The following is a 57,671-nucleotide window of genomic DNA, read 5'->3' as shown; positions in this document are numbered from 1 at the left end:
CCGCTTTTCCGACTGGCACTGGTTCTGGTCTTTTTGCTCACCATTTTCTTTCACCTCAGCATTTTAATTAAGGTACTGGAGACGGCAAAAATGGACAGTCTGGCCCGATTGTTCGCGTTCGGGATGCCCCTGGGCGTAGCGACGCTTACGCTCGGAATTTTTCTGGGCTACTATGGCCCCGTTGGTGGTGCCGCCATGCAGCAGCTCAACTACGAACTGGTTACCCTGGCGCCACAAACCGTAGCAGGTTTTAATCCTGAAGCTCCCTTCGTCCTTGCTTTTGCCGGTATTATCCTACTGGTCTTCTCGGGTATCGGGTACTACGTGCAGCGGATTGCACGTTGAGTGCCTGCAGGTGGGCAAAGGCTTTTATGCCAGCGATGGGACTTGAATTTCAGGCTGGTATTAGCTCCTGTCCCCTTCTCCAATAATAATTAATCGTCCTTTAGATGAAACCGTTTTTCTTTGGCATTGTATTATGCCTTTCCATTGGCCAACTAGTGGCCCAAACTAACCCCATCAATATGGATTCTGTTTCTTACGCTCTGGGCGTAGTTCTTTCCCAAAATCTAAAATCTCAGGGCTTCGAAAAAGTTGACCCTGCTGCCTTATCCAAAGGCTTCGAAGAAGGCCTGGCCGGTACGGCCAGCATGGACCCCGCAGCCGCTAACGCTCAGATTCAGGCTTTCCTGAGATCAAAAGCTGAATTGGCGGGTGCTGAAGCCCGCAAGGAAGGCGAAGACTTCCTGGCCACCAACGCCAAGCGCGCTGAAGTGAAGGTTACCGACTCCGGCCTGCAGTACGAGGTACTGAAGGAAGGCGAAGGCGCCAGCCCAAGCGCTACCCAAACCGTTGAGGTTCACTACCACGGCACACTCATTGATGGCACCGTTTTCGATAGCTCCGTAGAGCGTGGTGAAACGATCGAGTTCCCCCTCAACCGGGTGATCCCAGGCTGGACGGAAGGCGTACAGCTTATGAAAGAAGGTGCAAAGTACCGCTTCTTCATCCCTTACAACCTCGCTTACGGCGAGCGTGGCTCTCAGCCAAAGATTCCGCCCTACGCAGCACTGATCTTTGACGTGGAGCTCTTCAAAGTGAAGTAATAGCCTCATCTGCAAACATAAACATGAGTCATCCCTAATTTTCGGATTAGATGACGGTGTTTCTGGCAAAAAATAGGATTTTTAGCGATCAGCGGACAGCATTCAGGCAAAACGGCTCTGAATGCTGTCCGCTGATCGCTTTTTTATACCGACCGAACCAGGTTCCATCCGAGAAAACACAGAAAAGGCTGCCCAAACTCCGGGATGAGCCATGTTTGATTTGCCCTCACCAGGGCAGGGATCGTTAAACACGAGCCACTGGCCCGTCAGCCACGACCTCCGTTTCCGGAGCATCCTTGAACAAGGCGGGCAGTTCATCGGTCAGGCCAGTAGCATAAGCAAAAGCTGCCAGCATCCCGATCGTAATGAGGGTGGTGAAAGCAAGCGCCTTGCGACGGCGGCGACGATCATTTTTTTCGGTACGGTAATTCATCTCTCGGTGTGGGTTGGTATTAAAAATCAAAGGTGATAACGAAACAACCCCTCAACATTGTGCATTAGTTGCCAAAGAAATCTTAAATCAACCTTACAAAAACGATAAAATGTCTGACCGCGAGGGAATCTATCAAGCCGTCATTAAAGAGACCAAAGCCGCCGGCGCTACCCTGGTCGCCGTTTCCAAACAGCGCTCTCAGGATCAAATCATGGAGCTATACAACTGGGGTCAGCGTGATTTCGGAGAAAACCGTGATGCAGAGTTGGTGGAGAAATATCACGCCCTGCCAAAAGATATTCGCTGGCATTTTATCGGCCATTTGCAACGTAATAAGGTGAAGAATATCGCTCCCTTCGTAACACTTATTCATGCCGTAGACAGTCTTCGGCTGCTGCGGGAGATTGACAAGCAGGCAAAAGCTTTTGACCGGACCATCCCTACCCTGCTTCAATTTCACATTGCCGAAGAAGAGAGTAAGTACGGACTGGACCTGCAAGGCGCCAAAGAACTCTTGCAAGCGGTCAAAAAAGAACCGCTTAGCCACGCCCGCATTGCGGGCGTGATGGGCATGGCCACTTACACAGACAACGATGAACAGATCGCCGGAGAGTTTGTATCCCTAAGCGATGCTTTTGGTTTACTTCAGCGGCAGGTCTTTTTTGATGACGAGCACTTCAAAGAAATCAGCATGGGAATGAGCGGAGATTATCCCATCGCGCTGGAACACGGGAGTACCCTGGTGCGGGTGGGGAGCTTGTTGTTTAATTAACTACAGGGCATCCACCAATTCGCCCGACAACTGAATCGAGGCTCCAGCCTCCTGCATATCACTAATGGCCCGATCCACATCACCCGGCTGGAGGTTAACTCCTCGGGTAGCATCCTTAATCAGTACGGTAGTAAAGCCTTCACTTAAAGCATCCAGTACGGTGAATTTTACGCAGAAGTCAGCCGCTACACCAAGCACGTGGACCTCGGTAATTCCCTTAGCTTTCAGCCACTCTGCCATCCCGGTACTTTTCCGGTGACCATTGTCGTAAAAACCGCTGTAGCTATCAATCTCGGGGTCCGTTCCCTTTTGGAAAACTTTGGTAATACGGTCGCTATCCAGTTCCGCCACAAACTCAGCCCCCCAGGTATTCTGTACACAATGAATGGGCCAGAGGACTTGCTGCAGACCATGTAGATCGATTACCTGGCCCGGCTTCCGCCAGGGGTGGTTAGCGGCAAAAGAACCATGGTTGCCCGGGTGCCAGTCCTGAGTAGCGACTACGGTTCGGTAGTGGGGCATTAGCGCATTCGCGATTGGAATAACAACATCTCCTTCGGCAACGGGGAGCATGCCCGCAGGCATGAAATCGACCTGAAGGTCTACAAGAATAAGGGCAACGTAAGCGGGATGCACGGCTACTTAGTTTGATTTAGAAGCGAAGATAGGGTTTTTCAGGTTGTAAGGTGCAGGTTGCAGGTTAACGGTTGCAAGGTACAAGGTGCAGGTTGCAGGGTTAGCCTCAATACCTCTTCTTGGATATTTTATTGTTAGTAATCTGCTTTTGTGCCTTGGATTTGAATCGGAGCACTCCGTCATCCCGAAGTTGCGCATGTTTGGTCTTTCTTCCCTGCACCCGCTTTCGCCAGCGCTTCCAGCTATTGAGTTTCAGCTCCCGTTTCATTAGCTTAATAACCTCTGCCTCGGGCAGCCCAAACTGGAATTCAATGGCGGAAAAAGGGGTTCGGTCCTCCCAGGCCATTTCAATAATACGATCGATGTCTTCCGGGGATAAATTGTCTTGCATAGCAGCGTAACGTAGAATCAGGTTACAAGTTGCAGGTTACAAGTTGCAAGTTGCGGGTTGCAGGTTGCGGGTTGGAAGGTTGCCCAGCCCTGGAACCTACAACTAAAAATACCGCCCAATCATTTCATGATCAACAATCGCCCGTTTCAGCTCCAGGAAATCTACTTCAGCTTGGTGGCGCCAGACGACTTCCCCACCGGGTGCCACCAGCAAAGTGTAAGGAATGGCGCCGTTCCAGTCCGGATCAATGGCTTCGATTAACTCATACACGTCTTCGCCGGAGAACTGATAGTTTTGAACGGGAGAATGCACCTTTTGCAAAAACTTCAGCGCTTTATCAGCCTGTGCTGGCTTGTCAGTCGTCAGGGAAATAAACTCAAAGTCCCGCCCTTCATACATTTGCTGAAGCACCATGAATTCGGGATATTCCTGCACGCAGGGCCCACACCAGGTGGCCCAAAGATTGATTAGGCGCAGCTTTTCTCCGGGGTTGGCCACCAGTTCTTTTACTCCCTGCACATCGATGGGACGGAGAGATACCGGGCGAGCGGCCCATTCCTGCGCTACCTGCTCTTTATACTCCGTCTTCCAGGCCCACTTTGTTGAACAGCCGAAAGTTTTGGTTTCCGGTTGCGCGACTTCACGACCGGCCAGCATATCATCCACTGCGGCACGCAGGTCTTCAGCGTTGGCCTGGCCCGGGCGCTCAATCTTGTCCATCCGGCCAACGTAGCGCAGTTTCCGGGCCTTGTCCAGCACAAAAGTATGGGGTGTGGCTACCGGCCCGTATTGCAGGGAAGCGGCATGGTCGTCTCCGTCGTAGAGATAATCGAAGTTGAATCCGGCATCCCGGTGGCGGATGATCATATCCGTGTAATCATCATTCAGGTCACTATAGCCGAGTTCATTATATAGTAGCCCCAGGGGGCTGTTCGGGGAGATAGCAACAACCCGCACACTTTTGCCCCTGTAATCCGAGGCAAAGTCCTTCAGACGTTGTTCGTAGGCCTGGGCCGTCGGGCAGTGATTTGCCGTAAAGACGAGCACAAGAATATCTTCCTGATAATCCGCCAGAGCGTGAAATTCACCGTCAGTTCCCATGAGTTTAAAGTCAGGGGCTTGTGCGCCAAGGGGCAGCGTCGGGACTTCCTGCTTAGGTATAGCCTGAGGGTTAGCTTTGAAATCGGATACCGCTTTAGTTTCTTCAGCAACGGCTTCTTCGGGCACCTTCGGCAAGCTCAGTGGCGCCGCGGTCGCGGGTGCAGGGTTTTGGTTGCAGGAAGCAAGGAGGGTGAATAACAGTAGTGGCAGTAAACGATGCATGAAAGCGTACAGATTGATTGCCCCTAAGATAAATTTTTCAACCGAAAGGCTTTTGCCATGACCTGAAAACGGATTGCCCCTTCTCTGTCAGGCTCATCACCCCCAAACCGCAAACACCAGATACACCCCAAAAAAAACGCCCCAGGTAGACTGGTAGAAGCGGGCAATTGACTGTTGATCATCCAGATCCAGTCGGGTTGTAAAGTAGCCGAAGAAAAGCAGCAACACTACCAGCCCTGCAGCTATCCATTGTTGTTCCACCCAAAAGGCGTAAATGGCTGCTGACAAGAGTGTCCCGCCAAGCAAGCCTGCGCCACGGGTGTAGACCCATTTACGGGTCCTTACCAGAGTCAGCGTTTGAATGCCATGCTCTTTGTCCCCTTCCGTATCGGGCAGGTCCTTGAACCAGGCGATGATGATGCCAAAAACAAAGATGACAAAAGTCAAAAGCCAGACCATCCCCGGCACCTGCGCTCCGGCGCCCAAAGCCGTCCTGAAGTGTAAATAAAGTAACAAATTGACGATCAGCCCCCGTACCACAATGATGCAAAAGGCTGCCCAGAAATGGTAGCGCTTCAGACGAATTGGCTCAGCACTGTAGATAGTGCCGAGGAAGAGGCTGGACAGCACCGTCAGGGGCAAATAAGGTGGATAAACCAGGCAACTTAGCACGGCCAATAAGCCACAGACGCCCACAATCCATTGGCCCGTCCGTGGGCTGTATGCCCCGCTTGCCAGCGGCAAATAAGGTTTATTGATCTTATCTATGTCTATGTCCGTCAGCTGATTAAGACCTGTGATATAAACATTCGCTGCAAGACAGGAAAACAAACTAAGGGCAAACATCATCCAATCATTCACCCCAACGTGTCTTGCCGCCATCAGATAGAGGGCCAGAAGCGACAGAGAGGTTCCGATAACGGTATGCGCCCGGGCAAAGCGAAGAAAGGTGATCATCGCATCGGTTTTGTAGCCCGCAGCACGCCGTAGCGAATAGCCCCCGTCCGGAAACCTTCCTTCATATATTTCATCGCCCAGGCACCTTTGATGGTGCTTTTGCCTGCTCTAATCAGACCAGGCCAATTGCGGGGATCAAGGCCGGAGCGAATGACCGCTCCCCAGAAGGGTTCAACAGCTTTAGACCAGTCCTCCGTCATCGTGTCTTTGAAGCCCACAACCCTGGCCGCCTCGGCCAGTACAGGAATACTCACCAAAGGCGGGAGGTGATAAAGATCACAGATGTTCTGCAGCACTCTTTGGTCTTCCCCGCTCAAAGCAGGTGGTTCTTCCCGATGGCACCAGGTAGCCATCAGTAGCTGGCCACCGGGGCGCAGCATTTTGAAAAAGAGTTTCATCAGCGCCTGCTTATCGGCCATATGCTCAGCGCTTTCCATTGACCAGATGATATCGAAGGGACCATCTTCATCAGGGTCCAGGCTGTAAACGTCCTGTGCGCGAATTTCCAGCCGGTCTCCTACCCCTGCCTCCAGGTTATAGCGTTGTCCGTTGGCGGCCTGCACCGGGCTTAACGTTACGCCCAATCCTTTAGCTTCGGGATACCGAAGGGCCAGATAACGGCTACTGCCACCTACCCCACAGCCGGAATCGAGGAATGATCTCACCTTTTCAGGCGCTTGCCCCCAGCTCAGCAGCTCTTCGATCATGTCTATTTGCGCCTGCTTGTGCTCAACTTCCAGCTGGCCGTCCGCACCGTAATAACCGTGGTGCATCTGTTCTCCCCAGGTATTCAGCCATAGCGGAGTGGAGGCATCGTAGAAATCCTTAATACGGGTGTTGAGGGTAGACATGATGGATGCAGGTTAAAAAAGCATGGTCGGCAAAGAAGTGATTAGTGGCAACTTATTACCACCTCCTGCGACTCAATCGGTTAACGATGAAAACTGCTGCTACCACGCCTACGGCGGCCAGAGCCACTTTCTGATGTTTGTTAAGTGGTTCAGGCTCAGCATCAATACCTCTCAGGGGGGCGGTTACGGAAGCGACCAATGCCATCGGAATGAAGATGAAACCGGCGGCAGATCCCGCCAGTACGCGTCCGGCTAACATCAGTCCACGCCCCAGGCTGACCCCTTCATCGCTTATGGCGACCAGGCTTTGCTCTTCGGCCACCGCTTCATAGTGGTTAGGGCTTTTGCCGGGTTTGGGCTTACGGCCAATGATGGCAATGCCGTAACGCTCGTTACGCTGCCAATGTGGGGCAACATAAGTGTAGTCAATACGGTCGAATCCTGCCGTCTCCATGTACCTGAAGTAATCTTCCTCCGGCGGAAAGAGCATCCAGGTGTTAGCCGCGAATTTGCTGATGGGATTGACCGGCTCCAACGGACCGATCATCAGGGCCCAGCCTCCAGGCCGAATCACCCGGTAGGCTTCGTTAAGACCGCGCTGTGGGTCAGGCCAGTATTCGATAGATCCCGCCGACACATAACGGTCAAAGCTGTCATCATCAAAGGGGAGATTCTCGGCATCACCCAACTGAAAGGTACAACCGGCCAGCTCCCGTTTTTCCCGGGCATGTGCCATCTGGTGCGGGCTCTGGTCAACGCAGGTAACATTATGAGAAGGCACGCGCCGGACAATCCCCTCGGTCGTAAAACCCGTTCCTGAGCCAACGTCAATTACGGTCAGCTCCTCGGCATCATCCCAGAAGCCAATATCCAGCGATTTCTCCCGCATACGCTCCGTCCAGAATAAAGGATTGACGAGCTTATCATAAAACATGGACAAGTAACGGTAAAACCAGTAGGCTTCCCGTTTATGTTGCATCAGGCGCATATTCAGCTACTATTTAGGAAGAGGCAAGGTAGGAACTGTTGCCAGGACTTTATGATCTTTAATTGGATTTATCGAAGGAAAGACCTGCAGGGCAATCGCAAACTCGGAAAAGAGCAAACGCTCGAAGGTCCTTCCAGGACGCTTCGAGGTTTGCCTGCCATTATCCATTGGACCCTGAAGCGTCCCGCAGTATTGCGGGACCTTCAAGCATCCAAGAGGGAGTTTGCGATTGCACTGGAAAGACCTGCCGTGCAAGCAGGCAAACCTGAAAGCGGGCACTATCTTTCCAGATAGCGCCCGCTTTCAATACCCGAAGGGGTCTTGGCTTACTCCGGAATCTTGGCGGGGTCCAGCAAATCGTAAAACTCATTCAGCTTTGGCAAGAGGATGATACGGGTGCGACGGTTTGTAGACCGGCCTTCGGCCGTATCGTTAGAAGCCAGTGCATTGTATTCTCCACGACCGGCGGCAACCAGACGGTTAGGATCAATACCGTAATCTCTCTGTAAGGCCTTCACAACAGAAGTGGAACGTAGTACGCTCAGGTCCCAGTTGTCTTTGATACAGTTGGTACTGATGCTTACATTATCCGTGTATCCTTCCACCATCAGCTCCAGGTTCGGGCGGCTCTTAGCGATAGCAGCAATTTTGGCTAACACTTCTCCGGCACGATCGGTGATCTCGTAGCTACCACTCTTGTAGAGCATTTTGTCGGAGAGATTGATGTAGACGACTGTCTTGTCAACCTTGATGTCCACGTCCTGATCATCGATGCCATCCCGCAGTACCTTTTTCAGGTTAACGGCCAGCGCAAGGTTAATGGAGTCTGCTTTTGACTTAGCATTCTGCAACAGGCGGATGTACTTGTCTTTACCTTCCAGCTGCTTGAGCGTGTTGCCAATGTTGGCGTTAGCTCCCTGGCTCAGAACGGTGAGGTCGCCCACCTGCTCGACGCTACGGTCGCGCTGTTGTTTAAGGTCTGTGATTTGCTCTTCGCGGATTTTAACCTGGGTCTCAGCGTTCTGCACCTGGCCCTGCAGCTGCGTTTCGCGGCGTTCACAGTCGGCAAGTCGCTCTGCGTAGCGGTTCAATTCCTGATCGCGCTTACTCAGGTCGTCACGAAGTTTAGCTTCACGGGTGTCGATACTGGCTTGCAGTTCATCATATTTTTTCTGGCTTACACATGAGGTAAGGCTGACCATAAGGGCCAGGCTGAGGATAAGCAGTTTTTGCATTACTAAAAGGATGATTGTTGGTTAATGAGTAACTCTCGTTTCGTAAGGTACGCTTACGCTCGGTAAAACGGAGGTCAAACGGGTATGTTCGATGGGATATTGTAGTTTTTTCCGGAGAAAACAGGCAATCGGGGCGAGCGGCCGTGGTCACTTCGCCTGCCGAATGTGCTGGTGCAAGGGAAATGCACAGGGCCAGGGCATTGGCAACAAATTAATCCTTCACCTTGATGGTTGACTGTCGCTGACGATTCACTTCCAGCCGGGTAACGTCAGGGCGGGAATAATGCCCCGAAGGATCAAAATTCTGTCGCTCGCGCAACACCTCCCTAGGGTCAAGTTCCGCAAAAAGCAAGGCCTCCTCCCCTACCACCGGTTCAACAATCCAGCTACCATCCGGAGCCGCTAAGCAGGAGCCGCCGTTGGCCGGCATGTCGGGCATACCTTTCAGGATCAGTTCCCGGTGTGGCAGGTAGTCCGGAACGTCTGCTTTGCGCATAAGACCGCTTACGGAGACGCAGTAACTGCGCCCTTCGCGCGCCAGAAAGCGCGTCAGCACTTCTGTGTTACGAGCGTTCCCGGGCCAGATGGCCACGTGCAGGGTTTCTCCCATGCCGTAGAGAGCTGCCCGGGGCAGCGGCATCCAGTTTTCCCAGCAGTTAAGTCCACCCAATTGAAAACCACCGATCGGGAAGACCCGCAGGCCGTGCCCGTCTCCCGGGCTCCAGACAAGTCGCTCCTCATAGGTGGGCTGTAGTTTTCGGTGGACATTTTTAATCTCGCCCGATTGATCGATATAAATCAAAGAGCAATAGACGGAGGTGCCGCTGCGATCCAGCGGCCGTTCTACCGTTCCTACCACAACCGCGATGCCCAACTCCCGGCAGCGGGAGCACAGAGGGTCCAGGTGTCCCTCTTCAAGGCATACCGCTTCCGTAGCGTAATGCGCGAACAGGTCTTTTTGTACCGGGTCATTGAAGCGGGCACCGCCCGTTCCGTCTGGCCAAAAGGGGTAGCCCGGCAGGATCGTCTCTCCGAATACCACCAGTCCGGCCCCTTCCATGGCTGCCCTTTCAACGTAATCAATGATTTTAGCCAGGGTCTTCGCCCGGTCTAACCAGATGGGCGCTATTTGGGCGATGGCAAGTTTTAGCATGTATGTATTCTCTTTTTAAGCCGCAGGCTTTCGGAGCAAAGCTCCTCAACCAAAAAGTTATTTCAAAACCCACTTCTCCACCCGCTTACCAATCAGGTCTACGAGGTAAATGTTGCCTTCTGCATCTCGCGTCAGGTCATGGTATTGGCAGGCAGCACGGTCTCCGTCATGGCTGTGCCCGATGAAGGCATCCGACGGAAGGCTGTCCGATAAACCCATCAAAAAAACATCTGACCCAAGAATGGTGGTGTCCTGCTTTTGAAAATCCGTGGCTAAAAGCTCCTCCTTTCTTTCATCAACGATGCAAGCGTATACTGCTCCTCCGGTCGGGATCGTATCCAAAAAGTTCCCCTGTGTATCAAAGGTTTGAATACGATGATTTTCCCGGTCAGTTACGTACAAAACACCCTCTTTACTGATGTCGATAGAGTGAGGGTTAACGAACTCTCCGGGCGCTTCTCCTTTTTTACCCCAATCCAGGAGAAAGTCTCCGTTGGCAGAAAACTTTACAATCCGGCGATTGCCGTAGCCATCGGTTACAAAGATGTCTCCCTCCGGAGAAACGGCTACATCAGTAGGTTGGTCAAAGTGAGTGTTGTCCAGCCCCGCTTCCCCGGCGGTGCCGAGGCTGAGCAAGAGCTGCCCTTCAGCGGAGTACTTAAACACCTGATGGCGCTTAATATCGGTCAGCCAGACGTTTCCCGCCCAGTCTACGTGCATGCCATGTGAATGAATGAACGAATCCTCTCCCCAGCTATTGATGATTTCTCCGGAATCCGGATCAATGAAAACAACAACCTCATCCGCGACGTGTGGATTGGGCGTTCCCTTTCCCCGGTGAAAGACCGCCACGCTGCCATCGGGCATTAGGCCTACACCAACGGGTTGCCCGATGGTGGCCGCCGTAGAGTCCGACGGCCAACTACTTGACAGAACGTATTCAGGCAGTGGCCCGGGGGCAGGCTCCCCTTGCTCTTGTACGGATTCGTTGCATCCTGCGGCCGCGCCCAAAATGGTCACCAGGAGAAGAAATATAAATGTTCTCATGCCGCAAAATAGGAATTACCTAACGACAATCACACTCCGGGCTACCCGGTCTCGTTCCGTGACCAATATCGAATACCATCCAGAGGCGAGTCCGGCGACATTAAGGCGAAGGGTCACCGTAGCCCCACCAACCCGAATGGCTGACTGCTGCCTCACCAGGCGCCCCATGGAATCAAACAGATCAATACGGCCACTCTCACTGAAGACGATCGCATTCGTCTCTAAAAGAGCTTCCTCAGCGGCCGGATTAGGCCTTACCGCCGTGATGGCAAAGTCTACCGCCTCCCCCAGATTACAGCTTTCGGCCAGCATCCGCTGAGCTTCTGCTACGTCAAGCGAACCGCCCGTCGCCGTACGAAAGGTCAGGGAAGTATTGGGAACGGTGCTGCTCAAAATAGCATCCCGAACCAATAGTGCCGCACTGGCGGGGTCATTTCTGGCCCGATCGAGTAAGGACGGACAGGGCGTACTGTACAGCAGCGCAATGGCGCCCGTCACGTAAGGAGCGGCGGCGCTCGTGCTACCGAAGGGGCCATACCGGCCTCTGGTCAGGGTAGAATAACTTTCTTCACCCGGCGCGCCCAAATCAATATTTTCCTTACCAAATCCGGAGGAACGATAAAGACGATCATCGGTACCCACATTAGCGACCCCGATCAGGAAATCCGTAGGGCAATCCGTGGGCATATCGCCGAACATATCCACGTCCCAGTTTTGGTTGGCCGTAGCCGCAGCCGTCAAAACGCCCGCTCGGCCCAGTTCTTCATACAGCCCACCCCAGACGGCGAAGTCCTCGCAGGTACCGCCTTCCACCCCGAAACTGGCGTTGGTAGCTACAATGAAAGCCCCCTCGCGGCCGTCGGTGGAGTTATAGAGTTGGCGTTGTGCCAGAATGTACCCGTAAGACTCCACAATGTTGGAAATCGTGCTGATGCTCAGGACCATCATTTTGATGTCCCAGTTCGTACCACTCACTCCCCGGTTGTTGTTTCCTTTGGCGCCCAGCAGACCGATCACCTGCGTGCCATGTGTGTTCAAAGGATAGACGTTACTGTCGTCAATCATATTCCAACCATGAATGTCGTCTACGTAACCATTTCCATCGTTGTCGCGAAAATCTCCCGGAATTTCTTCGGGGTTAACCCAAAGGTTTTCTTCCAGATCGGGGTGTTCCACATCGAAACCAGCGTCGAGGATGGCGACCACAATATCCGTCCCTTCGGAGGTTTTTCCGCCGGAGGTCAGGTCCCAGGCCCGGTCAAAACCCGCCCGGATCAGATTACCCTGCTCACTACCGTAAAAATCATCATTAGGGTCTGTACGAAAGTCAACCTTCCGGTCAATTTCCAGGGCGCGGACGCAGGTGCAAGGGGATAGTTCTTTGACGGCAAGGTGAAGGGCATCCTCGCTGGCAAAGTCAATTTGCTCGATGTGGAGGCTCGGAACCAGGAGCCGGCGGGATTCCTCCCCAACAACCTTCCGCTCCAAGTCTTTACCCTCCTCCCACTGAACGATGAGGGACTGGGCATTGAGACTGCTCAATGTTACCAAAAGGACTAGTAAGAAGTAAAATGCCTTCATGGGAGGCTAAGATACTACGGGTGGGGATTTTGCTTGGTCGGGCGGGTGACGGAAAGGAGGGAACAGCTTGCCCTACAGCATTGGTGGAGACGCTATGCGTCGATCGCGAACGGGGCCGCCGGCTCCCGGAGCGTGTATCTGCGGCAGTCATTTTCGCAGGAATTCGTTACACGGTCAAAGTCGCTTCGCTCCCTTGCCCGGCTCGACGCATAGTGTCTCCACCAAGGCCCCTACTCTACCCCTTCCCTCAATACCCGAATCCGATAGCTCACCGCTGCCATCCAGAAACCGAACAGCGTCCAGCCGATGATGATGGGATAGAAGACGGTGCGCATAGTATTATCCATGTCTTCGCCGCCGAAGGCGGGGTTGCCGGCCGCGCCCGGGTGCAGGGAGTTACCAGAAAGCCGGGGCAGGATATAAATCAGGGGAATAAGGCAGACGAAGGCGAAGATATTGTAGGCCGCGCCCAGGCGGGCGCGTTGCTCCGGGTCAGGGAAGCTGGCGCGCAGCACAAAGTAGCCAGCGTAGATGAGCAGGGCGATGAGGGTGGTAAACTGCTTGATGTCCCAACTCCAGTAACTCCCCCAGGTGTACTTGGCCCACATGGCTCCGGTAACGAGACCAAGGATGCCGTAGAGCATACCTACGCTGGTGAAGGCCACGGACCAGTAGTCGGCCTTATCGCGCAGGGAAACAACACCGGGCAGTTCGTCACTCGCTTTGCCCGAGCGGCGGAGGTATTTCACCGCGTAGACGCAGCCAGCGATGAAGACGAACATCATCGCAAACCAGAGGCTTACGTGGAAGTAGGTGTTGCGGATCGTCTCCGCCAGATGACCGCGGAAAGGGAAGGTCATGTGTGGCGTGGCGGAGAGCTGCCCTTTCTGGATGGCGGTAGCCCGCCAGGGAGCTTCGGCGAGTGCTTTACTGGCGGCAGGATTCTTTTGGCGGACACTGAAGCCGACGGGATCGACGAAAGCGCCGTCCGTTTCGTTATTTACGATGATGGAGAGCGTCTGCTTTTCGGCCTCCGGGTCTGGCAAAAAACCGGGCAGATCAAAAGTCAGGGAGGCACGGCGATCATCGATGACCTTCACCTCGCTGGCAGCGAGGCTGAGTCCCTCCCCTGCTCTCAGCCAGGCTTGCATAGCACCTGCGGCTGGCGCCGCCTTGTCTCCCAAAAAGTTGGTGTTATAACCCACGACTTCCACCGTTACCCGCTGGCCGAGTTCTCCCGTTCGGGGGCTGACCGAAATCAGGTTGGGCTTGAGCGGTACGAGCATACCGACCACAATCGCGTATACGACAAGGACAACGGAGAGTAGTTTCCACCAGGATTGACGCATGAATTTTTCCATACCACAAAGGTAAATCAGGGAGGATGACTTTACCGTCGTTTGCGGGTCAGGTTTGTACCGTCGGCATTAGTCAACGTAACCCATCGACTGAAGTCGACGGTACACATCCTCCAAAATATTCCGGTGGTTCGCCAGACGGGGAACCTTATGTTGCCCACCTTGTTTCCCCCTGCTCTTTAGCCAGTCGCGGAAAAAACCGGGCGGGGCAACCGTCAGTTCATGCCGGCTGATGGCAAAGTTGTTACTTCGTTTTGCGGCGTAGTTATAGTTGGCATCGATGAGTGCCTGGTCGAGCAGCTGGTTAAACTGCTCCAGGTCTGCGGGAGTTTGCTCAAACTCCACCACCCAGTGGTGGCGCCCGGGTTTATCCACCCCGATATAGACCGGGCCGATGGTAAAGTCCCGTACGCTCGCCCCGGTTGCCGCACAGGCTTCCATCAGCGCCCCTTCGGCTTCTGAACGCAGGAGATCCTCCCCGAAGGCATTAATGAACTCCTGTGTGCGCCCAAGGATTTTAATCCGGTAAGGGTTTGTCTCCGTAAATTCGATCAGGTCACCCATCGGGTAGCGATATAAACCGGCTACCGTAGTGATGATCATCACGTAAACTTCTCCCGTCCTGACCCCATCAATGGACACTGTATACCGGCTGCCCCGCTGGTAGTCTTCCCATTTTACGAATTCGTAGTAGACGCCTGCATTGAGCAGTAGCAGCATCGTCCTCAGGTCATCCCGGTCCTGAACGCCGAAGAAGCCTTCCGTCGCGTTGTAAATTTCCTGAAAGATGAAGTCCTCAGCAGGAAAGAGCTTTTCAAATTCTGTCCGGTAGGGAGCGAAGTTTACGCCGCCATGTTTGAATACCCTGGCCTCCGGCCAGACGTCCAGCATATTCTCTCCGCCGTGGATTTCAAGTATTCTGCGGTAGAGCGGCAGATTCCAGGTAGGCACACCTCCCAGCACCGTGATGCCCGGCTCTTCGGCCGCCAGGTGCGCAATTTTCTCGATCTTCTCTTCATAATTAACCGCCGTAGCCAGCTCCACATCCGGGATGTAGAAAGGGCGCATAATTCGTGGAATGGAATTGATGATAAGTGCACTGATGTCTCCCTGAGGAAGATTAAGACTTGGGTGTAAGCCTTTGAGTGCGCCGCCGATCAGTAAATTCCTGGAACCGAAAACCTGTAACTCTTCGTCTTTTTCGTACAGGCAGGCGAGGCTCATCCAACTCCCCTTCAGGTGGATGTCCCTGATGGAAGTATGGGCAACCGGTAAATACTTTGTAGCCCCCGTCGTTCCGCTGGTAGTCGATACCCAATCCGGGGCGTCGTGTACCAACACCCTACTCTCTCCGGACAATATTCGTTGCAGATAAGGCAGGTGTTCTTCGTAGGTCCTTACGGGGATTTCCGCCGAGAAGCGTCTGCGGTCCTTGATGATGGCATGAAAATCGTGTTCCCTGCCAAATGCTGTATTTCGGTTAGTTCGCAGGATGTGGTCCAGCACTTCCGCCTGCAGAGCTAAAGGGTCTTCGTAATGCATAGCAAGCTCCTTACGGTATCGACCGAGGTAAGTACGGAATAATGCATTGACGACTTTGAACATTTGTGGGCTGTAGATAGAGACGCCTAAATATAAGACACATTACCTTTGCAGCATGACAGCTCAACTTACCGCTTTTCAACGCTTACTGACCATAATGGACGAACTCCGGGAGCAATGCCCCTGGGATCGGAAGCAAACCTTCCTCTCTCTCCGGAAACTCACCATCGAAGAAACCTACGAGCTGGCCGATGAATTGCTGAAGGAAGACCTGGAAGGCATCAAAGAAGAAGTAGGTGACCTGCTGCTGCACATGGTTTTCTACGCCAAAATTGCCAGCGAGCAGGGTGCCTGGGACATTGCCGATGCGCTCAATACCGTATGCGACAAGCTGGTTGAGCGACACCCGCATATCTACGGAGACGTGGTGGCGGAAGACGAAGAGGCCGTTAAACGAAACTGGGAAAAGATCAAACTTGCCACCGGTAAAGGAAAAAAGACTGTTCTGTCGGGTGTTCCGACGGCCCTTCCCGCCATGGTAAAAGCTATGCGGATGCAGGAAAAAACGGCTCAGTTTGGCTTTGACTGGGATAACGTTGAGCAGGTTTGGGATAAAGTCCGGGAAGAAATGGAAGAGTTTCACCAGGCTGAAACGGAGCGCCACCAGGAAGAGGAATTCGGAGATTTACTCTTTAGCCTGATTAACTACGCCCGCTGGAAGGGCATTGATCCGGAAACGGCCTTAGAGCGGACGAATTTGAAGTTTCGCAAGCGTTTTGAGTTTGTAGAACAGGCCGCTGGCGAGCGGGGGCTGAGTGACATGCCCCTGTCTGAAATGGAAGGCCTCTGGCAAAGAGCAAAAACCGAGGCGTAGGAACGTTGGTTTTTGTATCTTCGCCGCCCCGAAAGGGAACGCCCCTCCGTAGCATCAACCTATCCGAAGGTGCTGGCGTTAGTTAACACCAGTAGAGAGTAGCAGTTTATGAATAAGATCGAGCTTCAGGTGATGGCCATTAGTCGTAGCGTGACCCAGTCCGCTAACTATGCCGTAGTACTAGGCGAGCTTAGCGGCCCCCGCCGTTTACCCGTCATTATTGGAAGCACGGAGGCGCAGGCCATTGCGATTGCCATTGAAGGTATGCAGGGCCAGCGTCCACTAACTCACGACTTATTCAAAAATACCCTGGAGACTTTACGCACGGAACTGCGGGAAGTGATCATTAGTGACCTGCGGGAAGGCATTTTCTTCGCTCGTCTTGTACTTGACCGGGATGGAGAGATCATCGAAGTAGACAGCCGGACCAGCGACGCCCTCGCCCTGGCCACCCGCTTTGAATGTCCGATTTACACTTACGAAAACATCCTGGAATCCGCCGGCATCGTACTCGAAGGAGACGAAGAAGCCGACGAGGACGACAATATGGAAATGGCAGACCGCCAACCAGAAAAACAAAAGGACACGCTTTCCAGCTTCAACGTGGGCGAATTGAACCACATGCTTGAAGAAGTCCTCAGCCAGGAAAACTACGAACGGGCCGCAGAGATCCGGGACGAGCTGAACCGACGGAAGAGTAATTAGTATTTTGGTTCTTTGGTTCTTTGGTGTTTTGGGCTACCGCACTTTGTAGGTCGCTGCACAACAGTACTTTATTCTCGATGGATTACCACGGCTTTACTGCCGTCTAAAGCCCGGCTGCGCAGCAGCCTTGCATATCCCTTGCGGCAGCCCAAAATACCAACTGACCAATCTAAAGCTGCTCCACATTCAGCCCCCGATCCACCTTACGGATCAAGCCGGCGAGGATTTTTCCTTTCCCCCCTACTTCCACGAAATCAGTCAGGCCCGCGGCTTTCATGTTTTCGATTGTCTGTGTCCAGCGGACGGGACTGGTTAGCTGATCGATGAGTTTTGACTTAATGACGGATGGATCAGCACTGGGCTGAGCGTCAGTGTTTTGGTAAATTTCACAGGCGGGCGGGCGGAAGTGCGCTTCTTCGATGGCGGCTTTGAGGCAATCCTGAGCGGGCTGCATCAGCGGGCTGTGGAAGGCTCCTCCTACAGGTAGTGGTACTACACGGCGAGCGCCCAGATCAGTCAGGATTTTGCTGGCTTTTTCTACGCCTTCCACGGAGCCGGAGATCACCAGCTGGCCGTTAGTGTTGTAATTAGCGGGAACAACAACTTCCTCGATGGCGGCACAAGCGTCCTCGATGATGCTGTCATCGAGCCCCAGAACAGCAGCCATGGTGCCCGGCACAGCGTCCGTAGCGGCTTGCATCGCCAGGGCCCGTTCGGCTACGAGGCGGAGGGCAGAGGCAAAGTCCAGTGCTCCGGCGGCTACCAGAGCTGAAAATTCCCCAAGGCTGTGCCCGGCAACGGCCGTTGGCTGTTCGATTTCGTCTGCCACCAGATAGGTGATGGCGGAATGGGTAAAGATAGCCGGCTGGGTAATTTTGGTTTCCCGCAATTCGTCTTCACTTCCTTCGAACATAACCTTACTCAGGGAGTAGCCCAATACGTCGTCTGCCTGGCGGAACAATGCCTTGGCTTCCGTGCTCAGATCGAAAAGATCCTTACCCATTCCGCTAAACTGGGCGCCCTGTCCGGGAAATACATATGCTTTCATGATATCGTTTTTTTGTTTTCGGGGCGCAATTTAGCCAAGTTTGACGTTAGTCAGATCATATCGGCCAGCAAAGGGACTTACCTTCGCCCCATGCAAAGAACATTACGTTTGGTGGGCCTGCTGGGAGCATTGGCAGTTGCCCTGGGCGCTTTCGGTGCGCATGGCCTTAAATCTCTCCTGTCTCCGGAGGCGCTGGCGACTTACGAGACTGGCGTTCGCTACCAATTCTACCACACTTTCGCCATTGGACTTCTAGTAGCACTGAAGGGGCAAAAATGGCTGAATAACAAGCGTTTACGGCAGTCGGCCTTTTGCTTTGTGCTGGGAATCATTCTTTTTTCCGGTTCCCTCTATTTACTTGCTTTGCGGGAAGTACACGGTCTGCCGGTTGGTTTTCTCGGCCCAATCACTCCCATCGGCGGTGTGTTTTTCATAGCCGGCTGGGCATTGCTCTTCCTGGCTCCGCGCAGCGAGCCTGGAGAGAACACACAAACTTAACGAAGTGGTTTGCTCAGTCTTACATAAGAATATCACATACCCTCTATCTTGCCCCCGATGAAACATTACCTTATATATATAGCTTCGCTAAGCCTGCTGTTTAGTAGCAGTTGTGGCTCTCTGTCTGCGCCAAGCGTGCAACCTCGTTTGTACAACATCACCAGGAGTATAGATGCGGGCGACGGCGCGCAGGTGCAGGGGGATGACGGAACAGCAAAGATGGCCGCCACCATTGCGCCCTATAAAGCGCAACTGGATGCTAAGATGAATCGCCAGCTGGCCACACTGGCCACGCCCTTAACTAAAGACGGTGCCGAAAGCACCATTGGCAACTGGATGGCGGACCTGATGATGGCGGCAGCTAAAGACCGCTTTCCGGGTAAAGACATTGCTTTTGCCACTGCCAACTCCGGTGGAATCCGGGTCAGGGAAATCGGTACGGGGCCATTGCTGGTATCGGAGATCTATGAAATGATGCCCTTCGACAATGAACTGGTATTGCTGGACCTCTCCGGCGCAGAGATGAAAGCCTTCATCAGCCACATTGCTAACTCAGGGGGCTGGCCGGTCAGCGAAGAGCTGAGTGTACAGTTAAAAAATGATAAGCTGATGGTCAGGGTTTCCGGAAAGGAGATTGACCCCGATGCCCGATACCTGGTTGCCACCGTGGACTACGTCGCCAATGGAGGAAGCGGCTCTTCAATGGTAAAAGGTAAGCCCCAGGTCAGCAGCAATGAAAAAGTCCGGGATCTGCTGATCGAGTATGCCGCCAAAGCAACAGCCCCCATTAGCGTTAAGGCGGAAGGCAAACGAATGTCGCTACGCTAATAATCACTGCTCTTCTGTTCTTCCCTTGCACCTGCGGCCTCGCCTGATTGTGCCGAAAAGCTCCGGTGCCCAACTTCAATTTTTAAATCAACGCTCCATGAATCGTCGTTTTTTCATTCGTAAAGCTGCCGTTGGTGGCGGATTGCTAATGGTTCCCGGATTGGCCTCCGCCAACCTTCTTAAGCCATCCCCCAGGCTTACCATCTTACACACGAATGACTGGCACAGCCGGATTGAGCCATTCCCGGACGACGGTGGCAGAAACGCCAACCGGGGAGGTGCCGTTCGGCGGATGAGACTGATTCAGCAGATTCGTGCGGTGGAACCTAATGTCATTCTACTGGACAGTGGCGACATTTTTCAGGGCACGCCCTATTTCAACTTCTTTGCGGGGGAGCTGGAGATGAAACTGATGAGCCAAATGGGCTACGACGCCTCGACCATTGGCAACCACGATTTTGATGCCGGTATGGAGAACCTGGTGACCCAGTTGGGCCACGCCGATTTCCCCATGCTCTGTGCCAACTATGACTTTAAAGGAACCCCGCTGGAAGGAAAGACCATGCCCTACAAAGTCTTCAAACGCGGGGGCATCAAGATTGGCGTCTTTGGCCTTGGCATCGAACTAAAAAGCCTGGTGCCGGATGAGCTGTATGGTAAAACAGAATACCAGGACCCACTGGAGAAGGGGCACGCCACCGCAAGCCTGTTGCGCAACCAGAAGAAATGCGACCTGGTCATCTGTCTGAGCCATCTTGGCTACAAGTACCGGGAGGACAAAGTGGACGATGTTGAGTTGGCCGCTACGTCCAGTGACATTGACATCATTTTGGGAGGCCACACCCACACTTTTCTGGACGCACCGGTGGAAGTACCGAACCTGAAGGGAGAGCCCGTAATTGTCAATCAGGTCGGCTTTGGAGGTCTGCGCCTCGGCCGAATGGATGTCACCTTCCCCGGAGGTAAGCTCAGACGCTGCGTGGCTTGCAATAATTTGCGAGTATAGGTCGATGTTTAATCGCCTCCTGCTTATGACAAAGTTGCCATTTTGGCTGATAAAGCCTGCCAAAGATAATTCTGAATAAATAAGCAGTGTTTTCCTTGCAAGGGTGCCCCTTTTCTCCTCATATTTGCTGTCCGCCGTTAGAGCAACGGTGGTTGGAGTAAGAAACGTTTTAAGAGGGTTCACCCAATGACTACGCAAGTTGAACACCTAATCCTCGGCGATCAAGCCTCGACACTCCACCGTCTTTAACTTACTGACCTTCAGAAACTTTCACTTTTAACTTGTCGGCCGAACAGGCTCGACCGGAACGCTATAAACGTGCAACTGGGATACAAAATGGATCACACCCTCATCTGGAACAATTGTCTGCAAACCATTCGACAGAACGTCGACCCCCAAAGTTTTCAAACTTGGTTTGCACCGATTCGTCCAGTTGCTCTGGAGAGTAATGAACTTACGATTCAGGTTCCCCATCGCCTGTTCTATGAATGGTTGGAAGAGCACTATATTGATGTCCTGAAAACGAGCCTCAATCAGGCCCTTGGCACATCTGGTCGTTTGCAGTACCGGATTAACCCTAACCGTCAGGAAAAAGCGGCTTCTCCCAGCACGAAGAACGGAAAGTCCAATGGCAGCATTCCGGGCCATCAACCTGCCCCTGGCAATCCATTTGTCATCCCGGGCGTAAAGCGTCCGCGGATTCCCTCCAATCTGGACACTCGGTACACCTTCGACAATTTTATCGAAGGAGACTGTAACAGCCTGGCCAGAAATGCCGCTAAAGCCGTTGCTGACAACCCTGGCAACACTGCTTTTAACCCTTTGGTGATTCATGGCAATGTAGGGCTGGGTAAGACCCATTTGCTGCAGGCTGTTGGCAACTACATTAGTAACAAGTTTCCGGAGAAAGCCGTCTTGTACGTGAGTACCGATACTTTTACGAACCAACTGGTTAGTTCGATTGGCTCTAACACGACCAATGACCTCGTTAATTGGTACCAGAACGTGGATGTCCTGCTGGTTGATGATATCCAGCAACTCGTTAAACGGAAGAAAACACAGGACGTATTCTTCAACCTGTTTAACGTACTCCGCCAGAATAACAAGGCCGTGGTCATGACTTGTGACCGCCCGATCATTGAGCTTGACATCGAAGAACGTCTTCGTAGCCGCTTCCAGTGGGGCCTGAGTGCGGACCTAAGTATGCCGGCTCTGGAGACCCGCATGGCAATCCTGAACTCTAAGGCACTATCCACCGAAGTGGATATTCCCGCCGAGGTAGCAGAATTCATCTGCTTCCACATCCAGCACAATATCCGCCAACTGGAAGGAGTGCTAAACAACCTGGTACTTCATAAAGGGGTGCGCGGTGATGATTCTATTGACCTCAAGCTAGCCAAAGAAGTACTCAAGAATTTCGTTTCTGAGATCAACAAGGAAGTAACCCCTGATGTCATCCAACGTACGGTGGCAGACTACTACGATCTGGAGGTTGAAAAGCTGGCCAGCTCCACCCGTCGCCGGCACGTAGTGCTGGCCCGTCAGATCAGCATGTTCCTGGTCAAGGAGTACACTGATCAAAGCCTCAAAGCCATCGGGCGGATGTTTGGCGGCCGGGACCACTCAACCGTGCTGTATTCCATCAAAACGGTACGTGATCTGATGGAGACCAATGATGAGATTAAAAAGGCCCTTGGAGAGTTGGAGCGTAAGATCAGAATCGGGCAGGGCGATGGAGAGCTGCAGTAGCCCTCTTTCCGGAAAATGAGGTTTCATTGTGTTCGCAAGCAGGTGAACAGAACACCAAGTGAGTCAGTAGATATCGTTATTTACACACTTTCACGTGTGTATCACGAGATGCACGATTCATTAGAAAAACCTCTCCCCCGGCCCCCAGGGCTAACGCATACTCACCGGACGCTCAAAGGAACTCAGCAATTTCGCCTCCGGCTCCATGGCTGAGCACACTTCGAGGTCCTAGACTGCCAATTTAGGACCTCGAAGTGTGCATTTTCCGTAGCGGAGCGAAGGATAAAATGTTCCTTTCCCTTCGGGGCTGCTTCGCGGTGAGGGTCCGGCTTCGAGTATGCGTTAGCCCTGCCCCCGGCCCCTCTCCGGAGGAGAGGGGAGACGTCTCAGGCGGCTTGACCGTGCATTTCGTGATACACACCACTTTCACTATTTCCGAACTATTGTCGTGGCAATTTCCGTTATTGTGGCTGAACTGACTACGATTATCTAAACTGACTTTTCAGCCACTGTTCCCGATAAAAGATGGCAGAAGATTAATTACCAAAGATCGGGTCGGTTCATTCTTACTCAATGAACTACATAACTGATCATGCGCAAGATTCTCCTTGTTTCCTTAATTTTTCTATTACCCTTTCTACTTTCCGCCGGAGGTGGAATGTGGCTTCCCCTGCTTCTTGAAAACCTCAATGAGGAAGAGATGCAGTCAATGGGGATGAAAATCTCCGCCCGTGACATCTACGACATTAACAATGGTAGTTTAAAGGACGCAATCGTTCACTTTGGAGGCTTCTGCACGGGAGAGGTAATCAGTGATCAGGGGCTGGTGTTAACCAATCATCACTGTGGGTACAGTGCAATTCAAAGTCACTCCAGCTTGGAAGACAATCTGCTGGAGAACGGTTTTTGGGCTAAAGACAAAGCTGCCGAGCGCCCCAACGCAGGTTTATTTGTCACGTTTATCGAACGAATAGAAGATGTGAGCTCAAAAGTTCTTAAAGGTATTGATGAGGATACCAGCGAGAAAGAAAGAAAAGTGGAGGTCGCTGCGAACCTGAAGGAGCTCAGAGAAAAATTTAAACTTGGCAAAGGAGAAGAGTTGATTGTTAAGCCTTTTTATGGAGGCAATCAATACTTTGCCTTCGTAACAAAAAAGTATACCGACGTACGGCTGGTAGGTGCCCCACCCTCTTCCATTGGTAAGTACGGTGCCGACACCGACAACTGGGAATGGCCGCGCCACACCGGAGACTTCAGCCTTTTCCGGATCTATACGGCTCCTGACGGCAGTCCGGCGGACTACTCCTCCGAGAATATCCCCATGAAGCCCAAGAAGCACCTGGGAATAAACCTGAATGGTGTGAAGGAGGGTGATTTCTCTCTCATTTTTGGCTTCCCCGGGAGTACGGATCAATATCTGGCAGCCAGCGCCATGCAACAGCGTACAGAAGTAATTAATCCGATTCGTATTGGCATGCGCGATCTAAGCCTGGCCGTACTTGACAGCGCCATGCGTGCAAACCCGCAAACTAAAATCGACTATGCCAGCAAGCAGGCTCGTATTGCGAATTACTGGAAGAAATGGCGGGGAGAAAGTGAGGGCGTAAAAGCCGTAGACGGGATCGCTGAACGCAGAAAAATGGAAACGGAGTTTAACCGCAGGCTTGCCCAAAAGCCTGCCGAACAGTCTTACTACGGAAGCGTCCTGCCTGAACTTGACAAGTTGACCCAAAAGCAGGAGGAGGTTGCGAAAACAAGGGCCTACGTTTCTGAGATCAACTACAACATTGATTTGTTCCGGATAGCGGACATTATGCGGCGGCAATTGGCCATTGCTGACAACAATGGTGTTGAGGCTTTTAAAAAGCGAGTCCCCGGAATCGTCAATTACCTGAAAGGGTTTTATGCCGGTTATAATGCAGAAGTGGATAAGCGAGTAGCGGAAGTTCTCATTCCGGAATATTTTTCAAAAGTTCCGGAGCAGCACCAAGCTTTCTATGCCAAAGACCAGGTTGACTTTGCCGGCTCAATGCATACAATGATTGGCGATCTGTTTGACCGAAGCTACCTGACTAAAGGAGACAGGTTTATACAACTATTGGAGCGAGATCCGGAGACGGCCATTGACGTTTTAAAAGGAGACCCAGGCTACCAATTTGCTAATCAACTCAACCGGCATAACGAAAAGCACGTCATCAATCCTTACAATGAAATTGCTGAACGCATGGCTCCCTTACAGAGGAAGTACATGAAGGCGCTGATGACTTTTTTTCCGGAAAAACGCTTCTACCCGGATGCCAACGGAACTATGCGGGTGAGCTATGGCAAATTTGAAGGATTCAAAGGCCTGGACGGAAAGAATGAACACTACATGACCTATCTGGACGGCGTTCTGAAAAAGTACGTTCCCGGAGACTACGAGTTTGACCTGCCTGCTGGCCTTGTTAAACTTCACCAGGAAAAAGATTATGGCCGTTATGCGACCAAAGAAGGTAAGCTTCCCGTTTGTGTACTTGGCTCTAACCATACCACTGGTGGCAACAGTGGCAGCCCGGCCCTTAATGACCGGGGACAATTGGTAGGATTAAACTTTGACCGGACCTGGCAAAGCACCATGAGTGATGTAAATTACGATCCCAGCATTTGCCGGAACATAATGGTTGACATCCGCTACGTTCTCTTTCTAATTGATAAGTTAGGCGGCGCCGGACATTTGGTGGATGAAATGACCTTGATTGAGTAGGCCATCAGGAGCGTCTAATACGGAAGTAATTCACTCCAGGACGGCAGAATCTCCGTCTTCACCGCCAAAGTTTACCAGTACGTTATCTCCCAGAGTTGTTGACAAGTCCATGCCCCTATAAGTCACATAGACCGGCCAGGATTTATGCCTGCGATCTACCAGAACGGCTACCTCGATCTTTTTAGGAAGGATGTCCTGCAGTGGTTTTAGTGCATAAAACAAGGTTCTGCCTGTGTTCGCGACATCGTCGACGACCAATATCGCTTTCCCCGACAGCTCCGCTAAGTTTCCTGTAACAATCGGACCGGGGTTGAGTGGATCAGCGGGATCTATCTTGAGCGGCAACAGATGAAAAGGAGAACTCGATAGTGTTCGTAAGCCTTCTACCAACCTTCGGGCGAGTTCCATTCCCCGGTTATTGATACCGATGATGAAAAGTTCTGTTTCCTCGGTGTTTCTTTCCAGGATTTCCATAGCCAGGCGAGTCACCTTGCTGGCAATTTGTTGCTGATTCAGGAGTTGCATAGCGCGAAGGTAAGGACGAAGTTGCTCACTGATGTTCAGTTTCGATTTTTAAGCTCACAAACCGGCTCATTCCGACTAAATTACTCTTTAAAAAGGGGATCTATTTTCGGTTTTGATAATTCATTTGAATACCTTGCAGAGATCATGAACCGGTCTGTTTTATCCAGAAATCAATAGGTCCGAACGGAGAATTTTACTATTTTAATTGGCTACAAAATGGCGCACTTTCGCCCCTTTCGAGTATGAAGCTCTACCTTTTACTTTTTACCCTTGTTTTTACCCTGACCACCCTGTCAGGTCAGTCTTCTGAAGCCTATTTTAAAGCTTTAACCTCTGAAAACGGTTTAACTGAAAACCACGCTAACTGCATTTATCAGGACGAGACGGGGTACATGTGGTTTGGTACGTTCGACGGTCTGAACCGTTACGATGGGTATGAAATAACTACTTTCAAACCAGACCCTAATGACGCTGAATCTTTAAGCAGCATACTGATTTTCGCCATTACCGGAGATAAGCATGGCAACCTGTGGATAGGCACTACTGGTGGAGGGCTCAACTACTACGATTCTTCTACGGGAAAATTCACCGTCTTCAGAGCTGACGAGTCGGACCCAAACTCCATCAGTAATGATATCATTCAGAGCCTGTTTGTTGATAGCAAAGACCGATTGTGGGTGGGTACTAACAATGGCGTCAACCTTCTTCATCTCGAAGACTGGTCTCCGGAAAAACCCGCCCTGTTTTCCAGAATTTCAATAGGCGAGCCTAACCAAAACAATCAGGTCATTGACATTTTTGAGGATAAAGATGACAACATCTGGCTGGCCAGTAATCGTAGCCTTAATAAGGTGACATTCGTAGAAGAGTCCTGGAAAGTTGAGGCTGTATACAGGAACAAGACAAGAATTTTCACCGGAGTTCAATCCATCATTCAGCTACCGGAGGGACAAATGGTGGTCTCCAATCCCAACGGAATCTTTTTACAAAACAAGAGTGGAGAAGAATGGACAAATGTTTCTTCTGAACCTGGCAACCATCTGGCCATTGATTCCACCAAGAACAGTCTTTGGGTTGGATCTTTAAATGGGCTCAGGCGATATTACCTTTCTGAGGGCCTGTCACAACCAGCGGAGACTTACAAAAACAACCCATCGGACATTAACAGTCTGACCAATAATTCGATTGAGGACTTATACGTCGATAAAAACGGCTTAGTTTGGATCGGGACCTTTGGCGGCGGGGTAAATTATTACGATCCGAATCGTAAAAAATTCAAACTCTTAAACGTCAGGGATTCAGGCAGTAGCTTGTCCAGCAACTCTGTTCGTTCCCTTAATCAAGATAAAGATGGCAGACTATGGATTGGCACTATTGGCGGGGGAACTGATGTAACCCAAGCGGCTTTCGGGTCAGATACGGAGGCTCAGTTCCGACGCATAAACACCCCCAGCAGAGTCTATGCGACGATGGAAGTCATTTCGGACAGTGATCATTATGTATACCTGGGAGCAGGAGATAATCCAGGTTTATACCGGGTAAATCTAAATGATGAGAACTGGCCGGTTGAACCCGTGGCCGGATTTGCGCATGCCGTTTTCTCTATGCATCAGGACCAAAGGGGGATTCTTTGGTTTGGAACTTATGCGGGAGGGCTCTCCCGGTGGATACCGGATGAATCTGAACCATCGGGGTATAAAATTACTAAGTTTTTGCAGACGGGAAATCAATCCAATCTGCCAAGCAATATAATAAGAAGTATAACTGAGGATTTAGATGGAAACTTGTGGTTTGGTACAGCTAAAGGACTGGTCAGGCTAAAATCTTCTGCGGCCAGAGAGGACAATCCGATTTTCGAGACTTTTATAAATGAGCCAGGGAATAGTTCCTCTCTTAGTCACGATTATATTTTATCCTTAAGGGTTGCGCCAGATAATACGCTCTGGGTTGGAACCTTTGGCGGCGGGCTTAATCATTTGACCAGTTTCTCAGAAGAAGGAATACCCAATTTTGAGCAGTTTACTGAACTGGAAGGTTTCCCCAATGGCGTTATCAAAGCCATTCTGATTGATAACGATCACGACATATGGGCTTCCACTAATAAAGGCATTGTACACCTGGACGCTAAGAGTAAGCAACTAACCACCTATGATTACGGAGATGGCTTACAAAGTAATGAGTTTCAGGAATTGGCTGCTTGCCGCCTCAGCGACGGCACCTTGGTTTTTGGCGGGGTTAAAGGAGTTAATTATTTTCATCCGAATGACATCCATGTTGATCAATCAACGGTAAAACCAGTTTTAACGGGGCTTGAGGTACTCAACATCCCTGTAGTGCAGGGGGCGTCAATCAACGGCAAAGTAATTCTTGAAGAAAGCCTGGAGCAGACCAGCAACATTAATCTTCGTCACACCGAGAATAACTTTTCCATTGAGTTCTCGGCGCTTCAATTTGAGTCTCCCAATGATATCAGGTATGCTTACCAGCTGGAAGGATTTAATGAAGACTGGATATACACCGACTCCGATCATCGTAGAGCAACCTATACGAACCTCCCTTATCAGGATTATGTGTTCCGGGTAAAGGCCAGCAATAGTGATGGAGTATGGAGTGAAGAATTTAAAACGCTCAACATTTCAATCAGCCCTCCGATCTGGTTAGAGTGGTATGCTAAGGTGTTTTACGCCCTGTTGTTCGTCCTGATGCTTTACGCTTTCAGGAAATTTTCCCTCATTGACGTGAAGGAAAAAAACAGGTTGATGATAGAGCAGGTCTCTCAGGATAAGATTCGGGAATTAAATCAGCTAAAGCTGCAGTTCTTCACCAACATTAGCCATGAACTCAGAACGCCTTTGACCCTAATTACGGGCCCGCTTGAAAACATGATTCAAACGTCCAAAACGATAACTGAAGACCAGCGGAACAAGTATCATCATTTGATGTACAAAAATGCCAAATACCTCCTCCGACTGGTAGATCAACTACTCGACTTTCGAAAACTCGATCAGGGCGCCACCCCACTTCAGCTCGAAAAAAGAGATGTTGTGAAGTTTCTACGTGACATTACTTCCCCTTTCGACTTTCTGGCGAGCAAGAAAAATCTCACCTTTCATTTCTTACCCGAAGAAGAGCCATTGACGGCATGGTTTGACCCGGCAATAATGGAAAAGATTTTATACAACCTGCTTTCAAATGCTTTCAAGTTTACGCCTGAAGGCGGTAGCGTTACGGTACGGGTCAGAAAAAGTATGGGGAAAAAGTCAAGTACTCCGGAAAAATTCAGACGCTATGGATCCGTAGCAATTTCCGTTGAGGATTCTGGAGTCGGCATTAATAAAAACAAGATAAAAAGCATATTTGACCGTTTCTACACTTCTTCCTCAGGAGAAGTGAAAAATAGAGAAGGTGCGGGAATTGGACTTTCTTACACCTGGGAGTTAGTAGAACTGCATCGGGGAAAAATTGACGTTGAATCCAGCCCTGGAAAAGGTTCTGTATTTACGGTTAGAATCACCCTGGATAAAAACCAGTATGAATCCAATGAATTCAGAACGGAATCCACCCATAATTACCTGCCTCAATATGACCCCGAAGACTTTATTGGAACCAGTAGCGAAAGTTCTGCTGAGGAACTGGAACTGAACAGTGAAGTAACGGAGCTACAGCAACGAAACATGCTGATGGCAGAAAGAGAGGATTCCCCTCTGCTGCTTTACATTGACGATAATGCTGACCTCAGGAGTTTCATTCGCAAAGGGATGGAGTCCGATTTCCGGGTGGTTGCCGCTGATGGTGGGCGAGCAGGAATTGAACTCGCTACAACAGCCGTCCCTGATTTCATCATTACTGACTTAATGATGCCCGACGTAGACGGCATGCAAGTACTGAAAGAAATCAAAAACGACCCAAGAACCAGCCATATACCCGTGATAATGCTCACTGCCAAAGACACCGCGGAAAGCAGAACGGAAGGGCTGGGTTATGGTGCAGATGGTTACCAGACAAAGCCATTTGACATCGGAGACCTAACCCAGCAAATTAAAAACATTCTCAATAGCCGCACACAACTGCATGAACGTTTCCGTAAGCAGGTGATCACGTCCCCTAAAGAAGTTACGGTTACCAACGTCGATGAGGAATTCCTGCAAAGAGCCATGGATATTGTTGAAGAGAACATGGGGAATACAGAATTCAGCGTTGAGGAGCTGGTGCGGGAAATGCGGGTAAGCCGAAGTAAGCTCTACCTTAAGTTAAAAGCCTTAACCGGTCAGTCAAGCAGCGAATTCGTCAGAACAATTCGCCTCAAACGGGCCGTGCAGCTATTAGAAAACAGTGGGTACTCCGTCAAGGAAGTGATGTTTATGACCGGCTTCAACACCGCCTCTTATTTCTCTAAATGTTTTAAACAACAATTTGGGATTGTGCCCAGCGAATATATTCGACTACATAAAGAAAAGGCCAAGAACAAAGAAACTGGAGAAGGATAGAATGATCGGGGCGAATTTACAAGCCCGGACTATCCTGCTTTCCCGTAGGTAACTTTTGAAAACGAATGTTCTCATACTGAGCTAGCATCCGAGTAAGCCGTTCCTTTTGTTCGGGAAGATCAATTTGGTTGCTGCCGGGTTGTTCTTCCGGGTCTGTTGTCAGATTGAATAAAGACTTCGGTGTAACCGTTGATGTCTTGGGATCAAACTGCATAATAAGTTTCCAATCGCCTTCCCGGTAGATTACCTCCTTGGTGGTTCCTCCCTGCTGGAGGAGATAGTTCCTTTTATTAGCAGTGTTCTCCCTGAGTAAAAGGGGTAAGAAGCCGTAGGCATCGTTTGCCTGGCCGGCGGGTATTTGCTGGCCAGTCAACTCTGCCAGGGTACCAATAATATCGGTGCCCGATACTAAGGCGTCCGACTGAGTTCCCGCAGAGATCTTTTCAGGCCAGACAACCATGAAAGGTACCCGGTGTCCTCCTTCAAAAATCTGGTTCTTACCTCCACGAAAAGGAGCGGCGGAATTGTGACCTGCGGAAAGCGACTCTTTCCGTAACAATCCTCCATTATCGGAAGTAAAAATCAGAAAGGTCTTTTCATAAACTCCTTTTTCCTTTAGCGCCTTGACGAGCATCCCCACCTGAACGTCCAGTTCTTTAACCATATCAAGGTGATAGCTGGGCGTTTGATTACGGATCCGCTCTCCATCCAGGCTAAAGGGAGGAGTATGTGGAAGGTGAACTGCCTGAGAGCAGTAGTACATGAAAAAGGGTGAATCCTCGGGAGCATTACGGATAAAGTCAATCCCCTTCAGGACTAACAACGGTCCCATGTCATAGGGTGTCCAATGAGAATCTCCAAGCCCTTCGGATTTATCCAGTTTTACCCGCTGTGGAGTCATTTTAGCCTGGGTAATTTCCGTTATCCGGGACTTTCTGGATAGTGGCATCCATTTTCCGTTTTCGTAAACTGCGTAAGGGACATTTTGAATGCCGGCCGGAAAAGTAAGGCTGTAATCAAAACCATGATCCTGTGGGCCATTGCCTGCATACGCGCGAATATCCACATTCAACTGCGGCCGGGAACGGTCGCCATCGTATATTCTGGTGGAGTCCCCCTGGAAGTAGAAGTCTCCTCCCATATGCCATTTCCCCAGAAAGCCGGTCTGGTAACCTGCTTTTTGCATTAGCTTACCCAATGTCAGGTCAGTGGGTTTCAGAGGAGATTTTTGGTAGGCACCCCATACACCCCAGGGAGCATAACTATGGTAGGGGTTGTTGCCCGTCATGACCGCATACCGGGATGGAGCACAGAGAGAGGTTGGGCTATGCCCATCCGTAAAGTGAAGCCCTTCAGCCATCAGGCGATCAAGGTTAGGCGTTTCAACGATCACTTCCAGTCCTGCTGCCCGGCGGTAGGCGGCAACATCTCCCTGACCGACATCGTCGGCCAGAATAACAACTACGTTAGGAAGTGAATCTTCTTCCTGGGCAAGGAGCAGGCAAGGAGCAAAAAACAGAAGGAGTATCAGATATTTGGGCAGCGGCATCACAGACGAAGTTCAAGGAGTTAATGGTTTCAATTCATTTGCTCATTCAGGAACAAAATAGTTCTTGTATAAAGCGGGGGATAAAGGCTCGTCGATTAAATAGAAACGTCAAAGCACATACATTTCCGGACCGAGTATTCTGGCAACATTAACTCTTCGCCAGTCGCAATAAATGCAAGGAGTAAATCCACTCAGATGAAATTGTTGAGGCTCAATAATAAAGCATCGATATGTAGAGGCCGGTAAAAAATACACTTAAAACCAATGGAATTATAAAAATGGTTTAACGTGGTATGTCTTCGATCACCTCAGGAAGATATTACGGCCTCACCATAAGATTGAAAACATCACCAATGAAACCATTTCAAATCTTTGCTTTTCTGATTTTACTTTGCACCTGCGTCCGCGCCCAACCCACCTTTCAGGCGGGAAACGACCCGGCACCGGAAGGGAAAAGGTGGGTTCCGGTTCCTGAATTATCTGACGAATTCAAGGGGAGAAAGGTAGACCTGAATAAGTGGCAGGTAGAGCCCATCGGAAACGACTGGGGATGGATTGGCCGTCCGCCCGGGTTATTCCAGGCCAGGAACATTGAAGTTCGTAAAGGAAAACTCCGCGTAAACGTTGGCGTGCTTCCGGAAGCAGTGGAAATAAAAGGAAATACCTTCACTCATTTTGGCGGTATTGTGCGCTCGCTTCAACCAGCCAGACCAGGCTATTACCTGGAAGCCAAAATGAAAGCCAACCGCACCGAAATGTCCTCTACCTTCTGGCTCATGACAAAGTATGACTGTGAGCGAAAAATGGAGCTCGATGTTCAGGAATGTGTAGGTGTGGTTTCGCCCGACGCCAAAGAATGGGCCCGTGAATGGGACTATGTGATGCATTCAAATTTTATTCACCGCAAAACGGAGTGTAATCCTGAACCAACGCAACACCAGGGAAGTGTCCCGTTGCCCACCAAAAATGCAGACCGGTTTTATGTCTACGCAGTATGGTGGAAATCACCGACTGAAATGAGGTTTTATCTGGATGGCAAATACATTTATTCCATCACGCCAAATGTTCCCCACGATCGCGACGCCTGGATTCACATGGCCATTGAAACCTATGACTGGAACCCAATACCTGCCGACGGGGGTGTAATAAAAGACGCTAGCCGGAAAGACCGAAGGACAGAATATGAATGGGTAAGAACCTGGAAACTTGAATAAACAAAACAACTATCTTTCCAATACCTAAAGTACTTTGACTTAGGTACAACATCTATCAAACAGAACTAATGAGAAAAATCACCCGTTTTTTCCTGCTGCCTCTTTTACTTACGCTTATCGTTTCGTGTAGTACTGAGGATAAAACTCCAAAGGAAGACGAAACCCCTCCGAAGCCCAATATCGTTTTCATTTATCTGGATGATCTTGGCTATGGAGACGTTAGTGCCTACGGCGGAGACGTGCTAAACACCCCCAACATTGATGCTTTGGCGTCCGGAGGTTTACGATTCACTAATGGCTATGCTTCTTCGGCGACCTGTACTCCCAGCCGCTATGCCCTGCTTACCGGAGTATACCCCTGGAGGAACAAGGACGCAAAAATTCTGCCCGGGACGGCACCCCTGATCATTGACACAAAGCAGATAACGGTTTCCAAAATGCTCCAATCCCAGGGTTACCATACTGGCATCGTCGGAAAATGGCACCTTGGGCTGGGCACAGGACACGTGAACTGGAATGAGCGGGTAAGCCCCGGCCCTAATGAGGTAGGTTTTGACCACAGTTATATTCTGGCGGCTACGCAAGACCGGGTTCCTACGGTATATCTCGAAAACGGCCTGGTAGAAGGGCTTGATCCGGATGACCCGATCGAAGTTGATTACCAAAACAACTTTGGTGACCAGCCTACCGGCAAAAACAATCCGGAGCTGCTAAGCATGAAGTGGCACCACGGCCATAATGCGACTATCGTAAACGGCGTCCCACGCATTGGCTTCATGAAGGGCGGCGAAAAAGCGAAGTGGATTGACGTAGATATGGCCGACCACTTTTTGGTCCGCGCCCAAGCCTACGTTAAGAAACATAAGGACGAGCCTTTCTTCCTCTACTATGCTATGCAGCAACCCCACGTCCCCCGCACCCCGCACCCTCGCTTCGTGGGAAAATCGGGTCTCGGACCACGGGGAGATGTGATTGTGGAAGCGGACTGGTGTATTGGCGAGTTCATGAAGACACTCCGGGAAGAAGGCCTGCTGGAAAACACACTCATTGTCTTGTCTTCAGACAATGGCCCGGTGCTTAATGACGGATACTATGATGATGCCGTAGAGATGATTGGCACCCATCAGCCCGCCGGGCCGCTCCGCGGAGGAAAGTACAGCCTGTTCGAAGCAGGCACCCGGGTACCCTTCATTACGTACTGGGAAGGAACTATTGAACCGGGAGTATCTGATGCACTGGTTTGCCAAATGGACCTTTTGCCCTCAATCGCAGAATTGGTCAGCGCCGAGGTATCGACGGATCAACTCGATGGTAAAAACCTTTTGCCTGCCTTGTTAGGAGATAGCGATACCGGCCGGGAAGAGCTTATCATTGAAGCCACGGGGCGCACTGCATTCCGGCAGGGAGAATGGTTATTAATCCCCCCCTATAAAGGTGTCCCCATCAATAAGCAGGTAAATATCGAACTAGGTAATAGTGTTACGCCTCAACTATACAACCTCACCAAAGACATCAGCCAAACCAATAACCTGGCAGACGCTATGCCCGAAAAGCTGGGCTCCATGATGGAGGAATTCGAAAAAATTCGTGGAGCAACTTCAGCAACCGAGCCACTGATTCTTGAATAAGTTGTCTGATCAGCTTCGCTAACACACAGGAATTATTCCTACATCTGGTTGTATTGAAAGAGGGCTTTCGGATTAATCCGAAAGCCCTTTCTGAAATTCGATCATACAAAAAAAACAGTCTTGGATTTCATTAAAGAAGTCTCTCTTATCGGTGTCTAGATCTAGGACCAGCTAAAGACCTTATTCGGCTTTCACACCTTTAGCCGTATGGCGTTCTTTCCGCTCTCCTTCAAACCGGCGAATGAATTGGTAGTCGGAGTTTTTATACTGGTGCGTTAAGCCCCAACTCATAATCGAAATGGGGTCTTTCCCATCGTTATTATCACGAACCAGGCCAATGGCGTGGGGGGCACCCGGAATGGCGGATTTAATTTCAAAATTGATGCCATCCGGTGACCACTGTATCGTATTCTTTTCGAAACCATCCGTAGTGATGAGACTGGCAATTCCTCCGTCATGGTGCCAGACACAGATCTCGTGCCCGCTGTTTGAAATCGGATTATACTTAGACTTTACGTAGGGGCCGAGCGGGTTATCAGCAATGGCAACCCCATGCCGGATCTGACGGCCACCAAAAGTGATTTCTTCTCCCATTTGCTCACCTTTGTAATAGAGATAAAACTTTCCATTATAGGCAAGCAGACACGGGTCATGCACCTTGTGGCTATCGAAATCGCCCTTCTTTTCCACGAGGAAACGGTTTTGCGTTTCTCCTTTCCAGACGCCATTATCGGCGGGGCTGAGGATGGGTTCTTCCAGCTTGGTCCATGGCCCGCGGGGGCTGTCACTGTAGGCCAGGCCTACCTGGTTTTTTACCCGCACGACATAGTCCCCTCCGACGGTTTGGTAAGTGAGGTAATACTTCCCATCGTGATACAAGCATTCTACCGTGAATACAGAGCGATCATCGAAGGCTCCTTTTTCACCACGTGCCACGGCAAGGCCTTCTTCTTTCCAGGTCCAGCCGTCCTCACTGGTTGCGTACCAGATGTCGCAGCGATCCCAGGGGAAGACCTTCTCCGTGGCAATATCACCGCCAAAGCCCTGCGTAGGCCCCGTGCTGCGGGTATACCAAACGTAGTAGAGGCCATCGATCTTGAGAACAGCACTGGGGTCTCTCCGCACCACTCCTTCCTCGTAGGCCAGGTCTCCTTTGAGGTCATGGACTTTATACTGCAAAAACCATTCATTACTTCTGGCTTCTTCCGGCCATAGCAGGGCGCGTTTGGAAGCAGCGCTTAAGTGATCAGCATTAGTAATGCCGAGGAAATCAAGTTGCTCTGGGGTAGGTTCCATTGAAGTAGCGTCAGGGCATTCCGGGCAGGGTGCGCTGCCGCAGGATGCAATGAAAAAAAGAATTACAGTGGTGAGGCTTAAATAATAAAATGATCTTCTCATAGTACTTTCAGTGTGTTGGTAAAGATGACCACTTGTTCTGCGTCAGACAACGACAAAAAAGTTTCCTTCTTCTACATATGGTTTATTGGGGGGTAGCTCCCTGCTGTCAGGACGGTTCTCTGCACCTGCGCTGCCGCGCCCAAATCCGAAAATTAATTTCAGCTTGCCATTCCGTTGCCCGCCGCAATGACTAAAACTCCGACGACCATGGCCGCCAAACCAACGTACAGCAGTGTCTTGGCTTTCCCCGAAGCCTTTGCCCATTCCCCCGTGAACAGGCCGGTTAAGATGGCTACCGCAACGCAAACGGTATTGAAAATCGCGTAGCCAACGGTGTTGCCCGCCTTGCCCAACTGATAGGCCGCGTAAGCAAAAGTCACCGAGGCGGCGAAGTTGAGAATCCCCATGGCGGAAGTCAACATCAGGTTACGCCCCAGCGCCGGGGTTTTAAACTTAGACCAAAGACTTTTCTTAGTCAGTTGATAATAGAAGTATGGCATTACGAACAGTGCCCCCGCCACGTAAATGACAAACATGACGATTACGGCCGTCACCCACTCCGGGTTACCCGCCGCCTGAGCAGCTTCGTGAATAGCCGGCCGGCCGGCTGCATTAGCGTAGCTAAAGCCTGTGGCCAATAATCCGCCACCAACGGCAATACCAATTCCTGTTCCCATTGACCCCTGGGTAGTGGTGTCAGTGTCAGAGTTTTGCTCGTCTTCCTGTCTGACCATACCTGCTTTACCGTTAGCCACAATACCAAGCAATACGATTAACAAGCCACCAAGAATGGTAAACAACACGTTAGAGGCCGGGAGCTCGTCTACCATAAAAGGCAACAGAGAGCCCACCAGAATCACCGTACCGATAAAGATGGAAAAGCCGAGCGACAGGCCAATATAATTGATGGCTTTACCCCACAGCATAACGCCGACGCCCCACGCCAGGGCAGCGACACCCATTTTGAGGTAAATCTCAGTAGACAATGACCCAAGAATCCCCCCGAAGTCATCAACCAGCAGCAGGCAGGCGATAACGGGAACAATGAGCATATTGATGAAAAACATCATTCCCCAGGTATTCTCGAACTCGAAATCTTTGGCATATTTTTCGGGCAGGGCATAAAGCCCCAGCATGATGCCTGCGGCAATGGCAGTAAGTATTCCTATAGTCATGATCGAAGGTTAAAAAGTGAACTGATAGATGGTCGTCGCCGAATAGCTTTCCCCGGGGCGCAGCACCGCATCCGTTACACCGGGCAGGTTGGGGCCGTTCGGGTAGCGACTTGACTCAAAGCAGAAGGCCCGGTAACGGCCGAATTGATCCCCGTTTTCCCGCTTTAACTCATCTGAAGTGAAGTAGCCCGTGTAGAAAAGAGCACCAGGCTCAGTAGTAAGTACCGCCAGTTTACGACCAGAAGCAGGGTGAGTGAATTCGGCCACTTCTCTGGGGGGCGCAGCCGCAGGTGCAGAGGTGGTTGGAGGAGCAAAGGCGTAGAAATGCTCGAAGCCCGTCGGGAAGTGCTCCAGGGCATCCGCCAGCTTCGTCGCTTTACGCAAATCCGCCGCAGTGCCGGCTACCGCCGTCCGCTCTCCTACCGGAATATTCGTCTCATCCGGCGTCAAAAACTCCGCCGCGTCAATGCGGGCAGTATGCCCGTGGATGGTTTCCGTAAAACCGGAAAGGTTAAAGTAGGCGTGGTTAGTCATGCTCAGGGGCGTGGCTTTGTCCGTCGTTCCGGCGAAGTGCATTTCCAGCGCATTATCTTCCGTTAAGCGGTAAGTGATGCTTACGTCCAGATTCCCGGGGTAGCCTTCCTCTCCGTCCGGGCTGTGCAGGGTAAACTTTATACTGTTCTCCCCTACCCCTTCGGATTGCCACACGCGCTTATCAAAAGCCTGAATACCGCCATGCAGATGGTTGCTGCCGTCGTTGACGGCAAGTGTATAGGATTCTCCTCCGATGGAGAACTTCCCGTCCTTGATCCGTGATGCGTACCGCCCGATCGTGCCGCCGAAATACGGCGCATTGGCACGGTAGGCCTCTCCGAAGTAACCGTCAAGGGAATCAAAGCCCGTTATCAGCTCAGCGCGCCCACCCTTTCCGTCGGGGACACCTATGGAGGTTATGCCTGCTCCGTAATCGCTTAGCTTCACCCGCATTCCATTAGCGTTTTCCAGCGTGTGCAGCGCAACACTTTTTCCGTCCAGCTCTCCGAATTTAGTCGTTGTTCTTGGCATGATCTTTACTTTCTTAGTGGACCTTAGTGTCCGGGATTACTATAAAATGGAAGCCTTCGGCCATTCATTTCTCTTCAAAGGGAACGAGTTTAGCCCAGTCGAAAACAACGCCTACCCCGGGGGTGTCCGGAGCTACTCCGCGGGCGTTTTCCACCACCAGCGGACGGGTGGTATACTCATCGATCGGGAAACTGTGCACTTCAATCCAGCCAGCGTGCTCCTGACTGGAAACCAGGCTGACGTGCAGCTCCTGCATGCCGTGAGAGCAGACGGGCAGACCGTGTTCTTTGGCTAAGGCAGATGCCGCCAGCCAGCCGCTTACCCCGCCACAGTTAGATGCATCAGGTTGTAGGAAGCCCAGATCGGACTGCTCGCAGGCGTACTCAAATTCATGGATGGTATGCAGGTTTTCCCCCATCGCCAGCGGAATACTGGTCGCTGCGGCAATCTCTGCGTAGCCTTTGTAGTTATCCGGAATGGTCGGCTCCTCAAACCAGTAAATGTCATACGGCTCGAAGGCTTTCGCCATCGCAATACTCTCCTCTACGCTCTGGCTGTAATTCGCATCAACCATGAAGGTCACCTCCGGGCCAACCAATTCTCTTACTGCTTTCACCCTTGCTACGTCCTCGGCCAGTTCCGGCCGGCCTACCTTAATCTTCACCGCCCGAAACCCACGCGAGAGATAGCCCCGGATGTTATCCAGTAATTTCTCCAGAGGAAACATCAGGTCAATGCCGCCACAATAGGCCTTGCAGGTATTGCCGGCGCCGCCGGCAACCTTCCAGAGTGGCTGACCTAATCGCTTGCAGCGGATGTCCCACAGAGCAATGTCAACGGCGCTGATGGCAAAGCTGGCAATTCCGCCCCGGCCTACGTAGTGGATATGCCATTCCATGAAGTCATAAAGCTTCTCCACTTCCGTTCCGTCCTGGCCCATTAATGCTGGCGCCAGATCGTAATTTATCATTGCCCGGATGGCCTGCCCTCCCTTACCTCCGGTGTAAGTGTAGCCCGTGCCTTCGGAGCCATCCTCCAGAGTAATTGTGCAGGTGACAAGTTCAAAGTGAAAATGATCGCCATGCTTAGCGTCAGAGAGAACCTCCGCCAGGGGCACTTTGAATAGTCGGGTATGTACTTTGGTTATTTTCATAGTTGAGGGGGGGGTACAGATTGCAGGTTTCAGGTTGCAGGGTACAGGTTGCAGGTGCCCGTTGCGGGAGAGAAAGGCTGAACCTTACAACCTGCAACCCGCAACTTGCAACCTGCAACCTCCACCCTGCCTAATACCGCAGGTAAGTTGTTTTCTTTTCGAGGTATTGCTCAATGCCATACCGGCCGTCTTCTCCACCGGTCCCTGACAGTTTGAGCCCGTTGTGAAACCCCTGGTGAAGCTCCCCGTGCCCGCGATTGATGTAAATTTCTCCGAATTCCAGCTCGTCCGTAAGGCGCATTATCTTGCTGATGTCGGTTGTAAAAACGATGGCCGCCAGTCCGAATTTGCAGTCATTGGCATAAGCCATGGCTTGCTCAAAGCCGGAGAACCGGATAACGGGTAATACCGGGCCGAAGAGTTCCTCGTGTACGATGCTCATCTCCTGGGTGACATCTTCCAGAATGGTCGCTTCGAAGAAATGACCTTTCTCGAAGGCAGCGCCCTCGGGGCGGCCGCCACCCGCTGTGATGCGGGCACCGTCAGCTACGCTCTCCGCGATAAGCTTCTCCAGATTGGTCACCACATTAGCTTCCGTAAGGGGGCCGAGGTCCGTATCTTCCTCACTGGGGTCCCCAACTTTAAGCTTAGCCACCTCTGTATGGAAGCGGCTCATAAACTCATCGTAGATTTCTTCCTCCACGTACATTCGCTCGTTGCAGGTACAGACCTGGCCGTAATTATCGAAGCGGCTGTGCAGGGCACCCGCAACGGCTTTATCAAGGTCGGCATCGGCAAAAACGATACAGGGAGCTTTTCCGCCGAGCTCTAACTGAACGTGGGTAAGATTCTTCGCCGCAGAGCGGGCGATGGCTTGTCCGGTCGGGGTACTCCCCGTCATGCTCACCATATTCGTCAGGGGGCTTTCCACCAGGGCGACACCGGCCTCTACCCCTCCGGTAACCATATTAAGTATTCCGTCTGGCAGCCCCGCTTCTTTAGCCAGGTCGCAGAGCATCAGGGAAGATAAGGGAGCGGCAGGAGTGGGCTTCAACACAACGGCATTGCCAGCTACCAGTGCCGGACCGATTTTCCGCCCCGCCAGCGCCAGCGGAAAGTTCCAGGCAGTAATGGCCACAACTACGCCTTTGGGGACCTTATTAATCAGGAGTTGCTCATTGGGATTGTCAGAAGGAACAATGTCACCTTCAATATGGCGGGCCCAACCGGCAGCATACTCCAGAAAAGAAGAAGTAACGTCGACCTCAAAGCGGGCGACCTTGAGCAGTTTACCCTGCTCGGCTACAATTGTTTGAGCGATCTCTTCCCGATGCTCCTTGATTTTGTCGCTGAAGGCACGGATCAGGTCCGCCCGTTGCTTATTGGGCAATCTTCGCCAGCTCACCTGCGCCGCTTTGGCAGATTTCAGCGCTTTGAGCACGTCGTCCGCATTGGCTACGCCTACGCTTCCTACAGAATCTCCGTTGGCCGGGTTAACAATCGTATCTCTACCGCCGGAGGCACTTTCCCACTGGCCGTTGATGTATAGTTCAAAATTCTTCACAGCATGAGCTTTAAGCAGATCCTTTATCTGTAGGTTAGAAAAGTGGATTCATTGGTTTCTTAGCGTCCCATCCAACCGCCGTCGACTAAAACGATGGAGCCGTGCATGTAAGCCGCCGCGTCCGACGCCAGGAACACCACCGGTCCGGCAAAGTCCTCCGGCTCTCCCCACCTGCCGGCAGGTATTCTGGCCAGGATGCTTTCAGCTCTTTCCGGGTTATTGCGCAGGGCTTCCGTGTTATCGGTAGCGATGTAGCCGGGAGCGATGGCGTTAACGTTGACGCCTTTCCCCGCCCATTCGTTAGCAAAAGCCATCGTCATCTGTCCGATGGCGCCCTTACTGGCTGCGTAGCCCGGAACGGTAATCCCTCCCTGAAAGGTGAGTAGTGAAGCGGTAAAAACCACCTTGCCACTACCCCGGGCGATCATGTCCCGCCCGAATTCACGGGTGAGGATGAACTGAGCCGATTGATTTACCTCAATCACTTTATCCCACATTTCATCGGGGTGCTCCGCTGCCGGGGTTCGTAAAATGGTACCTGCATTGTTGATCAGAATATCCGGGGTGCCGTGTTTTTCCTTTACGGTTTTAATGAAAGCGTAAAGTGCTTCCCGGTCACTGAAATCACAGGAGTAGCCCGTGAAGGATTTCCCGGTGGCCATTACTGCAGCTCCCACCTCCGAACCCGTGGAGGAGAGCGTGGCGCTCACGCCAATAATGTCGCACCCGGCCTGCGCAAGACCCTCAGCCATCGCCTTACCGATACCACGCTTGCAGCCAGTAACCAGGGCCGTTTTGCCCGCCAGATTAAATTTATCCAAAATGTTATTCATAGTGCTTTTTTAGTAGGCGCAGCCCACTTGAAAAAAATCATGTGTTTATGCCTGGCAGTCCAGCAGAACCTTCATCCCGTCCGGATTCTGATCTATTTGTTCAAAGACAGACTGTATGCTCGTCAGCGGAGCGACAGAAGTTATCAGGGCGTTTAGCGGAAGCGACTTGTCAGCGACCAGCTGAATGGCGTCATCATAATCTTCGGGTTCGTATACTCTTGCGCCGATTAACTGAAGTTCTTTCCAGAAGAATTTGAACAGATTAACGGGCCTGGGCTGACCGTGAATGGCCACCAGCACGATACGCCCCCGAATGCCTGCCACCTCGGTCATTACATCGATAGTGGGTTGCACACCGGCAACTTCGAAGACGACATCCGCAAGTCCGCCGTCGGTGGCTTTAGAGACGTAATCAACCAAATCCTCGTTGATGGGATTAACGACTTCAAAACCCAGCTCTTTAGCCAGCTGGCAGCGGGTAGCATTGGTTTCAGAGATAAGCACCTTTGCACCTGCGTGCTTCGCCCGCATTGCCACCAGCATTCCGATTGGCCCTCCGCCGAGTACCACAGCATATTCGCCTGGTTTAATACCACTCAGGCGGACGTCATGACAGGCAACAGCCAGCGGCTCTACGAGAGCGGCCAGTTGCATATCCGTGTCAGCGGGGAGTTTATGTAGCGTGAAGGCCGGCACATTCCAGTATTGTTGCATGGCGCCCGGGCTGTCGATACCAATAAATTTAAGCGCTGCTGCAACGTGGTTGAAGCCTTTATCAGAAGGCTTTGCTCCCCGGTCATCAAGTGGCCGGACGACCACCTTTTCTCCAACTTTGAAGCCGTCCACTTCGGGTCCGACAGCATCAACAACACCTGACATTTCGTGCCCGATCGTCAGGGGCATACTTACGCGTTGATCCATCATTCCGTGAAAAATATGGACATCGGTGCCGCACACGCCACAGTAGGCCACCTTAATACGCACCTCCCCCTTTCCGGGGCTTGGTGATGCAGCATCAATGACGTCAAAAGTTTTGTTCCCGGTATACCGGGTTGCTGTGTTTTTCATTCAATTTTTATTACTACTGAAGGCTTATTGCCCCTTTATTATTGGCGAAGGTAAGACAGCGCTTCTTCCGCTGGAAGTACCAATCGGTTCGAAACCTACCATATATGTTCACGCGGGAAAACTGCTGCATTTCGGGCGCAAACGCAGGGGCAATGAAAGGTTAAAAGAGCAGAATAATAACCGCCTGCCCCATTACTCCATCTCGATTTTCACCACTGTCGCCATTTCATCGAAGCCGCCTTCTGCCGGAAGAGTGATGCTGCTCTCGTGGCTGTTGAAGGTAAAGTCAAGTTCTCTGCCGTCTTTCAGCAAGGAGACCTTTTTTACGGGAAATTTCGGAGGGTAGTTGATAGGGCTCAGACTCTTTAGCTCGACCTTTTCTCCGGGGCTTGGCGCTCCCAGGAAGAAGACATAGATTGTCTTTTTATCCTTTGATTCCGTAAACCGGATATCACTGGCGGAGTACTTAACGGTTGCCGATTGCCCGCCGTGTTTGCCTTCATCTGCCTTGGCCTTACCGTACCCATACTCAAGCCGCGAGCGGGTACCGTAAATGGCCTCACCGTTAACCTTTAACCAGCTGCCAAGCGCCCGTAAAACGGTCAGTTGTTCCTCCGGAATACTACCATCCGTTTTCGGAGAAATATTCAGCAGCACAACACCATTCTTGGATACAACATCAATGAAATTACGGATTACGATTTTGGGGTCTTTGTACGTCTGCCCGTCCACATAACTCCAGGATTGGTTACTCAGGGTAATATCCGTAAGCCAGACCCGCTCCGAGACATCCTTCTTGCCTCCTTGCTCAATGTCAAGGATACTGACCTCAATGGGCAGGTCGTCTTTTTTGTGGGCGATCACGACCTCCTGGCCTCGTTTGGCGGCGTGGTTGAGATAATAAGCACAGAAATCTTTACGGTACTGTTCCGGAATGCGATTGAGCCAGACGTCAAACCAAATGATGTCCGGATCATATTGATCGATGACTTCTTTCAGCTGCCCGAACCAGTAAGGGTACCACTCTTCTTCCGGAACATTACCGTACAGCCAGCGTGTTGGCTCTTCTGTGGAAGAAGTTGCCCAGTCCGGGTTATAGGGGAAATGGCTGTCCCATCCATTCCAGTATTCTTTCTCATCTGCGTTGCGTTGCAGATTCCGGGCATGGTGAAAGCTGGTAATCAGCTTCATTCCACGTTTTCGTATGGCAGTAGCCAATTCTCCGGTAATATCCCGCTTGGGGCCCATGTCGCTTGAGTTCCATGGATTTATTTCACTGTCCCACATAGCAAAACCATCATGGTGCTGTGCTACCGGGCCGCCCCATTTGGCACCGGCATCCTGCATGATTTGTGCCCATTCTTCAGCATCAAACTTATCCGCCGTGAACTTCGGGATAAAATCATGATAGTTAAATGAGGACTGGTCTCCGTAGGTCTTCTGATGGTGCTTGTACTCTTTAGTCCCCTCTATGTACATATTGCGGGGATACCATTCACTACCAAAGGCAGGTACGTTATAAGGGCCCCAGTGTGCGTATATGCCCAGCTTAGAATCAATAAACCATTCCGGATCCTCTTTTACTTTTTCCAGAGAAGACCAATCGGCTAAATATTCTGCGTCTGTAGCCGGGGAGTCCATCGCGCCGGCGTTGGCTTCACTAGACTGACAACTACCCAGAAAGAGTAAGGAACTAAAGGCCAGAAACGAGATTAAAATATGATTCATGATGAAAGATTAAAAAGGTGGAAGGTAGAATGTATTTGTGCTAAAAATCAGGCATCCCAGTATTGATCAATAATCGACTGGAAGCGCGGGTAATCCTGATCTGTTTCGTCAAATTCTTCCCGTAATTGTTGTAGTTGTTTTTTTAGCTCAAGGATGGTTTCCTGGTATTCCGGATCACCGTACCGGTTATTGATCTCCGTTGGATCATTCCGGAGGTCATAAAACTCCCAGGCGACCGGTGTGGGGCCTACGGGGTAAGACTCTTTTTTCCACCACATGCTCCCGACCCCGACTTCTGATTCTTTAAAAGGCTGCGCATAGTAGAAGATCAATTTGTAGTCTTTTGTACGAATGCCGAAGTTCGCCGGAACGTCATGGTGAATGAGGTGCATCCAGTAGCGATAGTAGGTGGCAGTACGCCAATCAGATGGCTCGCTCCCGTCCAGATTGTTGGCAAAGCTTCGACCGTGCATATAGTCTGGTGTTTCACCACCAGCGAGAGTCAACATCGTCGGAGCGAAATCAGTGTTATTAATCAGCAGTTCGCTTTTTGTCCCCGCCTTAATTTTCTTCGGGTAGTGCATGATAAATGGCATTCGCATGCTCTCATCATACATCCACCGCTTATCCATGTAGTCATGCTCTCCAAGCATGAAGCCCTGATCTCCGGTATAAATAATCACGGTATTCTCCCAAAGACCTTCTTCTTTGAGGTAAGCGAAGAGTCGTTCCAGATTATCATCCACCCCTTTTACACAGCGCAGATAACGCTTGAGGTACTCCTGGTAAGCAGCGCTGGTAGCAGAGTCACGTGGTGTTTCCGTTATCCCATACTGGGCGGTATAACTTCGGTACGGATGGCGGTCAGAAACGGAAGTGCCAATGCGGTTGCGTAAGTTGTCGTTCGTGCCACGGGTAGCTTCTGAGCCGAAATCCGGCTGGTTCTGATCGTATAGGTTGTCCGGCTCGGGAATGTGCGTATCTTCCAGATAATCGGCATAGCGCGGGGCGAACTCAAAGTCATCGTGTGGGGCCTTGTAGTGGTGCATCAGGAAGAAAGGTTGGTCTTTCTTCCGCTTCGTCTTAAGCCAGTTAAGGGTAACATCCGTTACTATATCACTACTGTGGCCCTTGTATTTTACAAAATTGTCCGGCCAGTCTCCCGCGTCGCTGGATCGAAACTCCGGATCAAAGTATTTCCCCTGGCTTTCCAGCACGTGGTAGTAATCGTAAGCCGCCGGTTCTGCCTTTAGGTGCCACTTACCGACCATAGCCGTCTGATACCCGAGCTTACTCATTTCACGGGGGAGGTGCTGCCGTTCGACGGGTAAGGTATCATTGAGGGTGAGAATGCCATTAGTCTGGCTATACTGTCCCGTCATAATACTTCCCCGGCTCGGCGTACAAATGGAGTTGTTGCAGAATACATTGGTGAAAAGAGCGCCCTCTTTAGCCAAAGCATCCAGCGTGGGGGTTGGGTTCAGACGGGCCAACCGACTTCCATAAGCTCCAACTGCCTGAGTGGTATGATCATCAGACATAATGAAGATAATGTTAGGCCGCTCTGCAACCGTTTCTTCCGGAGATCCATTCCCTCCATTACATCCGGACAAAATGGTAAACAGTAGTATTAGACTCCCAAAGGAAGTTAGCGTTGGCTTCATCGAATAATGAGTTTATGAATGGTGATTTCCTCTTGATGAGTCAAACGGCAGAGGTACTCCCCCGCAGGAAGTTTTGGTAAGGTGACGGGCAGGCTTCGCAGGCTTTCCTCAAACTCAATATCCTGAGAATGAGCCAGCTGGCCCGTGATGGTAAATAATTCAAGTTTTATGGCGCTAACCGCTTCTGTCAGCGCGATCACAATATCTCTGCCCGCAGGGTTAGGGTACATCGTTAGCGCTTCGACTTCAGGCAAAATTCGAATGTCGATCGGTTGAAGAACCGGACAAGCGGACGCAGAGGCGATCGTATCAACAATCATTGCATCCTGCGTATGCGCCACACCCTGATACTCCTCTCCGGAATAAATTTCTACCACCTTTAGTGGCTCAGTAGTGTAGGCGACGGTTTCTGTTCGGGAAATGAGCAAGGTTTCCGCACCGGTGTCCTCCCTCACCCTTATCTGACTTACCACTGGTTCAGCGGCTTCATTTGCGCAAATGGTTTCGGACGAATGCCGAACAGAATACCAATTCCCTTCCTGCTCAACCCCCACCAGATTACCCCAGGCGAGATCGTAATAACTCAGCCGGCTCCCGTCATTAAAATGAACAACCAAACTGTCTATTTCCTCAATGGTCTCCATTCCAAAATGGAGAGGACCGGATGAGTGAGAAAGGTAACTGGAGCCGCCATCTTTTTCCCGATACAGGGTTTTTCCTCCTGCATGTAATTCCATTCTCCTGGCAGAAAAAGGAGATTCTACCGCCAGCCACCGGCCTGCAGCGGAAGAAGTATTGCGTAGCAGCCGAGCCCTTTCCGGCCCGTTCGCTACAGGACTAACCGCATTTACGGCTACATCCTGTAAGCCGTCAAGGTCATAATCAGCAACGGCAAGGCCTCTGCCCATCAGGCTCACTTCCTGAATTCCGGGAATACTCCGAAAAGTACCATCTCCTTCATTCTTAAAGTAAGCCATTGGCTCAGCGTCGTTTTCTGTTTCAGCCACCTGCCCGTTTGCCACTACCAGGTCAAGTAAGCCATCCAGGTCAAAATCAGCAAAAGCGGTTCCCCAGCTTGTTAGCTCCGGCAGAGCAACACCGGCAGGTATTGCCACATAACGGAAAAAATCCCCATCTCCAACATTTTCGAAAAGAGGGTTCTCTCTGATATTTGTGATGTACAAGTCCTGATCTCCGTCATTATCATAATCTCCCTTGGCGATGCCCATGGCATTGATCGTAGCGGCTGATCCATCCTCGTTCGCCGTAGCGCGGTAAGTCCCCCCTTCATTACGGAACAGCTCATTGGCCTGTACCAGATAGCCATAATCATTGGCAACGTAGAGGTCTTCTCTGCCGTCTGAATTAATGTCCGTAAAAGTTGCTCCAAGTCCACAGCCATTATTGTCAATGCCAAGAACAGCCGCTACCTCTTCGAAATTTCCACTTCCATCGTTACGGTAAAAAAAGTTGGGCTGCCCTCCATCCATTGGCTCTTCCCCTGCGAGATAATTGGCAACGTATATATCAGGGTCTCCATCATTATCGGGGTCGCCTACGCTAGCCGAGGCGCTGTAGGCTGAGTGGCTTATTCCCACTGACAAAGAAACATCCGTAAACCTGCCCGCCCCGTTATTACGAAACAGGCGATTGGGAGTTCCCGCCAGGGTGGTAAAAAAGAGGTCCTGATGGCCGTCTACATCAAAGTCTGCACTGACAGCTCCCATGGTTCCTGCCGTTCCCAGTAATCCAGCGGACTCCGTAACGTCGGTAAACTTCCCGTTCCAGTCATTGCGATAAAGCTTCGCTGGCAAATCACCATTCACGAAAAGTAAATCCGGATAACGGTCCCCGTTGTAATCAAACCAGACTACCCCACCGGCCATCAGCTTAGCATCCAAAGCAGCAGCATGAATCTCTAAAGCTTCACTCACATCCTGAAAAGACTGCCCGGACAGAAAACCGGACAGAAAAATCAAAAGAAGCAATGGAAGACGGTTGACCATAACCACTGAAAAAGCTTTGGCGTTGAAGGAGAGAAAAAGGAGTGGCTCGTTGTGCAGACGAGCCACTCCATAAATAATCAAGTAGTAAGTCTTTTAACCCGACGCAGCGGGTGAAGGCTTATAGTGTTTTCTACCGACCACTGGCAGTGACGTAAACCGTTCCACCTTCTGGTGCATTGTGGGAGATCATAAGACCGGTAGCGCTGATACCGTCTTCCAGAATACCGGAGATTCTCACCGCCTGGTTCCGGTTGCCTTGCTTAGTGATGGTCAACGTTTTACCGTCATCGGAGAGGGTTCCCTCCGGGACAAAGTCCGGGTTACCAAAGCCATTTACAAAGCGAAGGTCCGTTACTGGCTGAGAGAAGGTATACTGCGTGCCATTAGGACCTAACCACCCGAGCTCAAAGCCTACATCTCCAATATCCGACAGTGCTGCATCAGCACCAGGAGTGATCAGCATCGAATAGGTAGAGGCGTTATTATGATAGGTTTGCGTCAGTGGGCCCATTCCGGGATTGAAAATGAAAAGGTTGACGTTGGCATCCGCCGCAAAGGTTACCCCATCCTGATCGAAAGTGAAAGACTTCCCGTTGAGCGTAGCCATTACGGGGTCGTTTCCTCCACCACTGGCGAAGTTGAGCAGCGCCCAGTCCTGAGACTCCCCCAGGAAAGTAACACCGTAGGAGAATGGGAGCACGACAGAACCACTGCCTACCGTAAAGGTTCCCGTCTCAGAAAAGGAAAGTGTGTAGTCTGTCCCGGCAGTCATTGCTGACGGATCAACATTCAGCTGAATGACGTTATCAGACCATGCGGGCTTTTCTGCACTGGTGATGGCTACCGTGCTGCCTCCTGCAGCAGAGAGAGAGAGCCTGCTGGTGAGATCAGCCGCAATTGCTCCCGTGGGCTCGTTGAGTGCCAGGAAGATCGCCGAACCATCCCGGTTAAAGCGCGCGCTGCGAGACTGAGTTACGGGATCGTCAAAAGTCTGAATGTATTCTGTTTTAGTCTCCGTGCTAACAAATCCTGTTGACCGGCGGGTTACCGTCAGGGATACGTCGTAGAGTCCGGTTTCCGGGAAGACAATTGAAGGGTTGCTGGCAAAAACAGTATCAGCCGTAACTCCGGGGATGAACCAGGCGTGGATGATGGCAGTATCGGCAGCTCCCAATACTGCGGGAATGGCACCAACGCCCTCCGTCAGGTTGGAGAACTGAACGGCGTTACCGCGCTGAAGTGCGGTTGGGTTCGCAGAAAAATTGGCGACGACCGGAGGATTAACTAAAACCTGCAGGCGACGACGCTGGGTGGAGCCATCCGCGAAAGTAGTAGTGACGAAAGTCAGGAAGGTTCCTTCTTCGGCATAGGTTACGGAAGGGGAAACATCCGTTGAGGTAGCGGGTGAGCCTCCTTCGAAAGTCCATTCCCGGCTGGTAGCGTTATTTGATTTGTCTTCGTAAGTGATGGATTGGCCGGCATCGATGATAACGTTATCCGCATCGATAAAGAAATCGACCGGGCGGAAGTCGAAAAAGTCATCGTCCTCCGGTTCACAGGCGGTAAAAAGAGCCATACTGGCCAGGCAAAACAAGAAGAGTTTGCCAAGATTAGAGACTAAAGATAATTTCATAATAAGTCTAGAGTTGAATTAAGCCATTTGCAACCACCCTTGCGGAACGGTTACTTACATGATCAATGTAAATGTCTGATCATTGGCTTGTTTCCTGCACCACTGATGTTTAAAAGGGAAACACATATGGATTTGCCGGGTGAATTCCCCATGTTTTCACATGATTTCACGGTATTTGGCGCTGCCGCAGGTGCAATGAAAGGTCTGCAGAAGCATTGCTCTTACCACTCCAGCAATCGAAGAGAACCTTCATTAGTCGCCACCAGCAAGCCGTTGCTTCCGGCCTTACCCAGCGAAATGGGGTAAAGCCCCTTTACGTTTTCGGGAAGGAATAGCCCCGATTCCATCTGGTTGAGCGTTCTTAGGCTCGTCTCTTCGCCGTTCCCTAAAAAAACAGTCCCGATACCTGCGTCCGCCCGGGTAGTTTCAATTTCTACTTCGAACTTATTGCCGGCGGTAATCAGGTCTTGCCGGCCATCTTTATTTAGGTCCGCGGCAACGATGCTGTTGACCACCGAAAACTGGGCAGCCAGCGGCAAGGGATGGAAGGTCAGTTCCCCCGCCTGCTTTTCCAACCATCCACTCCGGAACTCCCGGGCCTCATACCGAATGGCATCCGGTTTGTCCAGATCAATGATGTCTTCCAGCCCCGCGTCGGCGAAAGCGTTGTAGGTTGGGAATTTTTTAGCAATATCCGGCACTTGCTGACTTGAGCATTCCCGCCCACGGATGGGGACCAGTTCATCGCCATTCTCTTTGGCGAGGAAAATATCGTTACTCCCGTTCTGGTCAAAGTCTGAGGCAAACACGTAAAATGGCTTTTCGGGAGAAGCCTGAAATTTGTAGTTAAGGCCAAGATTACCCAGCACCAGGTCTTCATCTCCATCTCCGTCCATATCCGTTGCAACGACCTTATTCCACCACCCCTGGCTTTTGTCCAGGCCATAGTCAGCAGTAGTGTTTTCGTACTTATCCCCTTTTTTCTCGAAGACAGTTACGGGCATCCATTCTCCGACTATGATTAATTCTGCCGTACCATCTTCGTCTAGGTCATTCCAGCAGGCAGAAGTTACCATACCTATACTGCTCAGGTCGGGTGCCATTGATTGCGTAACGTCCTTAAAGGAACCGCCCTCATTAAGCAGCAAATAGCTTTCCGGAGAGGCGGGGTAACGGGTGGGCACTACCCTTCCGCCTACAAATAAATCCAGGTCCCCGTCAGCATCCACATCAAATGGAATGACGCAAGCCCCACTGCTTCTGATGGATGGAAGCGAACCGGAAGGACTGAATTTGCCCACCCCATCATTGATGTACAGACGATCCTGAAATTTCGATGACCCTTCGGGAAACTCACTCCCCCCGCTCACCACGTAGAGGTCATTGTCTCCGTCTCCGTCAGCATCGAATAAAAGAGTAGCCGCATCCTCGAAGCCAGCGTCAGTCTCCGAAAATTCATTGTTACCCGGTGAAAACGTACCATCGGCTTGCTGAATAAAAAGAGAACCGGCAATTCTCTTTGCGCCGCCAATAAAAAAGTCCGACAAGCCATCGCCGTTAACATCGCCAACGGCGATGGCCGGACCAGACTTACTATGCCCGTGGGGCAATAAGACCTGGCTGGCGTAGTCATCAAAGTCATTCTCCTGATGGTTAAAAACCGGACGAAACCGTTTCGTCGTGGTTTCCCGCAGCAGGGGTGACTGCTCTTTTCTTTCTTCAGCAAGCAGCTTGGCGTCGGCGTAATTAATGGTTATTTCCTGATTGATGTCAGGTTGCCGGAGTTCCATTGCTTTTCCATCCGGCCATTGCACCCGCAGGCTTGCCACCTTGCCCTTATTGCCTAAGCCAAAATGAGCTTTAGGCTCCACGGAAGAAAGATAACCCCGCACCGTTTTCATCTCCTGGAACTGCTGTCCCTCTGCCTGAATCAGCGTAATTTTCGCACCAATTCCATATTTATTCCCCTGAGGGCCGTTCAGCCTGATGCGCAGATAATTCTGGGGCTCCGTATCATTTCGATACAAGAAAGCTTCCGCTTCGAGATTATTGACCACGAGGTCCAGATCCCCATCATTGTCCAGGTCGCCATAAGCAGCACCGTTAGAAAAAGATTTCTCCGTTAACCCCCAGGCTGACGCTGCGTTCTGATAGTGTAGTTCTCCTTCGTCATCGTAGATGTAGTTCTGCAGCGGTACGGACTTAAACATATCAATCACTACGCGGGCGTTTTCTTCGTCCGTTCGCTTTGCCCGTTCGTCACTTCGCAGATAGTTCTGGAAACGTATATTTCCGTCCTTGTCGGCAACGTCCCTGCGGTAGCCATTAGTAATAAATATTTCCTTATTCGCATCATTATCAAAATCAGCTGCCAGAACGGCCCAACTCCAATCTGATTTGGCTACACCGGCCAATTGCCCGATTTCACTAAAGAAACCGTTTCCCCGGTTTAACTGCAGGCTATTGTGCATATACTGGTCATGAAAACCACTACTCATGATTTGCCGGTAGAGGTCTACATTCATACTGGCCATTGTGGTCTTTGAGCGGACGTAATCCTCCGGGGACATGTCCAACTGGAGTATATCTTCGAGTCCATCATTGTTTAAGTCGGCAGCGTCAATTCCCATGCCATAGAAACTGGTATGGTTGGTGTACTTCTCAATGCTTTCAACAAAAGTTCCGTCTCCCTGATTTTCGTAGAGATAGTCATTTTCAAGATAATCATTTGACACAAGGATATCTGCGTATCCGTCATTATTTACGTCGGTGGTCAGCAAACCAAGTCCATAGCCAAAATTCCGGGTAATACCTGCAGCTTCTGTAATCCGGGTAAATTTTGCTCCGTCATTTCTATAAAGTTGATCGCTGAAATCGGGATTTTGAATTGCTTTAGCCTTTAAGACTTCTGTATGCGGAATAAAAAAAGTAGCCGGCCGGTTAGTAATGTATACGTCCAGATCATTGTCGTTATCCATATCGAAAAAAACTGCCTGTAAAGAATAGCCGGCATCATCCAGTCCAAATTCTTTTGCCATTTCCTCAAACTGCCCTTTACCGTTATTAATATAGAGTAGATTCCGACGTTTATTCTCCGGGCTATTATCCTTCGAACCACCTCGACATACGTAAATATCGAGGTGCCCGTCACCATTAACATCCGCCATTACGGTGCCGTTTTTCCACCCCTCTGCAGCAGCTACTCCGGCCTCTTGAGTAATATCCTCAAATTTTAAATCCCCGATGTTTTTATACAGGCGGTTATGATTTTCATTAGCCGTAAAATATACATCACTCAATCCATCCCCGTCAACATCGCCAATTGCTACTCCGCCACCGTTATAAACGTATTGAAACCGGGCGAAAAAATTAGTGAAGTTTTCTTCAACATGGTTACTGAAATCCAGACCTGTTTCACTTGCTGAAAGTTTCTGGAACTTCCCCGTTGAAGAAATCACTTCAGGCGTTTCCTGATGTTTATCAGCTTGACACGATGGTGCAATTAGAGAGATGCATAGTATAAGTAAAAATGGTATTCGCAGCATGTAGAACGGATGTTGAATAATAAATGAACTATGGATGTCCGAAAGATACTTAGCCTGTAACTATACGAAAAGGTCCCAGCAAATTGTAAAAATTTACTGGGACCCTTATCACTTAATCGGTTTAAAAAACTATTGAGTTTACCAACCTGGGTTCTGTTCCATTTGTGGATTTACATCCAGAACCCCTTGTGGGATGGGCCAGAAAATTTCATGCGGCTCTGCCTCTGGCAGTCCCGGCCAAACAGCTGTTTGTGGAGTCAGGTTATTCATACGATCCACCAGGCGTCCCCACCTGATCAAATCACCTTTGCGGTGGCCTTCGAAGGCCAGTTCGAGGTAGCGTTCGTTGTCAATTACATCGATGAATTCAGCGATTGAAAGCCCGGGCTGAATATCCACCACCGCAGTTTCGGGGTTGTTGTCGCCACGGGCACGAGCACGTACCTGATTAATGGCATCCAATGCTTCGGTGGTAACACTACCGTTTGCCTGAGCGTGAGCTTCAGCATAGCCCAGCAGTACTTCGGCGTAACGGATGTAAGCATAATCGAAGGGAGTATCATTACCCCAGGCCTGGCCTGCAGGCTTTTGCCATTTCCAGGGCTTGAACTGGTTAGGGCCACGTACGCTGTCCATAACGTTAGGTGCATTACCGTAAGCGATCGTTACCCGGCGACGGGTGTCATCCCGATCGTAAGCCAGTTCCAGATCGGTCATTGACCAGGCGGTACCCCAACCACCACCGTCGTTCAGCGAACCGTGAGGCCCCATGAAGCTACCGAGGTTAGAGTTTTGAGTACCGTCGATCGTTTGGCCAGGAGCATCGTGCTCAACGACCCAGACCATCTCTTCGTTTAGCTCGTTGTCGAGGTCGAAAACTTGTTGAAAGTCTTCTTCCAGAGAATAAACATCGCTGTCAATAACGTCTTTGAACTGCTCAGCAGCAAGGGCGTATTTATCAGTCTGATTCAGTGGGATACCCGCCATTTGAAGGTAAACTTTACCCAGAAGCGCCTGCACGGCTCCTTTAGATAACTGGCCGGATGCACCGAACTCCTCGAGGTCAGCAATGGCAGTAGTGAGGTCGTCAATAATCTGCGCGTAAATCACCTCAGGTTCTGATTGCGTAAACTCCAGGTTTTCCAGATTGACCCGCTCTTCAACAACCAGGGGAAGGCGGTTGTAGATCCGGACCATGTTGAAATAAAAGCTACCCCGAAGTGCCTTGGCTTCCGCCAGGATACGGGCACGGTCTTCATCGTTGATTTTGTCTTCCGTCATGGCCGTCACCTGGTCAATAACTGTGTTTGCACGGTTAATTTCCTGGTAGTGGCGAGAGTAAACATTGAAGAAAACATCCAGACTTGGAGTGGCGGAGAACAGGAAGAGTGTTCTGCGGCCAGGTGGCGTCCATGGTGGAACGACGATTTCGTCAGCGCCGTGCATACCCCACAGAAGAGCAACACCGGCGTCTCCACCAGAGTACCCCTGAATTCGTTGTTGGCCTGCGTACAAGCCATTCAGGGCAATTTGAGCATCAGAAGAGTTCCGGTAAAAGTTTACCGGGGAAAGGAAATTGGTTGGGGACTCCGTAAGCAGATCTTCGTCGCACGAAGGCAATGTGATCAGCAACGGTAAGGCCAGCAACCAAAGAAATTTAAATTTGATTTGCATGCTTAAATATTTGAAAGTGCCCGCTCCGGCAACAGCTGTTACCGAAGCGGGTTGATAGTTTCAGAGTGAATTAGAAGGTTACGCTTAAACCAGCACGGTAAGTACGCTGGCGGGGGTAGCTATCGCTATCCACTCCGGGCGTAAGCGGATTGTTTCCAATGCTAACTTCAGGGTCGTAGCCCGTGTAATCAGATAGAAGGAATGCATTATCCACGGCAGCAAAAATGCGGGCATTCTTAGTCGAACCAAATCCACGAGGAAGGCGGTAGCCCAGGGTCACATTTGCCAGACGCAGGAAAGAGCCGTCTTCAATGAAAGTACTGATAAGCTCCCGGTTTACCCCACCATCAGTATAGCCCCAAATGCCGGGAATGTCTGTGTCGGGGTTATCGAGCGTCCAACGGTCACGGATAAATCCAAGTTTATTGTACGTGGCAATGGCCGTTGCTGAGCCTCTTGTGATGTTGTTGTTGTATACCTCGTTTCCGATAGAAAACTGAAAGAGGAATGACAGGTCAAAATTCTTGTACTTGAAATCATTGGTGATGCCACCATACCAATCGGGCTGAGCATTACCAAGAATCGTACGGTCCGTCTGATCCACCACACCATCGGGCACCATAATGCGGTTACCGTTTTCATCAAGGCTGGCAATATCCTTCAGTTTCACCATACCTGGGCGGTACTGGGCAGAACCTGCCCGCGTTACGGTTCCTTCCCGAAGTTCGTAGAAGTTATCCCAGAACTGGCCATTTTCGTCATTGCGAATAATGTCCGCTGCCTCCTGAGTAGACAACCCATCAAAAATGGGGAAGTCGCTGTAGTTGTAGATACCGTCGGTAACGTAGCCGTAAAAGCTTCCGATGGGCTCCCCAACCCGTACGATGAAATCGTTCTCATTGGCACCAGGTGATGTAGCGAGAATGAAGTCAGCATTGCCGATGTCAAGTACCTGGTTTCTATTCTGAGAGACGTTAATCCGGAAATTCCAGCTAAAGTCACCCTTATCAACCGGAGTAGCGTTCAGAGCCAATTCTACCCCTTTGTTTTCTACCTCTCCAAAGTTCTGCAACGCACTGGTGAAGCCGGTTTCCGGAGGAAGTGGCACCTGTAGAAGCAGATCAGTAGTTGTTTTGATGTAGTAGTCAAAGTCGAAGGTCAGGCGGTTTTGAAACAGCCCTAACTCAAAGCCAACATCCGTTTGTGCGGTAGTTTCCCAGGTCAGGTCTGTGTTACCCAGCTGGTTAACACGGGCACCTGCGGCCAACTCTCCGTTAATCACTGCCCGGGATGGCTGGTAAGCAGCTAATGATCTGTATTCTCCAATACCGTTATTACCAGACACACCGTAGGTTGCGCGCAACTTCAGGTTACTGATCACCTTGCTGTCCTTCAGGAATGGCTCCTGGCTTACACGCCAGCTAATAGCACCTGAGGGGAAGAAGCCCCATTTATTACCTTCTGCGAATCGGCTGGAACCGTCTGCCCGGGCACTAAGAGTAATGAGGTACTTATCGTTGAGGGTGTAGTTGATCCGACCTAACCAGGAACGTAAACCCCAAACAGATTTACCAGAGTTAACCGGAAGGGTAAGTCCTGCAGAATTCAGGGCGTCAATATCTACTCCTGGCAAGGCAAAATCCTGAGAACTCGTACTCAGGTTTCGGTTTGTGCTTCCTTGCTGCGTGTAACCCGCTACTGCGTTAAGGCTATGTATTCCGAAGGTGTTCCGGTAAGAGACTGTGTTCTCATTCAGCCAACCGTAGCGGCGGAAAAGGCCCGTGAAGGCAATGCCACCAACGGCTCTTGACCAACCAAAATCACTAGGGTATACCCCTTCGTTATTAACGTTGTAGTAATTACCACCGAAAGAGGACTTGACAGAAAGATGGTCACTGAAATTGTACTGGAGGTAAGCATTACCAAAACCGTTGACTGTGTTGCCAAAGTTGTGCGTACGCTCAATCTGTGCCTGTGGGTTAAAGGCTGCTCCATCCCGTACGCTCAGCAAAATGCCGTCTTCGTCATATTCAGCATCTTCGTAGCGAATACGTCCCTGAACGGGCGTAAACAGAAGAATCTGGGTCAGAACACTCGCCTGGGCGCTACCGCCCGCATTACCTCCCGCGGTTACTGGTCCGCCGCGGTCAATGAATCCGGCATTGATGTTGATGCCTGCACTCAGGTTATTGGCTAACTCCTGCGTTACGTTGATATTGGAGGAATAGCGCTTGTAGAAAGAACCTTCCAGAATACCCTGGTCATCGCTGTACCCAAAAGAAGCGTTGTAACGTGTACGGTCACTTCCGCCATTTATGTTAAGGTTATGGCGTTGTGTAAAAGAGTTACGGAAAATTTTATCCCGCCAGTTCGTCACGATCAAACCGCTTTCGGGGTCTCCTAAATCCAGATCGTTGCCAAGATCATCCCGGTAAGCGAGGTCACGGTTACCGAAGTTGACAATGCCGAAAGTGTGGTACTCATTCCAGAAATCAACGTACTCCTGAGGAGAGAGAATATCAATCGTTCGTGACAGTTCTCCAACACCAACCGAGTTGCTGTAAGTAAGCTGTGCACGTCCTTCCTTTCCCTTTTTGGTGGTAATCAAAATTACACCGTTTGCTCCCCGGCTTCCGTAAATAGCCGTCGAAGAAGCATCTTTTAGTACCTCAATTGACTCAATATCATTCGGATTAATGGTTGAAAGCGGACTTTCAGACTGAGACCCCGGACCAGCATTTGCCCCGGAGGAACCACCAAGCAGGGGGAAACCATCAATGACGTATAGTGGATCATTGGATGCCGTAATCGAAGTACCTCCCCGAATACGGATCGTTGCCGAAGCACCCGGGCCACCCTGGGAGGTTGTTATCTGAACACCCGCTGCTTGTGCAGCAAGACCTTGCTCAAAGCCGATGGATTGTACCCGGGTAAGATC

General features: G+C 50.9%; 43 protein-coding genes (2 of these 43 cut by a window edge). 13 read left to right on the top strand and 30 right to left on the bottom strand.

Features of this window, described 5'->3' with window-relative positions:
* Together BM123_RS06315 and BM123_RS06310 are read left to right on the top strand one after the other, a co-directional pair.
* Positions 1-345: the 3' portion of a hypothetical protein gene (locus BM123_RS06315; RefSeq protein WP_090166424.1), read on the top strand. The gene continues 669 nt to the left of window position 1, outside the view; 345 of the gene's 1,014 nt are visible here — the last part of the coding sequence; the start codon falls outside the window, past its left edge; the stop codon is at positions 343-345.
* 104 nt (positions 346-449) lie between these two features.
* Complete coding sequence (locus BM123_RS06310; RefSeq protein ID WP_217642108.1) at positions 450-1,106, top strand: FKBP-type peptidyl-prolyl cis-trans isomerase; 657 nt, start codon at positions 450-452, stop codon at positions 1,104-1,106.
* A gap of 244 nt (positions 1,107-1,350) precedes the next feature.
* On the opposite strand, the gene BM123_RS06305 is transcribed toward BM123_RS06310, so the two are convergent.
* Positions 1,351-1,539, bottom strand: coding sequence for a hypothetical protein (locus tag BM123_RS06305; protein ID WP_139211785.1), 189 nt, complete (start codon positions 1,537-1,539; stop codon positions 1,351-1,353).
* A 109-nt stretch (positions 1,540-1,648) separates the two neighbouring features.
* On the opposite strand from BM123_RS06305, the gene BM123_RS06300 reads away from it, so the two are divergent.
* On the top strand, positions 1,649-2,311 hold the full coding sequence (locus tag BM123_RS06300; RefSeq protein WP_090166420.1) for a YggS family pyridoxal phosphate-dependent enzyme: 663 nt from the start codon (positions 1,649-1,651) through the stop codon (positions 2,309-2,311).
* Here the strand turns inward: BM123_RS06300 and pncA are convergent, their stop codons facing one another.
* The 12 genes from pncA to BM123_RS06235 all read right to left on the bottom strand — a co-directional run bounded on the left by pncA (position 2,312) and on the right by BM123_RS06235 (position 15,436).
* Positions 2,312-2,947 (bottom strand): bifunctional nicotinamidase/pyrazinamidase, encoded by a 636-nt coding sequence (gene pncA, locus BM123_RS06295; RefSeq protein WP_090166418.1) that lies wholly within the window; start codon positions 2,945-2,947, stop codon positions 2,312-2,314.
* A gap of 106 nt (positions 2,948-3,053) precedes the next feature.
* Complete coding sequence (locus BM123_RS06290; protein ID WP_090166416.1) at positions 3,054-3,338, bottom strand: TIGR03643 family protein; 285 nt, start codon at positions 3,336-3,338, stop codon at positions 3,054-3,056.
* Between the two features lie 102 nt (positions 3,339-3,440).
* A complete protein-coding gene (locus BM123_RS06285; RefSeq protein ID WP_090166415.1) occupies positions 3,441-4,661 on the bottom strand; it encodes a redoxin domain-containing protein in 1,221 nt (406 codons plus the stop codon).
* Positions 4,662-4,757: 96 nt separating this feature from the next.
* Positions 4,758-5,618 carry a homogentisate phytyltransferase gene (locus tag BM123_RS06280; RefSeq protein ID WP_090166413.1) on the bottom strand — a complete coding sequence of 287 codons (861 nt, stop codon included), beginning with the start codon at positions 5,616-5,618 and terminating at the stop codon, positions 4,758-4,760.
* The gene (locus BM123_RS06275; protein ID WP_090166411.1) at positions 5,615-6,469 is read right to left on the bottom strand and encodes a methyltransferase domain-containing protein; all 855 of its coding nucleotides are present in this window, start codon (positions 6,467-6,469) and stop codon (positions 5,615-5,617) included. Before BM123_RS06275 ends, BM123_RS06280 begins: the two co-directional genes overlap by 4 nt.
* A gap of 55 nt (positions 6,470-6,524) precedes the next feature.
* On the bottom strand, positions 6,525-7,457 hold the full coding sequence (locus BM123_RS06270; protein ID WP_090166409.1) for a methyltransferase domain-containing protein: 933 nt from the start codon (positions 7,455-7,457) through the stop codon (positions 6,525-6,527).
* Positions 7,458-7,783: 326 nt separating this feature from the next.
* Positions 7,784-8,692 (bottom strand): OmpA/MotB family protein, encoded by a 909-nt coding sequence (locus BM123_RS06260; protein WP_090166405.1) that lies wholly within the window; start codon positions 8,690-8,692, stop codon positions 7,784-7,786.
* A 211-nt stretch (positions 8,693-8,903) separates the two neighbouring features.
* Positions 8,904-9,845 carry a carbon-nitrogen hydrolase family protein gene (locus tag BM123_RS06255; protein ID WP_090166403.1) on the bottom strand — a complete coding sequence of 314 codons (942 nt, stop codon included), beginning with the start codon at positions 9,843-9,845 and terminating at the stop codon, positions 8,904-8,906.
* A 57-nt stretch (positions 9,846-9,902) separates the two neighbouring features.
* Positions 9,903-10,892 carry a peptidyl-alpha-hydroxyglycine alpha-amidating lyase family protein gene (locus BM123_RS06250; protein ID WP_090166401.1) on the bottom strand — a complete coding sequence of 330 codons (990 nt, stop codon included), beginning with the start codon at positions 10,890-10,892 and terminating at the stop codon, positions 9,903-9,905.
* Between the two features lie 15 nt (positions 10,893-10,907).
* Positions 10,908-12,473: a S8 family serine peptidase gene (locus tag BM123_RS06245; protein WP_090166399.1), complete on the bottom strand. Its 1,566-nt coding sequence runs from the start codon at positions 12,471-12,473 to the stop codon at positions 10,908-10,910.
* Positions 12,474-12,703: 230 nt separating this feature from the next.
* Entirely contained in the window at positions 12,704-13,834 is a 1,131-nt protein-coding gene (locus BM123_RS06240) for a cytochrome c biogenesis protein (RefSeq protein ID WP_090166397.1), read from the bottom strand.
* 66 nt (positions 13,835-13,900) lie between these two features.
* The gene (locus tag BM123_RS06235; protein ID WP_090166395.1) at positions 13,901-15,436 is read right to left on the bottom strand and encodes a GH3 family domain-containing protein; all 1,536 of its coding nucleotides are present in this window, start codon (positions 15,434-15,436) and stop codon (positions 13,901-13,903) included.
* Positions 15,437-15,488: 52 nt separating this feature from the next.
* Between BM123_RS06235 and mazG the strand changes: the two genes are divergently transcribed.
* Together mazG and BM123_RS06225 are read left to right on the top strand one after the other, a co-directional pair.
* Positions 15,489-16,247: a nucleoside triphosphate pyrophosphohydrolase gene (mazG, locus tag BM123_RS06230; protein WP_090166392.1), complete on the top strand. Its 759-nt coding sequence runs from the start codon at positions 15,489-15,491 to the stop codon at positions 16,245-16,247.
* Positions 16,248-16,355: 108 nt separating this feature from the next.
* Positions 16,356-16,952, top strand: a complete 597-nt coding sequence (locus tag BM123_RS06225) for a bifunctional nuclease family protein (RefSeq protein WP_090166390.1) — start codon at positions 16,356-16,358, stop codon at positions 16,950-16,952.
* Between the two features lie 169 nt (positions 16,953-17,121).
* Here BM123_RS06225 and fabD read toward each other — a convergent pair whose 3' ends face one another.
* Positions 17,122-18,000, bottom strand: coding sequence for an ACP S-malonyltransferase (gene fabD, locus BM123_RS06220; RefSeq protein WP_090166388.1), 879 nt, complete (start codon positions 17,998-18,000; stop codon positions 17,122-17,124).
* Between the two features lie 90 nt (positions 18,001-18,090).
* On the opposite strand from fabD, the gene BM123_RS06215 reads away from it, so the two are divergent.
* The 5 genes from BM123_RS06215 (at position 18,091) to BM123_RS06195 (ending at position 24,824) form a co-directional block, all read left to right on the top strand.
* Complete coding sequence (locus BM123_RS06215) at positions 18,091-18,498, top strand: DUF423 domain-containing protein (RefSeq protein ID WP_090166386.1); 408 nt, start codon at positions 18,091-18,093, stop codon at positions 18,496-18,498.
* Positions 18,499-18,555: 57 nt separating this feature from the next.
* Positions 18,556-19,326: a 5'-nucleotidase C-terminal domain-containing protein gene (locus BM123_RS06210; RefSeq protein WP_090166384.1), complete on the top strand. Its 771-nt coding sequence runs from the start codon at positions 18,556-18,558 to the stop codon at positions 19,324-19,326.
* A gap of 97 nt (positions 19,327-19,423) precedes the next feature.
* Positions 19,424-20,332, top strand: coding sequence for a bifunctional metallophosphatase/5'-nucleotidase (locus BM123_RS06205; protein ID WP_090166382.1), 909 nt, complete (start codon positions 19,424-19,426; stop codon positions 20,330-20,332).
* Between the two features lie 336 nt (positions 20,333-20,668).
* The gene (gene dnaA, locus BM123_RS06200) at positions 20,669-22,081 is read left to right on the top strand and encodes a chromosomal replication initiator protein DnaA (protein WP_090166380.1); all 1,413 of its coding nucleotides are present in this window, start codon (positions 20,669-20,671) and stop codon (positions 22,079-22,081) included.
* 592 nt (positions 22,082-22,673) lie between these two features.
* Positions 22,674-24,824 carry a S46 family peptidase gene (locus tag BM123_RS06195; protein WP_090166378.1) on the top strand — a complete coding sequence of 717 codons (2,151 nt, stop codon included), beginning with the start codon at positions 22,674-22,676 and terminating at the stop codon, positions 24,822-24,824.
* Between the two features lie 30 nt (positions 24,825-24,854).
* On the opposite strand, the gene BM123_RS06190 is transcribed toward BM123_RS06195, so the two are convergent.
* Entirely contained in the window at positions 24,855-25,349 is a 495-nt protein-coding gene (locus BM123_RS06190) for a phosphoribosyltransferase family protein (protein WP_090166376.1), read from the bottom strand.
* A gap of 242 nt (positions 25,350-25,591) precedes the next feature.
* On the opposite strand from BM123_RS06190, the gene BM123_RS06185 reads away from it, so the two are divergent.
* Entirely contained in the window at positions 25,592-29,836 is a 4,245-nt protein-coding gene (locus BM123_RS06185) for a two-component regulator propeller domain-containing protein (RefSeq protein ID WP_090166374.1), read from the top strand.
* Between the two features lie 16 nt (positions 29,837-29,852).
* Here the strand turns inward: BM123_RS06185 and BM123_RS06180 are convergent, their stop codons facing one another.
* Positions 29,853-31,385: a sulfatase family protein gene (locus tag BM123_RS06180; RefSeq protein ID WP_090166372.1), complete on the bottom strand. Its 1,533-nt coding sequence runs from the start codon at positions 31,383-31,385 to the stop codon at positions 29,853-29,855.
* 353 nt (positions 31,386-31,738) lie between these two features.
* Here BM123_RS06180 and BM123_RS06175 point away from each other — a divergent pair, with 353 nt between their 5' ends.
* Positions 31,739-32,599 carry a LamG domain-containing protein gene (locus tag BM123_RS06175; RefSeq protein ID WP_090166370.1) on the top strand — a complete coding sequence of 287 codons (861 nt, stop codon included), beginning with the start codon at positions 31,739-31,741 and terminating at the stop codon, positions 32,597-32,599.
* A 68-nt stretch (positions 32,600-32,667) separates the two neighbouring features.
* A complete protein-coding gene (locus tag BM123_RS06170; protein WP_090166368.1) occupies positions 32,668-34,227 on the top strand; it encodes a sulfatase family protein in 1,560 nt (519 codons plus the stop codon).
* Between the two features lie 180 nt (positions 34,228-34,407).
* Here BM123_RS06170 and BM123_RS06165 read toward each other — a convergent pair whose 3' ends face one another.
* The 14 genes from BM123_RS06165 to BM123_RS06100 all read right to left on the bottom strand — a co-directional run.
* On the bottom strand, positions 34,408-35,523 hold the full coding sequence (locus tag BM123_RS06165; RefSeq protein ID WP_245748454.1) for a glycoside hydrolase family 117 protein: 1,116 nt from the start codon (positions 35,521-35,523) through the stop codon (positions 34,408-34,410).
* Between the two features lie 260 nt (positions 35,524-35,783).
* On the bottom strand, positions 35,784-36,800 hold the full coding sequence (locus BM123_RS06160) for an L-rhamnose/proton symporter RhaT (RefSeq protein WP_090166364.1): 1,017 nt from the start codon (positions 36,798-36,800) through the stop codon (positions 35,784-35,786).
* 9 nt (positions 36,801-36,809) lie between these two features.
* Complete coding sequence (locus BM123_RS06155; protein WP_090166363.1) at positions 36,810-37,865, bottom strand: aldose epimerase family protein; 1,056 nt, start codon at positions 37,863-37,865, stop codon at positions 36,810-36,812.
* A 64-nt stretch (positions 37,866-37,929) separates the two neighbouring features.
* Positions 37,930-39,018, bottom strand: a complete 1,089-nt coding sequence (locus BM123_RS06150) for a mandelate racemase/muconate lactonizing enzyme family protein (RefSeq protein ID WP_090166361.1) — start codon at positions 39,016-39,018, stop codon at positions 37,930-37,932.
* 130 nt (positions 39,019-39,148) lie between these two features.
* The gene (aldA, locus tag BM123_RS06145; RefSeq protein ID WP_090166359.1) at positions 39,149-40,582 is read right to left on the bottom strand and encodes an aldehyde dehydrogenase; all 1,434 of its coding nucleotides are present in this window, start codon (positions 40,580-40,582) and stop codon (positions 39,149-39,151) included.
* 59 nt (positions 40,583-40,641) lie between these two features.
* Entirely contained in the window at positions 40,642-41,406 is a 765-nt protein-coding gene (locus BM123_RS06140) for an SDR family oxidoreductase (RefSeq protein ID WP_175489270.1), read from the bottom strand.
* A 54-nt stretch (positions 41,407-41,460) separates the two neighbouring features.
* Entirely contained in the window at positions 41,461-42,483 is a 1,023-nt protein-coding gene (locus BM123_RS06135) for a zinc-dependent alcohol dehydrogenase (protein ID WP_090166356.1), read from the bottom strand.
* Positions 42,484-42,675: 192 nt separating this feature from the next.
* Positions 42,676-44,211, bottom strand: coding sequence for an alpha-L-fucosidase (locus BM123_RS06130; RefSeq protein WP_245748453.1), 1,536 nt, complete (start codon positions 44,209-44,211; stop codon positions 42,676-42,678).
* A 47-nt stretch (positions 44,212-44,258) separates the two neighbouring features.
* Positions 44,259-45,875 carry a sulfatase family protein gene (locus BM123_RS06125; RefSeq protein WP_090166354.1) on the bottom strand — a complete coding sequence of 539 codons (1,617 nt, stop codon included), beginning with the start codon at positions 45,873-45,875 and terminating at the stop codon, positions 44,259-44,261.
* A complete protein-coding gene (locus BM123_RS06120) occupies positions 45,872-47,962 on the bottom strand; it encodes an FG-GAP-like repeat-containing protein (protein ID WP_090166353.1) in 2,091 nt (696 codons plus the stop codon). The genes BM123_RS06125 and BM123_RS06120 overlap by 4 nt, the downstream gene beginning before the upstream one ends.
* Positions 47,963-48,011: 49 nt before the next feature.
* Positions 48,012-49,514 carry a hypothetical protein gene (locus BM123_RS06115; protein ID WP_090166351.1) on the bottom strand — a complete coding sequence of 501 codons (1,503 nt, stop codon included), beginning with the start codon at positions 49,512-49,514 and terminating at the stop codon, positions 48,012-48,014.
* A gap of 221 nt (positions 49,515-49,735) precedes the next feature.
* The gene (locus BM123_RS06110) at positions 49,736-52,972 is read right to left on the bottom strand and encodes a VCBS repeat-containing protein (RefSeq protein ID WP_245748452.1); all 3,237 of its coding nucleotides are present in this window, start codon (positions 52,970-52,972) and stop codon (positions 49,736-49,738) included.
* 225 nt (positions 52,973-53,197) lie between these two features.
* On the bottom strand, positions 53,198-54,733 hold the full coding sequence (locus BM123_RS06105) for a RagB/SusD family nutrient uptake outer membrane protein (RefSeq protein ID WP_090166347.1): 1,536 nt from the start codon (positions 54,731-54,733) through the stop codon (positions 53,198-53,200).
* Positions 54,734-54,803: 70 nt separating this feature from the next.
* Positions 54,804-57,671, bottom strand: the 3' portion of a protein-coding gene (locus BM123_RS06100; protein ID WP_090166345.1) for a SusC/RagA family TonB-linked outer membrane protein. The gene runs 417 nt beyond the window's last position; only the last 2,868 of its 3,285 coding nucleotides appear in the window; the start codon falls outside the window, past its right edge; the stop codon is at positions 54,804-54,806.

The organism is Neolewinella agarilytica, from assembly GCF_900110645.1.
In the GTDB taxonomy this organism is placed as follows: Bacteria; Bacteroidota; Bacteroidia; order Chitinophagales; family Saprospiraceae; genus Neolewinella; species Neolewinella agarilytica.
Note: the sequence above shows the minus strand (reverse complement) of the source record. Positions and strands in the feature narration are given on the sequence as shown.

What these genes read in the sequence shown, in the direction of transcription:
- BM123_RS06180 (WP_090166372.1), bottom strand. Translation starts at nt 31,385, where the DNA reads ATGCCGCTGCCCAAATATCTGATACTCCTTCTGTTTTTTGCTCCTTGC.
- BM123_RS06250 (WP_090166401.1), bottom strand. Translation starts at nt 10,892, where the DNA reads ATGAGAACATTTATATTTCTTCTCCTGGTGACCATTTTGGGCGCGGCC.
- BM123_RS06310 (WP_217642108.1), top strand. Translation starts at nt 450, where the DNA reads ATGAAACCGTTTTTCTTTGGCATTGTATTATGCCTTTCCATTGGCCAA.
- dnaA (WP_090166380.1), top strand. Translation starts at nt 20,669, where the DNA reads ATGGATCACACCCTCATCTGGAACAATTGTCTGCAAACCATTCGACAG.
- BM123_RS06300 (WP_090166420.1), top strand. Translation starts at nt 1,649, where the DNA reads ATGTCTGACCGCGAGGGAATCTATCAAGCCGTCATTAAAGAGACCAAA.
- BM123_RS06170 (WP_090166368.1), top strand. Translation starts at nt 32,668, where the DNA reads ATGAGAAAAATCACCCGTTTTTTCCTGCTGCCTCTTTTACTTACGCTT.
- BM123_RS06255 (WP_090166403.1), bottom strand. Translation starts at nt 9,845, where the DNA reads ATGCTAAAACTTGCCATCGCCCAAATAGCGCCCATCTGGTTAGACCGG.
- BM123_RS06115 (WP_090166351.1), bottom strand. Translation starts at nt 49,514, where the DNA reads ATGAAATTATCTTTAGTCTCTAATCTTGGCAAACTCTTCTTGTTTTGC.
- fabD (WP_090166388.1), bottom strand. Translation starts at nt 18,000, where the DNA reads ATGAAAGCATATGTATTTCCCGGACAGGGCGCCCAGTTTAGCGGAATG.
- BM123_RS06240 (WP_090166397.1), bottom strand. Translation starts at nt 13,834, where the DNA reads ATGGAAAAATTCATGCGTCAATCCTGGTGGAAACTACTCTCCGTTGTC.
- BM123_RS06280 (WP_090166413.1), bottom strand. Translation starts at nt 5,618, where the DNA reads ATGATCACCTTTCTTCGCTTTGCCCGGGCGCATACCGTTATCGGAACC.
- BM123_RS06130 (WP_245748453.1), bottom strand. Translation starts at nt 44,211, where the DNA reads ATGAATCATATTTTAATCTCGTTTCTGGCCTTTAGTTCCTTACTCTTT.
- BM123_RS06210 (WP_090166384.1), top strand. Translation starts at nt 18,556, where the DNA reads ATGAAACATTACCTTATATATATAGCTTCGCTAAGCCTGCTGTTTAGT.
- BM123_RS06205 (WP_090166382.1), top strand. Translation starts at nt 19,424, where the DNA reads ATGAATCGTCGTTTTTTCATTCGTAAAGCTGCCGTTGGTGGCGGATTG.
- BM123_RS06165 (WP_245748454.1), bottom strand. Translation starts at nt 35,523, where the DNA reads ATGGAACCTACCCCAGAGCAACTTGATTTCCTCGGCATTACTAATGCT.
- BM123_RS06285 (WP_090166415.1), bottom strand. Translation starts at nt 4,661, where the DNA reads ATGCATCGTTTACTGCCACTACTGTTATTCACCCTCCTTGCTTCCTGC.
- BM123_RS06135 (WP_090166356.1), bottom strand. Translation starts at nt 42,483, where the DNA reads ATGAAAAACACAGCAACCCGGTATACCGGGAACAAAACTTTTGACGTC.
- BM123_RS06270 (WP_090166409.1), bottom strand. Translation starts at nt 7,457, where the DNA reads ATGCGCCTGATGCAACATAAACGGGAAGCCTACTGGTTTTACCGTTAC.
- BM123_RS06175 (WP_090166370.1), top strand. Translation starts at nt 31,739, where the DNA reads ATGAAACCATTTCAAATCTTTGCTTTTCTGATTTTACTTTGCACCTGC.
- BM123_RS06195 (WP_090166378.1), top strand. Translation starts at nt 22,674, where the DNA reads ATGCGCAAGATTCTCCTTGTTTCCTTAATTTTTCTATTACCCTTTCTA.
- BM123_RS06185 (WP_090166374.1), top strand. Translation starts at nt 25,592, where the DNA reads ATGAAGCTCTACCTTTTACTTTTTACCCTTGTTTTTACCCTGACCACC.
- BM123_RS06155 (WP_090166363.1), bottom strand. Translation starts at nt 37,865, where the DNA reads ATGCCAAGAACAACGACTAAATTCGGAGAGCTGGACGGAAAAAGTGTT.
- mazG (WP_090166392.1), top strand. Translation starts at nt 15,489, where the DNA reads ATGACAGCTCAACTTACCGCTTTTCAACGCTTACTGACCATAATGGAC.
- BM123_RS06160 (WP_090166364.1), bottom strand. Translation starts at nt 36,800, where the DNA reads ATGACTATAGGAATACTTACTGCCATTGCCGCAGGCATCATGCTGGGG.
- BM123_RS06125 (WP_090166354.1), bottom strand. Translation starts at nt 45,875, where the DNA reads ATGAAGCCAACGCTAACTTCCTTTGGGAGTCTAATACTACTGTTTACC.
- BM123_RS06245 (WP_090166399.1), bottom strand. Translation starts at nt 12,473, where the DNA reads ATGAAGGCATTTTACTTCTTACTAGTCCTTTTGGTAACATTGAGCAGT.
- BM123_RS06190 (WP_090166376.1), bottom strand. Translation starts at nt 25,349, where the DNA reads ATGCAACTCCTGAATCAGCAACAAATTGCCAGCAAGGTGACTCGCCTG.
- BM123_RS06105 (WP_090166347.1), bottom strand. Translation starts at nt 54,733, where the DNA reads ATGCAAATCAAATTTAAATTTCTTTGGTTGCTGGCCTTACCGTTGCTG.
- BM123_RS06305 (WP_139211785.1), bottom strand. Translation starts at nt 1,539, where the DNA reads ATGAATTACCGTACCGAAAAAAATGATCGTCGCCGCCGTCGCAAGGCG.
- BM123_RS06275 (WP_090166411.1), bottom strand. Translation starts at nt 6,469, where the DNA reads ATGTCTACCCTCAACACCCGTATTAAGGATTTCTACGATGCCTCCACT.
- BM123_RS06235 (WP_090166395.1), bottom strand. Translation starts at nt 15,436, where the DNA reads ATGTTCAAAGTCGTCAATGCATTATTCCGTACTTACCTCGGTCGATAC.
- BM123_RS06290 (WP_090166416.1), bottom strand. Translation starts at nt 3,338, where the DNA reads ATGCAAGACAATTTATCCCCGGAAGACATCGATCGTATTATTGAAATG.
- BM123_RS06215 (WP_090166386.1), top strand. Translation starts at nt 18,091, where the DNA reads ATGCAAAGAACATTACGTTTGGTGGGCCTGCTGGGAGCATTGGCAGTT.
- BM123_RS06260 (WP_090166405.1), bottom strand. Translation starts at nt 8,692, where the DNA reads ATGCAAAAACTGCTTATCCTCAGCCTGGCCCTTATGGTCAGCCTTACC.
- BM123_RS06225 (WP_090166390.1), top strand. Translation starts at nt 16,356, where the DNA reads ATGAATAAGATCGAGCTTCAGGTGATGGCCATTAGTCGTAGCGTGACC.
- BM123_RS06150 (WP_090166361.1), bottom strand. Translation starts at nt 39,018, where the DNA reads ATGAAAATAACCAAAGTACATACCCGACTATTCAAAGTGCCCCTGGCG.